57 protein-coding genes and 6 pseudogenes (2 of these 63 cut by a window edge) are annotated in these 54,683 nt (G+C 59.9%); 37 read left to right on the top strand and 26 right to left on the bottom strand.

Going from position 1 to position 54,683, the window contains the following annotated elements; all coding sequences use genetic code 11:
- The 4 genes in view from AC1D2R_RS18900 to AC1D2R_RS18885 are tightly spaced (at most 32 nt apart) and all read left to right on the top strand, a layout consistent with a single transcriptional unit that may run on beyond the window.
- Positions 1-280 carry the 3' portion of an NIPSNAP family protein gene (locus AC1D2R_RS18900; RefSeq protein ID WP_477969306.1) on the top strand. Its footprint begins 44 nt before the window's first position, so 280 of the gene's 324 nt are visible here — the last part of the coding sequence; its start codon lies beyond the left edge, outside the window; the stop codon is at positions 278-280.
- Position 281: 1 nt separating this feature from the next.
- Complete coding sequence (locus tag AC1D2R_RS18895; protein ID WP_477969304.1) at positions 282-1,151, top strand: hypothetical protein; 870 nt, start codon at positions 282-284, stop codon at positions 1,149-1,151.
- A gap of 14 nt (positions 1,152-1,165) precedes the next feature.
- Positions 1,166-2,086: a 3-hydroxyacyl-CoA dehydrogenase NAD-binding domain-containing protein gene (locus tag AC1D2R_RS18890; RefSeq protein WP_477969302.1), complete on the top strand. Its 921-nt coding sequence runs from the start codon at positions 1,166-1,168 to the stop codon at positions 2,084-2,086.
- 32 nt (positions 2,087-2,118) lie between these two features.
- On the top strand, positions 2,119-2,880 hold the full coding sequence (locus tag AC1D2R_RS18885) for an SDR family oxidoreductase (protein ID WP_477969300.1): 762 nt from the start codon (positions 2,119-2,121) through the stop codon (positions 2,878-2,880).
- A gap of 11 nt (positions 2,881-2,891) precedes the next feature.
- Here AC1D2R_RS18885 and AC1D2R_RS18880 read toward each other — a convergent pair whose 3' ends face one another.
- Positions 2,892-3,641, bottom strand: coding sequence for an NAD(P)-binding domain-containing protein (locus tag AC1D2R_RS18880; RefSeq protein WP_477969298.1), 750 nt, complete (start codon positions 3,639-3,641; stop codon positions 2,892-2,894).
- A 110-nt stretch (positions 3,642-3,751) separates the two neighbouring features.
- Here AC1D2R_RS18880 and AC1D2R_RS18875 point away from each other — a divergent pair, with 110 nt between their 5' ends.
- From AC1D2R_RS18875 to AC1D2R_RS18840, 8 genes are all read left to right on the top strand, one after another.
- On the top strand, positions 3,752-4,519 hold the full coding sequence (locus tag AC1D2R_RS18875) for a GntR family transcriptional regulator (RefSeq protein ID WP_477969296.1): 768 nt from the start codon (positions 3,752-3,754) through the stop codon (positions 4,517-4,519).
- A gap of 142 nt (positions 4,520-4,661) precedes the next feature.
- Entirely contained in the window at positions 4,662-5,771 is a 1,110-nt protein-coding gene (locus AC1D2R_RS18870; protein ID WP_477969294.1) for a branched-chain amino acid ABC transporter substrate-binding protein, read from the top strand.
- A gap of 122 nt (positions 5,772-5,893) precedes the next feature.
- Entirely contained in the window at positions 5,894-6,844 is a 951-nt protein-coding gene (locus AC1D2R_RS18865; RefSeq protein ID WP_477969292.1) for a branched-chain amino acid ABC transporter permease, read from the top strand.
- Positions 6,844-7,839: a branched-chain amino acid ABC transporter permease gene (locus AC1D2R_RS18860; RefSeq protein ID WP_477969290.1), complete on the top strand. Its 996-nt coding sequence runs from the start codon at positions 6,844-6,846 to the stop codon at positions 7,837-7,839. Before AC1D2R_RS18865 ends, AC1D2R_RS18860 begins: the two co-directional genes overlap by 1 nt.
- Positions 7,836-8,666 carry an ABC transporter ATP-binding protein gene (locus AC1D2R_RS18855; protein WP_477969288.1) on the top strand — a complete coding sequence of 277 codons (831 nt, stop codon included), beginning with the start codon at positions 7,836-7,838 and terminating at the stop codon, positions 8,664-8,666. Before AC1D2R_RS18860 ends, AC1D2R_RS18855 begins: the two co-directional genes overlap by 4 nt.
- Positions 8,590-9,339: an ABC transporter ATP-binding protein gene (locus AC1D2R_RS18850; protein WP_477969286.1), complete on the top strand. Its 750-nt coding sequence runs from the start codon at positions 8,590-8,592 to the stop codon at positions 9,337-9,339. Before AC1D2R_RS18855 ends, AC1D2R_RS18850 begins: the two co-directional genes overlap by 77 nt.
- Positions 9,332-10,621 carry an NAD(P)/FAD-dependent oxidoreductase gene (locus AC1D2R_RS18845; protein WP_477969284.1) on the top strand — a complete coding sequence of 430 codons (1,290 nt, stop codon included), beginning with the start codon at positions 9,332-9,334 and terminating at the stop codon, positions 10,619-10,621. The genes AC1D2R_RS18850 and AC1D2R_RS18845 overlap by 8 nt, the downstream gene beginning before the upstream one ends.
- 91 nt (positions 10,622-10,712) lie before the next feature.
- Entirely contained in the window at positions 10,713-12,044 is a 1,332-nt protein-coding gene (locus AC1D2R_RS18840) for an NAD(P)/FAD-dependent oxidoreductase (RefSeq protein WP_477969282.1), read from the top strand.
- Here the strand turns inward: AC1D2R_RS18840 and AC1D2R_RS18835 are convergent.
- Complete coding sequence (locus AC1D2R_RS18835; protein ID WP_477969280.1) at positions 12,041-12,433, bottom strand: ArdC-like ssDNA-binding domain-containing protein; 393 nt, start codon at positions 12,431-12,433, stop codon at positions 12,041-12,043. The genes AC1D2R_RS18840 and AC1D2R_RS18835 overlap by 4 nt on opposite strands.
- A gap of 363 nt (positions 12,434-12,796) precedes the next feature.
- Here AC1D2R_RS18835 and AC1D2R_RS18830 point away from each other — a divergent pair, with 363 nt between their 5' ends.
- The 6 genes and pseudogenes from AC1D2R_RS18830 to AC1D2R_RS18805 all read left to right on the top strand — a co-directional run bounded on the left by AC1D2R_RS18830 (position 12,797) and on the right by AC1D2R_RS18805 (position 16,157).
- The gene (locus AC1D2R_RS18830; protein ID WP_477969415.1) at positions 12,797-13,090 is read left to right on the top strand and encodes an HU family DNA-binding protein; all 294 of its coding nucleotides are present in this window, start codon (positions 12,797-12,799) and stop codon (positions 13,088-13,090) included.
- Positions 13,091-13,683: 593 nt separating this feature from the next.
- On the top strand, positions 13,684-14,538 hold the full coding sequence (locus AC1D2R_RS18825) for a type IV toxin-antitoxin system AbiEi family antitoxin domain-containing protein (RefSeq protein WP_477969278.1): 855 nt from the start codon (positions 13,684-13,686) through the stop codon (positions 14,536-14,538).
- A pseudogene (locus tag AC1D2R_RS18820) lies at positions 14,528-14,665 on the top strand (nucleotidyl transferase AbiEii/AbiGii toxin family protein); the annotation flags it as partial. The gene AC1D2R_RS18825 and the pseudogene AC1D2R_RS18820, both read left to right, overlap by 11 nt.
- 152 nt (positions 14,666-14,817) lie before the next feature.
- The gene (locus tag AC1D2R_RS18815; RefSeq protein WP_477969276.1) at positions 14,818-15,549 is read left to right on the top strand and encodes a hypothetical protein; all 732 of its coding nucleotides are present in this window, start codon (positions 14,818-14,820) and stop codon (positions 15,547-15,549) included.
- Positions 15,550-15,694: 145 nt separating this feature from the next.
- A pseudogene (locus AC1D2R_RS18810) lies at positions 15,695-15,798 on the top strand (mobile mystery protein A); the annotation flags it as partial.
- Positions 15,795-16,157: pseudogene (locus AC1D2R_RS18805) on the top strand (hypothetical protein). The pseudogenes AC1D2R_RS18810 and AC1D2R_RS18805, both read left to right, overlap by 4 nt.
- 56 nt (positions 16,158-16,213) lie before the next feature.
- On the opposite strand, the gene AC1D2R_RS18800 reads toward AC1D2R_RS18805, so the two are convergent.
- Positions 16,214-16,696, bottom strand: a complete 483-nt coding sequence (locus AC1D2R_RS18800; RefSeq protein ID WP_477969274.1) for an Lrp/AsnC family transcriptional regulator — start codon at positions 16,694-16,696, stop codon at positions 16,214-16,216.
- 96 nt (positions 16,697-16,792) lie between these two features.
- Here AC1D2R_RS18800 and AC1D2R_RS18795 point away from each other — a divergent pair, with 96 nt between their 5' ends.
- The 3 genes from AC1D2R_RS18795 (at position 16,793) to AC1D2R_RS18785 (ending at position 20,012) form a co-directional block, all read left to right on the top strand.
- Entirely contained in the window at positions 16,793-18,292 is a 1,500-nt protein-coding gene (locus tag AC1D2R_RS18795) for an aminotransferase class V-fold PLP-dependent enzyme (protein WP_477969272.1), read from the top strand.
- Positions 18,285-19,163, top strand: coding sequence for an MBL fold metallo-hydrolase (locus AC1D2R_RS18790; RefSeq protein WP_477969270.1), 879 nt, complete (start codon positions 18,285-18,287; stop codon positions 19,161-19,163). The genes AC1D2R_RS18795 and AC1D2R_RS18790 overlap by 8 nt, the downstream gene beginning before the upstream one ends.
- A 69-nt stretch (positions 19,164-19,232) precedes the next feature.
- The gene (locus tag AC1D2R_RS18785; RefSeq protein WP_477969268.1) at positions 19,233-20,012 is read left to right on the top strand and encodes a sulfite exporter TauE/SafE family protein; all 780 of its coding nucleotides are present in this window, start codon (positions 19,233-19,235) and stop codon (positions 20,010-20,012) included.
- 128 nt (positions 20,013-20,140) lie between these two features.
- On the opposite strand, the gene AC1D2R_RS18780 is transcribed toward AC1D2R_RS18785, so the two are convergent.
- The 5 genes from AC1D2R_RS18780 to AC1D2R_RS18760 form a co-directional block, all read right to left on the bottom strand.
- Positions 20,141-20,920 (bottom strand): metallophosphoesterase, encoded by a 780-nt coding sequence (locus tag AC1D2R_RS18780; RefSeq protein WP_477969413.1) that lies wholly within the window; start codon positions 20,918-20,920, stop codon positions 20,141-20,143.
- A gap of 368 nt (positions 20,921-21,288) precedes the next feature.
- Positions 21,289-21,534, bottom strand: a complete 246-nt coding sequence (locus AC1D2R_RS18775) for a hypothetical protein (protein WP_477969266.1) — start codon at positions 21,532-21,534, stop codon at positions 21,289-21,291.
- Positions 21,535-21,601: 67 nt separating this feature from the next.
- Complete coding sequence (locus AC1D2R_RS18770; RefSeq protein WP_477969264.1) at positions 21,602-22,018, bottom strand: hypothetical protein; 417 nt, start codon at positions 22,016-22,018, stop codon at positions 21,602-21,604.
- 331 nt (positions 22,019-22,349) lie between these two features.
- Entirely contained in the window at positions 22,350-23,513 is a 1,164-nt protein-coding gene (locus AC1D2R_RS18765; RefSeq protein ID WP_477969262.1) for a zinc-dependent alcohol dehydrogenase, read from the bottom strand.
- 158 nt (positions 23,514-23,671) lie between these two features.
- Positions 23,672-24,493: an alpha/beta hydrolase gene (locus AC1D2R_RS18760; protein ID WP_477969260.1), complete on the bottom strand. Its 822-nt coding sequence runs from the start codon at positions 24,491-24,493 to the stop codon at positions 23,672-23,674.
- A 304-nt stretch (positions 24,494-24,797) separates the two neighbouring features.
- Here AC1D2R_RS18760 and AC1D2R_RS18755 point away from each other — a divergent pair, with 304 nt between their 5' ends.
- Positions 24,798-25,151 (top strand): low affinity iron permease family protein, encoded by a 354-nt coding sequence (locus tag AC1D2R_RS18755; protein WP_477969258.1) that lies wholly within the window; start codon positions 24,798-24,800, stop codon positions 25,149-25,151.
- Here AC1D2R_RS18755 and AC1D2R_RS18750 read toward each other — a convergent pair.
- Positions 25,136-25,555 carry a low affinity iron permease family protein gene (locus tag AC1D2R_RS18750; protein WP_477969256.1) on the bottom strand — a complete coding sequence of 140 codons (420 nt, stop codon included), beginning with the start codon at positions 25,553-25,555 and terminating at the stop codon, positions 25,136-25,138. The two genes, AC1D2R_RS18755 and AC1D2R_RS18750, sit on opposite strands and share 16 nt — an antisense overlap.
- A 123-nt stretch (positions 25,556-25,678) precedes the next feature.
- Entirely contained in the window at positions 25,679-25,837 is a 159-nt protein-coding gene (locus AC1D2R_RS18745; RefSeq protein ID WP_477969254.1) for a hypothetical protein, read from the bottom strand.
- A 159-nt stretch (positions 25,838-25,996) separates the two neighbouring features.
- On the opposite strand from AC1D2R_RS18745, the gene AC1D2R_RS18740 reads away from it, so the two are divergent.
- Positions 25,997-26,473, top strand: a complete 477-nt coding sequence (locus tag AC1D2R_RS18740; RefSeq protein ID WP_477969252.1) for a hypothetical protein — start codon at positions 25,997-25,999, stop codon at positions 26,471-26,473.
- 51 nt (positions 26,474-26,524) lie between these two features.
- Here the strand turns inward: AC1D2R_RS18740 and AC1D2R_RS18735 are convergent, their stop codons facing one another.
- The 4 genes from AC1D2R_RS18735 to AC1D2R_RS18720 all read right to left on the bottom strand — a co-directional run bounded on the left by AC1D2R_RS18735 (position 26,525) and on the right by AC1D2R_RS18720 (position 32,573).
- Positions 26,525-26,782 (bottom strand): GlsB/YeaQ/YmgE family stress response membrane protein, encoded by a 258-nt coding sequence (locus AC1D2R_RS18735; protein WP_477969250.1) that lies wholly within the window; start codon positions 26,780-26,782, stop codon positions 26,525-26,527.
- Positions 26,783-27,131: 349 nt separating this feature from the next.
- Positions 27,132-30,392: an error-prone DNA polymerase gene (locus AC1D2R_RS18730; RefSeq protein WP_477969248.1), complete on the bottom strand. Its 3,261-nt coding sequence runs from the start codon at positions 30,390-30,392 to the stop codon at positions 27,132-27,134.
- Entirely contained in the window at positions 30,389-31,900 is a 1,512-nt protein-coding gene (locus tag AC1D2R_RS18725; RefSeq protein WP_477969246.1) for a Y-family DNA polymerase, read from the bottom strand. Before AC1D2R_RS18725 ends, AC1D2R_RS18730 begins: the two co-directional genes overlap by 4 nt.
- Positions 31,821-32,573 (bottom strand): ImuA family protein, encoded by a 753-nt coding sequence (locus tag AC1D2R_RS18720; RefSeq protein ID WP_477969244.1) that lies wholly within the window; start codon positions 32,571-32,573, stop codon positions 31,821-31,823. Before AC1D2R_RS18720 ends, AC1D2R_RS18725 begins: the two co-directional genes overlap by 80 nt.
- A gap of 447 nt (positions 32,574-33,020) precedes the next feature.
- Here AC1D2R_RS18720 and AC1D2R_RS18715 point away from each other — a divergent pair, with 447 nt between their 5' ends.
- Positions 33,021-33,554, top strand: a complete 534-nt coding sequence (locus AC1D2R_RS18715) for a DUF4334 domain-containing protein (RefSeq protein ID WP_477969242.1) — start codon at positions 33,021-33,023, stop codon at positions 33,552-33,554.
- Positions 33,555-34,559: 1,005 nt separating this feature from the next.
- Here AC1D2R_RS18715 and AC1D2R_RS18710 read toward each other — a convergent pair.
- Positions 34,560-34,925 (bottom strand): hypothetical protein, encoded by a 366-nt coding sequence (locus AC1D2R_RS18710; protein ID WP_477969240.1) that lies wholly within the window; start codon positions 34,923-34,925, stop codon positions 34,560-34,562.
- A 314-nt stretch (positions 34,926-35,239) separates the two neighbouring features.
- Between AC1D2R_RS18710 and AC1D2R_RS18705 the strand changes: the two genes are divergently transcribed.
- Positions 35,240-35,401 carry a hypothetical protein gene (locus tag AC1D2R_RS18705; RefSeq protein WP_477969239.1) on the top strand — a complete coding sequence of 54 codons (162 nt, stop codon included), beginning with the start codon at positions 35,240-35,242 and terminating at the stop codon, positions 35,399-35,401.
- Between the two features lie 466 nt (positions 35,402-35,867).
- On the opposite strand, the gene AC1D2R_RS18700 is transcribed toward AC1D2R_RS18705, so the two are convergent.
- From AC1D2R_RS18700 to AC1D2R_RS18675, 6 genes are read right to left on the bottom strand one after another with little or no spacing between them, the layout of a single operon-like run.
- Entirely contained in the window at positions 35,868-36,560 is a 693-nt protein-coding gene (locus AC1D2R_RS18700) for an amino acid ABC transporter permease (protein WP_477969238.1), read from the bottom strand.
- 18 nt (positions 36,561-36,578) lie between these two features.
- Positions 36,579-37,286, bottom strand: a complete 708-nt coding sequence (locus AC1D2R_RS18695) for an amino acid ABC transporter permease (RefSeq protein ID WP_477969237.1) — start codon at positions 37,284-37,286, stop codon at positions 36,579-36,581.
- A 56-nt stretch (positions 37,287-37,342) separates the two neighbouring features.
- The gene (locus tag AC1D2R_RS18690; RefSeq protein WP_477969236.1) at positions 37,343-38,170 is read right to left on the bottom strand and encodes an amino acid ABC transporter substrate-binding protein; all 828 of its coding nucleotides are present in this window, start codon (positions 38,168-38,170) and stop codon (positions 37,343-37,345) included.
- Positions 38,171-38,186: 16 nt separating this feature from the next.
- Positions 38,187-38,927, bottom strand: coding sequence for an amino acid ABC transporter ATP-binding protein (locus AC1D2R_RS18685; RefSeq protein WP_477969235.1), 741 nt, complete (start codon positions 38,925-38,927; stop codon positions 38,187-38,189).
- Between the two features lie 8 nt (positions 38,928-38,935).
- The gene (locus AC1D2R_RS18680; RefSeq protein WP_477969234.1) at positions 38,936-40,411 is read right to left on the bottom strand and encodes an NAD(P)-binding domain-containing protein; all 1,476 of its coding nucleotides are present in this window, start codon (positions 40,409-40,411) and stop codon (positions 38,936-38,938) included.
- A complete protein-coding gene (locus tag AC1D2R_RS18675) occupies positions 40,408-41,406 on the bottom strand; it encodes a LysR family transcriptional regulator (RefSeq protein ID WP_477969232.1) in 999 nt (332 codons plus the stop codon). Before AC1D2R_RS18675 ends, AC1D2R_RS18680 begins: the two co-directional genes overlap by 4 nt.
- 157 nt (positions 41,407-41,563) lie before the next feature.
- Between AC1D2R_RS18675 and AC1D2R_RS18670 the strand changes: the two genes are divergently transcribed.
- The 9 genes and pseudogenes from AC1D2R_RS18670 (at position 41,564) to AC1D2R_RS18630 (ending at position 46,193) form a co-directional block, all read left to right on the top strand.
- Entirely contained in the window at positions 41,564-42,046 is a 483-nt protein-coding gene (locus AC1D2R_RS18670; protein ID WP_477969230.1) for a CMD domain-containing protein, read from the top strand.
- Complete coding sequence (locus AC1D2R_RS18665; RefSeq protein ID WP_477969228.1) at positions 42,043-42,618, top strand: peroxidase-related enzyme; 576 nt, start codon at positions 42,043-42,045, stop codon at positions 42,616-42,618. Before AC1D2R_RS18670 ends, AC1D2R_RS18665 begins: the two co-directional genes overlap by 4 nt.
- 308 nt (positions 42,619-42,926) lie before the next feature.
- The gene (locus AC1D2R_RS18660; protein ID WP_477969226.1) at positions 42,927-44,267 is read left to right on the top strand and encodes a cation diffusion facilitator family transporter; all 1,341 of its coding nucleotides are present in this window, start codon (positions 42,927-42,929) and stop codon (positions 44,265-44,267) included.
- A 69-nt stretch (positions 44,268-44,336) separates the two neighbouring features.
- Positions 44,337-44,615, top strand: a complete 279-nt coding sequence (locus AC1D2R_RS18655) for a metal-sensing transcriptional repressor (RefSeq protein ID WP_477969411.1) — start codon at positions 44,337-44,339, stop codon at positions 44,613-44,615.
- A 93-nt stretch (positions 44,616-44,708) separates the two neighbouring features.
- Positions 44,709-45,043 (top strand): annotated as a pseudogene (locus AC1D2R_RS18650) (chromate transporter); the annotation flags it as partial.
- A gap of 21 nt (positions 45,044-45,064) precedes the next feature.
- Positions 45,065-45,247 carry a hypothetical protein gene (locus AC1D2R_RS18645; protein WP_477969224.1) on the top strand — a complete coding sequence of 61 codons (183 nt, stop codon included), beginning with the start codon at positions 45,065-45,067 and terminating at the stop codon, positions 45,245-45,247.
- Between the two features lie 76 nt (positions 45,248-45,323).
- Positions 45,324-45,629, top strand: a complete 306-nt coding sequence (locus AC1D2R_RS18640; protein WP_477969222.1) for a hypothetical protein — start codon at positions 45,324-45,326, stop codon at positions 45,627-45,629.
- A 20-nt stretch (positions 45,630-45,649) separates the two neighbouring features.
- Positions 45,650-45,846 (top strand): annotated as a pseudogene (locus tag AC1D2R_RS18635) (biotin carboxylase N-terminal domain-containing protein); the annotation flags it as partial.
- A 158-nt stretch (positions 45,847-46,004) separates the two neighbouring features.
- Positions 46,005-46,193 (top strand): hypothetical protein, encoded by a 189-nt coding sequence (locus AC1D2R_RS18630; RefSeq protein ID WP_477969220.1) that lies wholly within the window; start codon positions 46,005-46,007, stop codon positions 46,191-46,193.
- On the opposite strand, the gene AC1D2R_RS18625 is transcribed toward AC1D2R_RS18630, so the two are convergent.
- The gene (locus AC1D2R_RS18625) at positions 46,190-46,336 is read right to left on the bottom strand and encodes a DUF1127 domain-containing protein (RefSeq protein ID WP_080739486.1); all 147 of its coding nucleotides are present in this window, start codon (positions 46,334-46,336) and stop codon (positions 46,190-46,192) included. The two genes, AC1D2R_RS18630 and AC1D2R_RS18625, sit on opposite strands and share 4 nt — an antisense overlap.
- A 436-nt stretch (positions 46,337-46,772) precedes the next feature.
- Here AC1D2R_RS18625 and AC1D2R_RS18620 point away from each other — a divergent pair, with 436 nt between their 5' ends.
- The 3 genes from AC1D2R_RS18620 (at position 46,773) to AC1D2R_RS18610 (ending at position 50,970) form a co-directional block, all read left to right on the top strand.
- On the top strand, positions 46,773-47,855 hold the full coding sequence (locus AC1D2R_RS18620; RefSeq protein ID WP_477969218.1) for a substrate-binding domain-containing protein: 1,083 nt from the start codon (positions 46,773-46,775) through the stop codon (positions 47,853-47,855).
- Between the two features lie 84 nt (positions 47,856-47,939).
- Complete coding sequence (locus tag AC1D2R_RS18615; protein ID WP_477969216.1) at positions 47,940-50,195, top strand: ABC transporter permease; 2,256 nt, start codon at positions 47,940-47,942, stop codon at positions 50,193-50,195.
- Positions 50,188-50,970 (top strand): ATP-binding cassette domain-containing protein, encoded by a 783-nt coding sequence (locus tag AC1D2R_RS18610; protein ID WP_477969214.1) that lies wholly within the window; start codon positions 50,188-50,190, stop codon positions 50,968-50,970. The genes AC1D2R_RS18615 and AC1D2R_RS18610 overlap by 8 nt, the downstream gene beginning before the upstream one ends.
- A gap of 12 nt (positions 50,971-50,982) precedes the next feature.
- Here AC1D2R_RS18610 and AC1D2R_RS18605 read toward each other — a convergent pair whose 3' ends face one another.
- The 4 genes and pseudogenes from AC1D2R_RS18605 to AC1D2R_RS18590 form a co-directional block, all read right to left on the bottom strand.
- Positions 50,983-52,050 (bottom strand): NYN domain-containing protein, encoded by a 1,068-nt coding sequence (locus tag AC1D2R_RS18605; protein ID WP_477969212.1) that lies wholly within the window; start codon positions 52,048-52,050, stop codon positions 50,983-50,985.
- A gap of 83 nt (positions 52,051-52,133) precedes the next feature.
- Positions 52,134-52,705, bottom strand: a pseudogene (gene repC, locus AC1D2R_RS18600) (plasmid replication protein RepC); the annotation flags it as partial.
- A gap of 64 nt (positions 52,706-52,769) precedes the next feature.
- A complete protein-coding gene (locus AC1D2R_RS18595) occupies positions 52,770-54,014 on the bottom strand; it encodes a Zn-dependent hydrolase (protein WP_477969409.1) in 1,245 nt (414 codons plus the stop codon).
- Positions 54,011-54,683, bottom strand: the 3' portion of a protein-coding gene (locus AC1D2R_RS18590) for a BtpA/SgcQ family protein (RefSeq protein ID WP_477969210.1). The gene runs 170 nt beyond the window's last position; the window shows 673 of its 843 coding nt (coding positions 171-843); its start codon lies beyond the right edge, outside the window; it ends in the stop codon at positions 54,011-54,013. The genes AC1D2R_RS18595 and AC1D2R_RS18590 overlap by 4 nt, the downstream gene beginning before the upstream one ends.

Raw genomic sequence — 54,683 nt, 5'->3', positions numbered from 1 at the left:
GCCGAGCTTCCTCAAGCTTTATGAGGAGGTCGGCCTGCCCATGCAGCGTCACTATCTCGGCGAGCCGTTCGGCTTCTTCCAGACACATATCGGTGAGCTGTCGCGAACGGTCCACCTGTGGAAATACGACAGTCTTGCCGATCGCGAGACACGCCGTGACCGCATGGAGGCCGATCCTGAATGGCAGGCCTATCGCCGCAAGGTCATCGAAACGGACTACCTGCTCGATATGCGCAACCAGATCCTCAAACCCGTCTCCTTCTTCAACCTGGACAAATAGCATGCATCTTCTCTTCTCGGCCGAAGGGCAAAGCTGGCCGATCCAGCTGACAGGTGATACCGAGCGCACACGTGACGCGCTGCTGCGTTGCCTGCCTCTCGATCTTCAACTGCACACCCCCAAGATTGCCGGCAGCCACATCTACTGGCATGCCCCTTTTGTCGAGGACGTCGAAGGGGCAACCCATGTGCTTGATGCACCCGCCGGGGCGTTCATCTACTGGCCCGTTCGCCAGTTCCTGGAGATCACCTTTGCACCGCTCCAGGCCGAAAATGCCGAGGTCACCGTTCTCGGCAAACTCGATGCGCCAATCGAGGGTATCACCGCGTTGGCAGCGAGCCTTAAGCGCGACCAGGGTCGGCGGATACTATCCGGTCACCTGACCGCCGCCGATGGAGGCGCCCTCGCCCAGCAATCCAACTCCCCTTCATCTTCCTCTCCCCTGCCCGCCGACATTTTGTCAGCGCGCGCAGCTCTATGGGCGGCATGCCCAGGCGATATCGCGCGCGTTACCAGATCGCGCGCCATCATGCACCCGGCAGGACCGGTCTTTGCGGCAGAGGGTGAGGCACGCGTGCTTCATGAATTTTTGTGGTGGTTGCGCGCCGCACGCAAGACCCGTGACGACGCCGTCCTGCGAGCGGCTGCAGCGTTGGCGCTCAACAAGACCGCAACGCGCTTGCGCGATTTCTGTCACATGGACGAGACCCCCGCTCTTCTCTTCCAGCTGGAAGAGTTGATGGACGAGACACTCGACTTCGGTGCCCTGGTGGATGAGGCGATCATCATAGCCGGCCGCATCGGCGCATGGCTCGACCTTCTAATTCCCTGGAACGATCTCAACGAGGCGTTTCGCACTGCACTCGATTGAAGGATCAAGGGACCATGGCTAAGAGAACGATCGGCATTGTCGGTTTCGGTGTGATCGGCCAGCGTTGGGCGGCCGCTTTTGCACATGCCGGCCACACGGTACACGCATACGACCCGAACCCTGGCTCCGAGGCATCGTTCCGTCAGTCTTTCCCTGCGCTGGAAGCGGATCTCGACGCACTTTGGCCCGCCCGGAACCGGGGGCAGATCCACTTTTTCAGCTCGATGAGCGAGGCGCTTTCCGCCGTCGATTTCGTGCAGGAAAACGGCCCGGAAGACCTCGGGCTGAAGCGACAGCTCCTCGCGGAAATTGAAACCCATATTGCAGACAACGTGGTCATTGCTTCCTCCTCATCAGCGCTTCTCGTTTCCGACATGCAGAGCGAATGCCTCAATCCAGAACGTATCGTCCTTGGCCATCCCTTCAATCCGGTCCACCTGATGCCCTTGGTCGAGATCGTTGGAGGACGGCTGACCAACCCGAATGCGCTCGAAACGGCACGATTGCTCTACGAAGAGATGGGCAAGAAGCCGGTGGTAATGACCCGCGAGATCACCGGCCATCTGGCGTTGCGGCTGATGGGGGCCATGTGGCGGGAGGCCATCGCCCTGGTGCGTGACGGGGTTGCGTCTGTTGAAGATGTCGACCGCGCCTTCATCTACGGTCCTGGCCCAAAATGGACCCTGCAAGGGTCGTTCATATCAAACCAGTTAAATGCCGGCGACATGGAAGACTTCCTGCGCAAGTACGGACCAACCTACGAGGCAATCTGGCACACGCTTCTCGACGCAAGGCTCGATGAGGAGACGATCGCGGCAGTAACGGCCTCCACAGCTGCGGCCGTGGGCAACCGCAGCCAGGACCAGCTGAGGACTGAACGCGAGGCGGGGCTGATCGTCCTTTTGAAAGACATCGCACAACACGGCGCCCTTTAGCACGGCCAATACTCTGGAAAAGGAACGATCCCATGAATTATCGAAGTGCAGTTGTGACTGGAGGTTCAAAGGGGATCGGCGCGGCGATTTCGGCTGCATTGGTAAAAGAAGGTTTGACCGTCTACGCGCTCGGACGCGACCAGGCCGCACTTGACGCGCTTGCAGACCGGCTCGGGCCGGGGCTGAAGCCTCTTGCCGCCGACGTGCGGGACCATGAGGCCATTGCAGCAAAGCTTGCCGGTGCCGAAATCGATGTGCTTGTCAACAACGCCGGAGGACTTGCGACGGTCAAGCCGCTTTACGAGCAGACGGCCGAAGAGACCAACGAGGTCATCGCGCTCAATCTGACGGCGCCATTGCAACTGGCGCGGCTTTTGTTGCCCGGCATGATCGCGCGCAAGAGGGGGCATATTTTCAATCTGACAAGCACTGCTGCATCCGCCGTTTTTCCAGGGACAGCCACCTATGGCGCCGCCAAGGCCGGGCTTTCGCAGGCCGGCCGCATTCTGCGCTACGATCTTGCCGGTACTGGCGTCAGGCTTACAGAAATCGCCCCCGGCCGGGTTGAAACCGAGTTTTATCTGAAAGCCTTTGCTGGCGATGCCGAAGCCTTGCGCGAAAAAATGTACACGCATCAACGACCGTTGCGGCCTGCCGACATCGCTTCGGTGCTGATTTCGGCTTTGCGCTTGCCGGACCATGCAAATATCGCGGAACTCATTCTCGCGCCGACCGAGCAGGCCGCGGGCGGCCACGTCTATCCCGCCGCGCCCCAGACCAGTCCCGGCGGCTAGCCCTTGGCGGCTTATGTCCCCGTGAGGCGTTTGAGTACCGCCTCGCAAGCCTGCTGCCAGGCCTGTGGCTGACCGGCCGCGTTCAGAACATTCAGGCCGAGTTCGGTGATGCCGCCTGGCGTGACCAGCTCCCCCAGCATCTGTTCCACTGGCTGGTTGTTTTCGGCGAACAGGCGTCCGGCTGCAACGAAGGTCAGGGCCACAAGCTGGCGCATGGTTGCGGCATCAGCGCCGTTGGCAGCGCACCACGTCGCGCTCTGGCTGATCAGCGATTGTGCCCACCCGTAGATGGCTGCGTTCACGGTCGCAACCTCGAATTCCTGTTCACTGCGCAGGGCAATAGCCGGACCAAGCCGTTCTATGAGCCGGCGCGCGTCGAGGTCATCCGGGAAGAATACGGTCGGGCTGGCGTTGATCTCGGCTGCCGTCAGCGGCATAGCGCGCACGAGCCGAGCCGGAGCCGCCTGGAGGCTTGAGAGCGAGACACCCGCGCATACGCTGATCAGCACCTGGCCCGCGCGCCAGGGCAAACCGGCGACGGCATTTTCCGCGTCATGAGGCCGGACCGCCAGAACGATCATATCGGATCGGCGAACCAGGTCTTCACTGCTGGCTGCGATGCCAATCTTGTAGCGCTGCGAAAGCTCGAGCGATCTTCCTCGTGGCGACAACAGGAGAGACTGTGGCTGCGTGCCGGCGCGCATCAGGCCGGCGATAAGTGTCGCCGACAAATGGCCGACGCCCAAAAACCCAACAATCATTGCAGGCTCCTCATTGAGAAATCTGGGTGTTGCCAACGGCGCCAACTTGATGAACAAGGATGCATAAACATCTGTCGACAACAGTCTTCGACAATTGGAACAGGTCCACCATGAACGAACAAAACGGTCTCACTGCCATCGACGCGACGCCAATCGACGGCGATCCCGAAACGCGCCGTTCCGCTGATAGCAGCGAGCGAGCCTACAACACGATCCGCAAACTCCTGGTCGAATTCAAGCTGAAGCCTGAGGAGCGGATCAACGAGGTGCAGCTTGCCAAAACCTTGGGCGTATCCAGGACGCCCATTCGCGAGGCTCTGAACCGGCTGGCCTCCGAGGGCTTCGTCTCGCTGACGCCAAACCGCGGCTTTTTCGTTCGCAGCCTCAGCACCGAGGGCCTGATCGACCTCTACGAGCTGCGCTCCATCATCGAATGCGCCGCCTTCCGCCTGATGTGCGAACGCGCCGAAGACGACCAGATCGAACGGCTTCGAGACTACTGGAGCGCCATCGTCGATGGCTACCGCCAACAGCCGGCCGACACTATCCTTGCCGAGGACGAAGGGTTCCATCTGCTGATTGCGGAGCTTTCTGGCAATCCGGAACTGGTCAATCAGCTCGCAGCCATCAACGCCCGGATCCGCTTCATCAGACGAATCCAGATCGAGCACCGCACCCATGACATGGGCCAGGTCGCCTCGCATTCCGCGATTGTTGCGGCGGCAATGTCCCGCGACGTGGATGGTGGCGTCGAATTGTTGCGACAGCATATCGAGATGACCGTCTCCGCTACGCAGCAGGCGCTAAAGGACGCGCTGCTCAAGGTGTATTCGCAAAATGAACCGGACGCGCGACGGCATCGGCGACGTGCATCCTGATGTCAGAAGTACGCGATGAATAAATTGAACGCAATAGTGTCGACACTTTCTTGACGTGCTTCGATTTGTCTGCTTCCATGGCGTTGTCGGCTAGAGACCGGAACGGCCTGCCGAAACGCGATCGGATCACAAGGGGAACACAATGAAGTTCATCGCCTCGCTTGCCATTGGCGCAGCATTTATCGCAGCACCGGCCTCGGCCAAAGACATCACCATCGGCCTTGCCGGCCCGATATCAGGTCCACAGGCCTTTTTCGGCTCTACCTGGCATGACGGTTTCAAGCTTTACATCGAAAAGCTGAACGCTGCAGGCGGCGCAAACGGCGTCACCGTCAAGATCGAACAGCAAGACGATCAGGCAGACCCTCGCCAGGGAACACTGGTTGCACAGAAGTTCTGCGACAACGACGATGTCGTGATCGGTCTCGTCAACTTCAACTCCGGCGTCGCCCAGTCGACATTGCCGATCTACGAGGAGTGCACGCTTCCCACCATGACCTTCGGCTCCAACCCGTCGCTGACGCAGCAGGGCTACAAGTTCATGGTCCGTCCAGTCGCCAACGACTTTGCTGGTGCGCTCCTTCCGGCCGAATATGCGTTGCAGAAACTTGGCGCAAAAACTGCTGTTATCGTCAATGACAAGCAGGTCTTCGGCCAGGGCATTTCCGAGATCTTCGGCAAGAACTTCACCGACGGCGGTGGGAAGGTTCTCGACACGCTCTCCGTCGCGCCGACGGACGTCGACTTCACGGCCGTCCTGGCACAGATCAAATCGAAGACACCTGACGTTATCTATCTCGGCGCCGTCATGCCGCAGCTGGCGCTCTTTGCCAAGCAGCTCCACGAACAGGGCCTGAAGACAACGCTGCTGGTGCCGGATGGCGGCTACACCCCCGACTTCATCTCGCAGGCAGGCCAGCCGAACGTCCAGGGTGCGCTCGTTGCGATCCAGGCGCCTCCAACCGACGCCTCGCCCGCGATCGCAGAGTTCTCCAAGCTCTACAAGGACAAGTACGGCAAGGATCCAGGCCCCTACTCCATTTACGGCTATGTTCAGGGCCAGATCCTCGAAGCAGTGCTCAAGGATGCAAAGGATCTGACGCGTGAAGACATCAATGATGCCCTTCATAACGTCAAGGTCGACACAGCCATCGGCCATCTGGAATTCGACGATGTCGGCGAACTCAAGGTTGCGCCCTCCTACCTTTACAAGGTCGAGGGCGACAAGTTTGTTCTTGCCGGTTCGAAATAGGACCCGAAACCATGACGGCGTCCCGACAGGACGCCGTCGCCATCGTGCCCCTGTCGATTGATTTCAATCGAAAGGCCGCGCATCCTATCCTCGCCTGATGGCGTATTCGGACAGGGTCCAAAATGCTTGGAACAGTCATCCAACAAACGTTCAACGCCCTGACGATTGGCTCGATCTATGCCCTTATCGCCCTCGGCTACACAATGGTCTACGGCGTCTTGCGCATGATCAATTTTGCACATGGCGAAATGTTCATGCTCGGCGCATATGCCGCCTTCGTTATTCTTTCCTTCCTCATCGGCGATATGAGCAGTACGAGTGCGGTGATCCTGGCGCTTACTTTTCTCGCCGCCGTCATCGTCGTAGGCCTGATCGGCGTCGGCATCGAGCGCGTTGCCTATAAACCACTGCGCAGTTCCAATCGCCTCGCACCGATGCTGTCGTCGCTCGGTGTTTCGCTATCGCTCGTGACCGCCGTCCAGATCATGGCCGGCCCGCAGCCAATCGGCTTTCCGAGCTTCTTTCCCTCGACGCGTTTCGACGTGCTTGGCGGTACCGTCACTTCGGTCCAGATCGGCATTTTGATTGCCGCCCTTGCCCTGATGTTTGCGCTCTACACACTTGTCAACCGAAGTCGCGCAGGCATCATCGTGCGCGCCGTGTCCGAAAGCAGGCCGACGGCCCAGCTCCTTGGCATCAACGTCAATCTGGCCATCTCGCTGGTGTTCTTTGCCGGCCCCGTGCTCGGTGCCGCCGGTGGTATTCTCTACGCCAGCTACTACGGCATCATGTCTCCGACAATGGGTGCCGTCGTTGGTTTGAAGGCCTTCACGGCAGCGATCCTCGGCGGTATCGGATCCATTCCGGGCGCCATGCTCGGCGCCTTCATCCTCGCCTTTGTCGAGGTCGCCGGGACCGCTTTGCTGCCGATCCTGTCAGGCGGTGTGCTTGGGACCGAATATCGCGACGTCCTTGCCTTCGTCATACTCATCCTCGTTCTTCTCGTCCGTCCGGCCGGCATTCTCGGCGAGCCGGTTTCTGAGGAGAGCATGGTCTACAAGAGGGAGTTCTGATGTCCTCCGCAGATACCTCCGTCCAGGCATCAGCAGGTCACGGCAGGCTCCTTCCATGGCTTGTACTCCTGCTTGCTCTTGCGCTCATCATCGCCACACCCTTCCTTCCCAATTACTATGTCCGGGTCGTCAACGGCCTCTTGATCTACATCCTGCTCGGCATTGGACTGAACATTGTCATCGGTTATGCGGGCCTGCTCGATCTCGGCTTCGTCGCCTTCTATGCCGTTGGCGCCTATACCTACGCTCTCCTTGCCAGTCCGCAGCTTGGCCTTCACCTCCCCTTCCTGCTGATTGTCGTCATTGCGGCGGGCCTCGGGATGATCTCGGGGATCCTGCTTGGCATTCCCGTTCTGAAACTGCGCGGCGACTATCTGGCAATCGTCACACTTGGCTTCGGGGAAATCATCCGCATCATCGTCAACAACCTCGACTGGCTGACCGGAGGTCCGAAGGGAATTGCCCGGCTCGACAAGGCATCGGTTGCAGGCATTGAATTGGCAAGACCCGTCGAGATATTCTGGCTCCTGCTCGTCTCGGTCATCGTCATCGGCACGCTTGTGTGGCGAATGGAGCGATCCATTCTCGGAAAGGCATGGGCAGCGATCAGGGAAGACCAGGATGCAGCACGCGGCATCGGTATCAACACGACGGTCGCAAAGCTCGCCGCCTTTGCCACATCAGCCACCATCGGTGCCATCGCTGGTGTGATCTTTGCCGCATCGCAGAGGTTTGTCAGCCCGGAAAGCTTCTCGCTACAGGAATCCGTACTCATCGTGCTGATGATCGTGGTCGGCGGCATTGGCAATATTCTCGGCGTCGTCGTCGGCGCGGCAATCCTGATCCTCATGCCGGAGGTGCTGCGAGAATTTGCCGAGTGGCGAACCCTATTCCTTGGCCTCTTGATGATTGTTCTCATCATCCTGCGGCCCGCCGGCATCGTGCCTCGCACGTTCGGACCAGATAAACTCATTCGGAGGCTGTTTGCGAGATGACGCTCGTCTTTCAAAACCTGCGAAAGCAGTACGGCCACAACGTAGCCATCGACGATGTCTCAACCCAATTTGCACCGGGGATGATCCACGGCATCATCGGCCCGAACGGTGCGGGCAAGTCGACCCTGATCAACATGACCGCGGGCTCCTATACGGTGTCTTCAGGCTCAATCTTCCTGGACGACCAGAAGCTCAGCGGATTGAAGAAGTACGAGATCGCAAATGCCGGCATTGCCCGGACCTATCAAAACATCCGTCTCTTTGACCAGATGACGGTCCTTGAGAACCTTGAGGTCTGCTACTATCCGCAAGCGGTTGGTAGTGCCTGGAAGGAAATTCTGTGGCCGCCCTTCGCCTCGGCTCGAGAGGCAAGTCGACGCGACGGATGCATGGAATTGCTCACGTTCTTCAACCTGCAGGGTTATGCGAACGCTGAGGCTGGCAGCCTTCCCTACGGACGCCAGCGCATGCTGGAGATCGCCCGCGCGCTGGTCACCAATCCTCGCGTTTTGCTTCTCGACGAGCCTGCCGCCGGCCTGAACCACCACGAGACCGCCGAATTGGCTGCCAAGCTCGCAGAGCTGAGGTCGGCCGACCGCGTGATGATAATCGTCGAGCACGACATGGATCTGGTCATGACGCTCTGCGACAGGATCGTCGTCATGCATCACGGAAAACTGCTCTTCCAAGGAACGCCCGCCGAGGTCCAGGCGAGCACCGACGTTCAACTTGCCTATCTGGGAACAGCCAATGACATCGACGACATCAAGACCGCTGCTACAGATCGCCGGGCTCAGCTCGGGATACGGACGCGTCGGCGTTCTTGAGAACGTCGACGTCGAAATCGACGATCGCGAGATCGTCGTCATCCTCGGACCGAACGGCGCTGGAAAAACGACACTTCTGAACTCGATTTCGGGGGTGGCGCGGCCAACCGCTGGCACCATCTCCTTCGACGGCAAGGATATCACCGGGGCGCGTCCCGAGCATGTGGTGCGCATGGGCCTTGCCCACTGCCCGGAAGGCCGGCAGATCTTCCAGCGTCTGACAGTCGAGGAAAACCTCGTTGCTGCCCATATTGGGCGCGTCGGCAAAAGCTTCGAGACATTGCGCAGCGAGGTCTTCACCTTGTTCCCGGTTCTCAAGGAGCGACGCAATGGCATGGCGAGCCGAATGTCCGGCGGCCAGCAGCAGATGCTCGCGATTGGGCGCGCACTCATGGCCGAACCCAAGCTCTTGATGCTGGACGAACCATCGCTTGGCTTGGCGCCGAAGGTTGTGCAACAGATCTTCCACATCATTCTTGATCTGTCCAAATCGGGGATCTCTATCCTTCTGGTGGAACAGAACGTGCAGCTGGCACTTGAGTGTGGTGACTACGCCTATCTCCTGAACACGGGCCGTGTTCGCCTGCACGGGCCGGCACAGGAAATCGCCGAGCACTCCGCCATCAGCGAGCATTTTCTCGGGGGCGCGAGCGAGGAAACAATCCATGTTTGAGGTCGACTGGAAGACGCCGCACCTATGGAGCAAGACCACGGCGAAGCGCGCTAGCGCGCCAAGCCTTGCCGGGGATCGTAAGACAGATGTGCTCGTCGTTGGCGGCGGATTTACCGGGATGGCAGCCGCCCTTGGCGCCAGGGACAGCGGCGTCAACGTGATCATGCTCGAAGGCAACGAGATCGGCTCGGCAGCCTCCGGACGCAACAACGGCCTCGTTATCTCACATCATTCCAAAGCCTCGCCTTCCGAATTCGAAGCCACCTACGGAAAAGTCTTTGGGGAGCGCTACAACCGCATGGTTGCCGATGCGGCGGGGGTGGCTTTCGGGCTAATGCAACGCTTTGGCATCGACGCCCACCAGGTGCAGGAGGGCTGGATACAGCCCGCCCATACTGAGACGACCTTGCAACGGGCACGGCAGTTCTATGAGCAATGGAAAGCTTTCGGCGCCAGCGTTTCCTGGCTGGACCGCAGCGAGGTGACATCGCGCATCGGCAGCCCCTATCTCGGAGGCTGGATGGTCGCAAACTCCGGTCACATCAATCCCTTCGCCATGACGGTTGGCCTTGCGGATGCCCTGGAACGGGAAGGCGTGACTATCTTCGAAAACTCACGCGCTCTTCGTATCGAGCGCATCGAGGATGGCTGGCGGGTTCACACTGCCGCCGGAAGCGTAAGCGCCCCGGAGGTGGTGCTTGCGACAAATGCGCTGACGGGTGACATCTGGCCGGGTCTTCAGCGGACACTGATCCCGTTCAAGGTTTTCCAGGCGGCAACCGAACCGTTGACCGACGATCTCAAGGCGCAAATCCTCGTCGGCAACCCTGCAGTGTCCGACATGCGCAATGACCTGCGCTACTTTCACTATGATTGCGACAACCGGCTCGTCAGCGGCGGTACCCACACGCTTTGGTTCGACGAAGCCGAACGCGGCCGCGCCAAGGTGGCCCAAGTGCTCCACAAGGCATTCAAGGCGTTCGGCGGCCCTCCCAAGGTCGTTGAATACTGGCATGGAACCTTTGCGGTCATTCCCGACCGCCGCCCACGTCTGTACCGACTGGCGCCTGGTCTCGTCTTCGGCGGAGTCTATTCGGGTCGTGGCGTCGCGCTTTCCATGTCGCTTGGTCAGGAGATCGGTCGTTGGGCCGCGGGTAAACGGACGGACGACGAAATGCCGCTTCCCGTAACAGCGATGCAAAAGATCCGGATGCATGGGTTGGCAGTCCAGGTGGCCAATCGAATGCATCCCTGGCACCGGCTTCAAGATCGCCGTGGCTAGCCTCGCAGACGAGCCGCCTTGCGGACGACCGGGGCACGCCCTCAAGCCACTTTTGGCACTTTTACAGCCTTGCTCATAGGAGAGTACTCGCATGCCCGGTCCCTATGTCATGCCCGTCCATGGCGACGCCAATCTGCCGCGCAGTGTCGACGTCGTCGTCATCGGCGGTGGGATCATTGGCGTGTCAACCGCGCTCGAGCTCGCCGAGTACGGCCTCAAGGTGGCGCTTTGTGAAAAGGGCGGGATCGCGCAGGAGCAATCCAGCCGGAACTGGGGTTGGGTCAGGATTTCGAGGCGCGATCCGCGCGAAGTACCACTCATGGCGGAGTCCCTCAAAATATGGGCTGATCTGAACCGGAGGACTGGCAGGGAAACAGGATTCAAGCGCTCTGGGATCATCTTCACCTGCGCAACCGAAAGGGAGTTCGCGGACCACGAGCGATGGAACCGCAATCTCGATGGCTATCAGATCGAGAGCCGGATGCTGAGCGCTGCCGAATTCAAATCCAAATTTCCGACATCCCGGATGAACATTTCAGGAGCCCTTTATACTCCCGACGATTGCCGTGCGGAGCCTCAACTTGCGGCGCCTGCAATTGCGCAGGCCGCACGGGAACGCGGCGCCCACATCCTGACGGAATGCGCCGTGCGTGGCTTGCAGATGGCGGGCGGACGCGTCACGGGGGTCGTCACCGAACGAGGCGAGATCGATTGCCAGGCAGTCGTGCTTGCCGGCGGCGCCTGGTCCAGTCTCTTTACGGGTAATATCGGAGTGAATTTGCCACAGCTTCGTGTGATGAACTCGGTGCTGCGAACTGCCCCCCTTGATGGGGGGCCGGAAGAAGCGATTTGGGCAAGCGGCTTTGCCACGCGAAAGCGGGCTGACGGTGGCTATACGATCGCCGACGGTATGCGGAACATCGTCGACATCGTCCCGGATTCTTTCCGTCACATGCAGTCGTTTCTCCCTGCGTTGCGACACGAATGGAGGTCGCTTCGGCTGCGCTTCGGCGGCCGTTTTTTCGACGAGGCGCGTATTCCTCGCCGATGGAATCTCGATGAACCGTCACCGTTCGAATACAACCGGACCCTTGACCCCATGCCGTCAAAGGCCATGGCCGATGGCGCCCTCGAGCGTGTAAAAAGAGCCTTTCCGGTCTTTGAGCATGCGCAGGTAGCACAACGCTGGGCGGGGATGATTGACGTCACGCCTGACGCGGTCCCGGTGATCGATGCTGTCGATACCATTCCAGGATTCTACCTTGCCACCGGTTTTTCGGGTCACGGGTTTGGTATTGGCCCGGCGGCCGGTAAACTTATGGCCGATCTTGTGATCGGGCGAACTCCAATCGTGGATACCACTCCCTTTCGGCTTAGTCGTTTTACCGACGGGTCGCAAATCACATTGATCAGCGGCTTTTAGCGAATTTCCGCTGGGCGCAGGCAGTTCGCTGCGTAAAAATCATCGCCTTTAGACGCGCAGCACATATCCGTATCCGCTTCGCAGCACCGAGCCAACGATCTACAAGGGCACGCTTGCCTCACCAGCGAGGTAATACTCGAGACCGCCCTCGCAAACCACATGCCGACATCGCACCTGCAGCTGAAGGAATTGAGGCAGACCTGGGAGCATCTGGCCAACCGACACCTTGCGATGGCCGGGCTCGATACTCGCCCGGTGACCCGGTTGGTCGCGTGTGCTGAGCTCCAGGGCTGCATCCACGGTCGCACGCCTTGTTCGAGCTCGGCGACGATCTTGTCGGTGATGCGGCTGTAGAGATCGAATCGCTGGTTGGTGTGTTGCCTGCTCATGTTTAAACCTCCGTTTTGAGGTTGCGACCATCGGGACCTGCTACGGCGGTCCGAACACCGGGCCGCAAGCGCTGGCCTGCACCCGAAAGGGCCACAACGAAGTGGAGGACGGCAAAGCCGTTGCGGGGCAGCGCGGGCCCGGCAGGACCAAAAGCCGGGGCAGGACGCGAGGCCCGCGACACGACGGCGTGTTTAACGGCAGGAAACACGCTGCCGGATCCACCCGAAGGGCGAACGATGATGAAAGATCGCCTGCCCGGATGGGACAAAGGACGGAACAGGGATGGAAGTTGTGGAAAAGACTGTCGAAACGCGTGCGCAAGCCGGGTGGCGAAGTGCCACAAAAGTCGAGACATCGATTCCCTGACAACAGGAGTTTCACCTGATGACAACGACCAACGAAACAAGATCGCCACCGACCACGGCCTGACGAAGGCTCAGGGCAAGGCTATCGTCGAAGCGGTGTTTGCAGCCATCACATCAGCTGCGACATCTGGCGCGGAAAGCTCGATCCCGGGCTTTGGCAAGTTCAAGCCGAAGGAAACACCGGAGCGCGAGGCACGCAATCCGGGAACGGGTGCGGTCATCAAGGTCGCCGCGCAAAAGAAGCTTGCCTTCACGCCGGCCAAGGCTCTCAAGGATGCGCTGAACAAGTAGGACGAGCCCGCTTCGCTCAAGTCGGGGTGAAAGGGCTCGTCACTCGATACGCCGGCGAGCCCCTCAATGCATGTCCCGGTGTCTCATCCCCGCCGAGTGGCTGAGGCCCTTCGAATGGTTCGCCTTCACCACCTGGCCGAGCGACTGCCGCGACAACTCTCCGGCGGAGGTCCTAAATTGGTCGCCTTGATAGGAATCGAACCGGCAACAGGTTGGTCAGATAGCTTAAGTGTCTGAAAAGACATCGCCCTCCGCGGGAACGATGGCTTTCAAGGGCATCGATGCGCACTGACCTTCGTCCGTATCATCCGGACTGCCATCAACCGGAATGACGTAAAAATAGGGAACTGGTCTGTCTTCCAATGCGAGACATCGGCAGAGGCACAGCGTTCGATTTGTCTGGTGATCATCGATCGTATCAGTGCGACGGCGCGCAGGTGGAAACCTTGGCGTGGAGGTTTAAGCGCACCGAACAAGGCGCTGCCAAATTGACCCGTTCGAGACTTTGACACCCTTTACTCTTGTCTCTTTCAGATTGACAAATGGAACAACGTTTAAAGTCAACTTGATATTCACTTTGAATTCGTGCGATAATGTCCATTATGAATGAACAGACCACGCCCAAGCTAAAGTACCTCATCCAATCGGTTCCGCAGGGCTTTCTTGTCGATTCGGCTTGGACGGCACGCCACGCAATCTCACGGCAATCCGTATCGGCGTATATCAAGCAGGGTTGGCTCGAACGGATCGCGACAGGCGTCTACCGACGCCCATTTTCGGTAAGAGAAACGACGCAAGCCGTCACGGGTTGGAAAATTCCCTTGTTATCCGCGCAATGGATCATGGGACATGTTTTCCACGTAGGAGGCTGGACCGCACTTGGATTGCGCGGCCATTCCCACTACCTGCAGCTGGGCGGCGATACACGCGTGTACCTCTACGGCTCCGATATACCTGATTGGCTTATGACATTGACAACCGATGCCAGGTTCGTCCGACGAGGTCATGGACTGTTCCCCGACGAGAACAACGGCGTCGAGGACAGCGAATTCAGCCTCTCCGATACTCCAGATGGAGAACTGGCGATGAGCCCGTGGCGCTGGCCTATCAAAATGTCGTCTGCAGAGCGGGCGATACTGGAGATTCTCGATGAACTCCCGAAGAACGAAAGCTTTCACAACATCGACATGGTGTTTGAGGGAATGGTCAATCTGCGCCCGAAAATGTTGACGACGCTGTTGATCCAGTGTCGCAGCGTAAAGGTGAAACGTCTTTTCTTCGTCTATGCCGACAAGCACGCGCATGCGTGGCTCAAGCATATCGACCGATCGCGGATCGATATGGGACGCGGCGATCGAGCACTGCTCCCAGGCGGAAGGCTCCACCCGATTTATCGCGTAACGGTCCCAGCCGACCTGCTGCCAAAGGAGAATATCGATGGCGCGTGATCGCTATATGCGGCAGGTCGAACTGCTGGTCCGGACGTTGCCCTATATCGCGCGGCAGGATGTCTTCGCTCTCAAGGGGGGAACGGCCATCAACCTGTTCTACAGGGATATGCCTCGTTTGTCGGTCCAGGACATACATCGCTGACCAATTCCAGGCGCTACTCAAGCATCGCGACTTTGACGATTTTCTTGAGGGAAATTTGCGTGGGCAGCCCGGCCGCGCAGCTATCGTGCGTGCGCGCTACGTTGCCATCAGCCACTGCGCAGACGGTCGTGCAGATGCGCATTGAAGCAAACTGGTATAGCCAGAAAGGCACCAAGACCGCAGACAATCGTGACCATGCAGGGCTTGGCATCAATGCAAGCGGCGTGATTTGCATCGTCGTCGACGGTTCTACCGCAGGTGCGGGCAGTGGAGAATATGCCCAAGCGATCGTGCGGGAAGTGATCGACTGGTTCAACGGCCTACAAGGAGCGCTGGATCTCAATGCGCTTTCGAAACTGCTGCGCGGAATCCATCTAGATTTGCGCGCGCGTTTTCCTCGGGGCTCTGCCAGTTTCGCTATTGTGCATACCGACCGAAGAACACGAATGACAGTTGTCCATGCAGGCGACTGTCTTCTAGGCCAGATTGATCGAGGCGACAGAATTCACTGGCGGACTCAGCCTCACACGCTTGCCAATGCGCTTACCGACGTTGCACTTGAGGAACTATCGAAGATACCGGCCAGGCATCTCCTCACCAAGAGCTTTCGTTCCCGTGAGTACGTGACACCTGAAATACTCGAAACGAACAGTTTGCCTGGCGTCTATTTCATCTGCACGGATGGCTTCTGGGCCGAACTTTTAGCACACGAGCAGCTTGCCGTGATCGAGGGCCGCGAAGTCGAGGCGAACGGAGAGCACGACGACTGCAGCGTTCTAAAACTCGCCATCACGGATATTGCCGACCCGCAGCTTGTCATGGTTGTGGGAGTGGCCTCCCCAAATTTTTACAGGACCCACATATAGCGGCTGTGAGCTACTCATCGTCTTGCAGCCTCCAATGCCAAAGGGGCTGGGCTCTTATCGAACCTCAGCCCGATCGCATCAACTTCAAGACGGTAGCCGTAGATGGCATGCAGCAGCAACGCATGCGGCAATGCCACGGAAGTAGATCCGGCCCGAAGCTCAGGCCACGGATGAAGCAGACTTCGAACCCGCGTCGAGGCATACATTCGCGACAGGCTCGCCGAGCGCGACCTCTGGAACGAGCCATGAAGGACCTCTTCCAGGAGCCTGAGGGCGCAATACCCCTTGAACCGCATGAGAGAGAGGAACTGCTTCAGACTCACGCACCGCCGTGATCTCAACGAGGCGGAGCGGGAAAACATCGTCGAGGGTGCGGCCTCGGCACGCGGTCGCCGGCGCGTATCGCGTGAGCGAATGCTCAGCGAGGACTTCATGCGGACATTGCACAAGCGGATGTTTGGCGACGTCCGGGAATGGGCCGGCACCTTCCGAACGACGGAGCGCAACATCTGGCCGATGGCGGTGAACTGCGCACTCGCTACGTCGCAACCCTCCGCGCAGGCGACAACCATGATATCGCGCCGCTGCTAGAATTCGCGCGTACCTGATGGGCGCGGCCTCAGTACGCATCGCCTTGGAGGGATAGAACGGCGCGGTTACCACGCTATCGTATGCGGCCCAGATCCACGGCCCGGTTACGTATGATCGCCTCCATGGCGAAATACCCCGTCACCGTGGCCAGATCAAAGTTGTTGATCAGCTTCTGATAGAAAGCGTCATAGCCGGATATTCCGCGTGTGATGACCTTGATCAGGTAGTCCCAGTCTCCGCCGATACGGTAGAAGTCGATGACCTCGGGCAGCCGATCCACGTGTTTGCGAAAATCCTCGGACCATTCCTTGGAATGGTGCCGGGTCCGGATCATCACGATTGCCGTCAGATCGAAGCCAAGTAGCTCGATATTGATTTCCGTCCGGGACGCCCCGATCACCCCGCTTGCCTGTAGCCGCTGCAGACGCCGCCAGCACGCATTTTGAGATAGCCCGACCTGCCCAGCCAAATCACGTTGTGCAAGGGCAGCATTTCGCTGCAGGCACGTCAAAATTTTCAGATCAATATCATCAATCTTGAAGTCTTTTTCGATCATATGACCCAAAGCCTGGCCTTATTTGCTCAAAAACGGTGAAGTTTCCAACCGTGATGTGCATTACTATCGTTGTCAATTGCCATCTGGAGATTGACCATGCGCCAGCGACCGAGCCGCCTCCCATCGAAAGAACTCGTCACCGCGCTCGCAAGCTTCAAGGCCAGCCTCGACATGGCCGATCCCATTGACGCTTTCAGGGAAGGACTCATCGGCTCAAAGGCTAAGGTGAACGGGCCGTTCGGCCTCAAGGATCTCGTCTATGCCGATTACGTCGCATCGGGACGGGCGCTGAAGCAGGTCGAGGACTTCATCATGGAGGAAGTCCTGCCCTATTACGCCAACAGCCATACCGAAGCGTCCTATTGCGGAGGCATGATGACGCGCCTTCGCCGCGAGGCACGATCGGTGATCGGCGAATGCTGTGGCGCCGATCGCCAGCATGCCGTCATCTTCGCGGGATCCGGCGCCACCGCTGGCCTCAACCGGCTCGTCAAGCTGCTGGGCGTCACCGATGTGGTTGCTTCGGGCAAGCGGGTCCATCTCATCATCGGCCCTTACGAGCATCATTCGAACATCCTGCCATGGCGCGAGAGCGGCGCGGAGATCACGGAAATTGCAGAGGGTAGCGAAGGCGGCCCCGACACCGTCCTGTTGCAGGAGGCTCTTGCAAGCGGAGGCCAAGACCTCACAGTCTGCTCGTTTTCGGCGGCATCGAATATCACCGGCATCTCCACCGACGTCACGGCGATCACGAGGATCGCAAAAGCGGCCGGCGCGAAAGTCGTCTGGGACTATGCCGGCGCAGGCCCCTATCTGCCGATTTCGATGACGCCCGCGAAGGACGCCGAAATCGATGCAATCGTTGTCTCCCCCCACAAATTCATCGGTGGCCCGGCTGCGTCGGGAATATTGATCGTCAGGCACGACGCCGTCGTCACCAGCAAACCCTCCTGGCCGGGCGGCGGTACCGTCAAGTTTGTTTCGCCCACAGGTCACGACTACAGCGATAGTCTGGAATCGCGCGAGGAGGCGGGAACGCCTGATGTGATCGGCGACATCCGTGCCGCCCTCACCTTCCTTGTCAAGGATGCCATCGGCCTCGCCGAGATGCAGCGGCTGAACGACGCGTTGACCCGGCGAGCCTTTGCGGCGTGGCAGGACGTGCCGGAGATCGAGCTGCTCGGCCCCACATCCATGGCGCGGCTGCCGATCTTTTCGTTTCGCGTGCGGGACGGCAAAGGCGGCTATGTCCATCAGCAGCTCGTCACCCGCATGCTGAGCGACCGCTTCGGCATCCAAGCGCGCGGCGGCTGCGCCTGCGCCGGACCCTATGTGCATCGGCTGCTCGCAATCGATGCAGAGGCGTCGGACCGGATGCGGCAGGCAATTCTGGACGGCCGGGAGATCGAGAAGCCGGGATTCACGCGCCTCAACCTCAGCGTCCTGCTGTCGGAAGACAAGATCGCCTTCATTCTCGAATCCGTTATCCAATTGGCCAAAGATGCCGCGTTTTATGAGGGGCATTATACCTTCGATCCTTCCCGGGCGATCTTCTCGCCGCTGGAATCGGAACTGCGGGAAGCCGCCTATGCGTAAGCCTGACGTCGCAGCCTTCTACGATCCACGAACCTACTCCATTCAGTATGTCGTAAGCGACCCGGAGACCGGGTCCTGCGCCATCATCGACCCCGTTCTCGACTTCGATGAAAAATCCGGCTCGATCGCAACACATAATGCCGATGCGCTGGTGAAGTATGTCCGCGACCATAACCTGCGACTTCAATGGATCCTCGACACGCATCCGCATGCCGATCACTTTTCGGCCGCCGCCTATTTGAAAGAGCAGACAGGTGCGCCAATGGCCATAGGTGCTCATGTGACAGGTGTGCAGAAGATCTGGTCGGACATCTACAACTGGCCGGATCTGCGCGTCGACGGCAGCCAATGGGATCGACTGTTCTCCGACGGCGATCGCTTCACGATCGGCGATATCGATGTCAGTGTCATGTACTCGCCGGGCCATACGCTCGCGTCGATAACCTATCTCGTCGGCGATGCAGCCTTCGTGCACGACACGATGTTCATGCCGGACAGCGGCACGGCCCGCGCGGATTTCCCCGGCGGCAGCGCGAAATCGCTGTGGTCCAGCATCCAGGACATTCTGGCGCTGCCCGACGATACGCGCATCTTCGTTGGGCATGACTATCAACCCGGCAGGCGGCAACCTCTGTGGGAAAGCACCGTTGAGCGTCAGCGGACCGAGAATATCCATCTGGCGCATTCCCCGAGTGAGGAGGAATTCGTCGCCATTCGGGAAGAACGGGATCGGATCCTGCCGATGCCGAAGCTGATCCTTCACGCGCTGCAGGTCAACATCAATGGCGGCCAGCTTCCGGAACCGGCTGAGAACGAGATGCGCTACCTCAAGCTGCCGATCGGCGCTTTCCATGCTGCCGTCTGGTCCTGACAAACGTCTCGCCGAGACACACTCCCCGGCAAGACACCATCATTCCTCCACCGCGGTGGGCCAACAGACATGTCGCTGGATCTCTATCAATACGGCATCGGAACGATCTGTGGTGCACTGGTCGGTTTCACACTGGGCCTGCTAGGCGGTGGTGGCTCGATCCTTGCAGTTCCGCTCCTCGTTCATGCCGTCGGCCTTGCGAACGCTCATGTTGCCATCGCCACCAGTGCAGTTTCCGTGGCCGCCAACGCCCTGATCAGTCTCGTCATGCATGCGCGCCGCGGCACAGTGGTCTGGCGATATGCAGGACTCTACTGTCTGACAGGGATCCTTGGCGCCCTGGTTGGCGCAACCTTCGGCAAGATGCTCGATGGAAATCGTCTTCTTCTCTGGTTTTCCGGGCTTATGGTTGTCGTAGCCGTACTGATGTTGCGGCGCATGAGGTTAACGAGTGACAACATATGCGCCTTTGAGAACCGGAAGTCTCCAGGGGTTCTTGCCGTTGGTGCGGGTACAGGTGTCATCTCCGGGTTTTTCGGGATAGGTGGCGGCTTCCTGATCGTCCCTGGGCTGATCTTGTCGACTGGCATTCCGACGATCAATGCCGTCTCGACCTCGCTGGTCGCGATCGTGGCGTTCGGCTCGACCACAGCGGCGACCTACTCCCTCTCTGGCCTCGTCGACTGGCCGCTCGCGGCGTTCTTCATCGCCGGTGGTGCGATCGGTGCCGTCATCGGCTGCAGTCTCTTGCAGCTGCTGAAGCCGTATCAGTCCACCCTGAACGGCCTATTTGCCGGTGTCATCCTGATCTTCGGCGTCGCCATGGCTTGGAGTACAATGACTGCCTAACGGCGCCGTCGGCCGGATTAGAAGAATTTCAGCTTCCGAACCCTTGCTTGCAAAGCCGCATCAGTTCGTCGGGTGTGAGCATTGTCCAATGCAAGGTCTGGCAGCAGATCGTTGGCGCGCAGCACGATTCATGAAACTTCCTGACCTCGTTCGTCAGGCGACCACTCTTCTACTGCGATCTCGCCGTTCGCAAGCAGATGCGTACAGATGAAAGTGGACAGTGTGTCTTGTCGGATCACGGCAGCGCATAGGCGACCGGTTCGATACGCCGCGGTATCGACCGCGATACGGTTGGCGTAAACTTCGGGGCGCAAGGAGCTTGTGATCGTATGACCATGCACAACTATGTGGTCGAACGCGTCCATATGATCGAGAAAGCCAGAGCGGATCCATCGCAAGTCGTAGTCAGTCTGCGCCGTGAGCGGAATTCCAGGGCGGATTCCAGCATGAACAAAGCAGAAGCGGCCGATCTCCTTGTACGTCAGCGCGTTTTCCAGCAAATTGGAATGGTGCGGAAAGGCGTCACGAATGTCTGCGGCGATACCCTTGAAATCAGGCACCGGGCGATCGGAATAGGCGCTTACGGTTGCGACCCCGCCCCAATCCATCCAGTTGACGGCATCTTCGTAGGTAAGCTCCTCGCGAAGCAAAGCGCGCAGGTAATAATCGTGATTGCCTAGAACCAGCCGTGAGCCGGGATAGAGAGCAAGTGTCGAGGTCACAAGATCAAGCACATGCGGGCTGCGGGGTCCCCTGTCGATCAGATCGCCCAAAAAGATTACGATCGGCTTCGATCGGCGTTCGCTGGAGGCGACAGCGATGTGGCGGAGCAACGCTTCGAGAAGGTCGGCGCGTCCGTGAATGTCGGCGATTGCATAAATATCGGACGGCACATTGTCGGTGGTCATACCCACTATTTTCTCCCAAAAGAAACCATTGCGAAGAGGCAAAGCTGCAGCGCTGATTTCTTCCGCTTGTGCACGCCGAGGTGTTCGACGAAGATTTCACGCATGTCGCTTCCCATATAGCTTCATCATCGCATCGGCCAGCTCGACTTCGAGGCCGGCGCCTTCTGTCACGTGAACCCGCAAAAAACATTCCGAAAGGTGAGGGCGCCGTCGAAGAAGCCATTTAGGGGCGATTGCGATACCACTTTGGTTGTCGCAGATCCGATGTCGACCCATCCTATACAGCGATCGATCTCACAGGCCATCGGTTGTCGGCGGCTGCGCTCGCGCGGCGCTTGGCGCGCAGTTCCGTGGTGGCGAAATATCAGTCAGTGGATAGTCGCATGCATCGCGCATGAGCGTGCTATGTCCGGCCGAAGCTCGAAGGTCCGCCGAAGAAGCCGCGCGGCCTCGTCCATCACGAGGACGACGTCCGTCAGCCTTTCGATCTCGAGATGAAGCCTATAGGCCTCGACCTCGTCGAGACCTGCTCCAACCAGTCGCTTCACAGTGTCGATCAGGCGCTCCGTGCGATCAACAATATCGAGACTGTTCTCGATGATCATTTCAAGCATGTGTTTTCCCCTCGCTTGCAGGTCAAGCGTGGCGGAGAATCACTTTATTCGCAATCCCCGAAGGGACCTAGATCCGCTCTCGTACTCTGTCGTAAAGATCGCGCATCTCGTCGAACGCGCGGTCATAACGCGAGCGCGGCGGGGCCGAGCGTGAGCTTGCCAGCGCGAAGGCGATGGCTCCAACTGCGGCTGCGACCGCGACCATCGTCGACACCGGATACAACTTAACCGTCGCTTCGGTCTGCCGGGCAGCCACGCGCGCGCCGCCCTTGATACCCTGCGCCACGGACGTCACCTGCTTTTGCAAGGTCTCAAGCTGCTTGCGCAGGGCGCCGAGTTCTTCATGGAGATCGTGGTCAGGCTGGACGGGAACGCCCACTTTTCCCGTCGCGGTATCGACGACACCCTTCGGCACAGGCGTGGCGATCCCTGCACCGGTGGTGTCAAGGGTGGAAGCTCGAGTGGTGGGTTTACGTGGTGCCATTGCGGTGACCTCCTTAAGATTGAGTTTGCGTCTAAACTGGTGCTGTGTTCTTTGCCCGGCAAGCCTCTCGCGCCATCCGATTGCGTGAGCTTCCCAATAAGTTCTGCGTAGCAGTGAACGTCTTGCCGCGTTGGGCGGCTTTGTGCGAGGAGAGGATCGGCAAGAGCGTGGCTGCGCTACTTCAGTCCGAAAGCTCGTGGTCGTCGTCCTGTTCGACCGCCGCTCCGCCTGGCCGAGCAGGGCGGACATTTCCTGTGCGCCATCATGCCTTTCGTTACGAGCCCATCCGATTGCGGACATCTGATTCACCCTGCGTTCAGTGCGCTCGTTGTCAGCCGTTGGGGCGAATGACGACTTTCACGCAGCCGTCCTCCTTGTCACGGAAGGTCTTGTAGGCTTCGGGGCCTTCTTCCAGGCCAATGCGATGGGTGATCAGGAACGACGGATCGATCTTGCCGTCGACGATGAGCTTCATCAGTGGTTCAAGATACCGCTGTACATGGGTCTGGCCGGTTTTCAGCGTCAGCCCCTTACCGACGAACGCTCCCAAGGGAGCCGGAACTGCCGGACCAACAAAGACCCCCGGAAGCGAGACTGTCCCACCTGGACGGCAGGCAAGGATTGCTTGGCTCAAGGCATAGGGGCGCTCCGTCGAGGTAAGCTTGGTCTGGAGGCTTTCCATCATGCCGCCCGCTCCGTGGCTTTCCATGCCGACGGCTTCAATGGCCGCATCGGGACCCTGGCCTCCAGTCATCTCCACAATTCGCTTCTGCAGGTCTTCATCGGTGTAATCGAGCGTTTCGGCCCCGCCCTGTCGGGCGAGCGCAAGGCGCTCCGGTACGGTGTCGATTGCGATCACGCGCTCGGCGCCCAGAAGGAACGCGGACTTGATGGCAAAGAGGCCGACTGGTCCGCAGCCAAACACGGCGACCGTCTGGCCCGGCTGAATGTCACAGTTCTCCGCTGCCATGTAACCGGTGGGGAAGATATCAGAGAGAAAGAGCACCTGCTCGTCACTCAGACCATCGGGAACTTTAATCGGCCCGACATCGGCAAAGGGCACTCGCAGATACTGTGCCTGACCGCCGGGAAAGCGACCATACATGTCCGAATAACCAAACAACCCTGCCGTCGGATAGCCGATCTGCTCCGCCTGTTTGGCGCCCGAAGGATTCGACCTCTGGCACAAGGAAAAAAGGCTTCGCTGACACATGGAGCACTCGCCGCAGGAAATCGTGAAAGGCACGACGACACGGTCGCCGACCTTGAGCTTGGAATTGCCGCGCCCAACCTCGACGACTTCGCCCATGGTTTCATGGCCCATCACGTCGCCCGCGTGCATGCCTGGAACAAAGCCGCCATAGAGATGTAGATCGGAACCGCAGATGGCGCAGCTCGTCACCTTGATGATCGCGTCGCGGTCATCCTGAATGATGGGATCGTCCACTTCTTCACAACGAATGTCGCCGCTGCCGTGCCAAGTCAAAGCCTTCATGTCGTTCTCCTCTGCGCGTTCTATTTTTGAGTGAGATTTTTGTCGAAGTGGGAATGAGGGCCGGTCACTGCCGCCAGTCGCGTCATGGCCCGGACGCCCCATCGGTGTCTTGGCAAGGATGGATCGACGTGTAGGGTGAAGAGCACAGGCATCTGCGATCAGACGCTTGTCGTCGCGGGTGTGTCTGGTGCGGACGCACCAGCGGCTCGTGTCCCTGCCGGAAAAACATGCTGCAGCCAGTTTGCAACGAACGATGCCACTTCTTCCCAGCCCGGCTCACCGCAGATGTAGTGGCTCCGCCTTGGAAACTCCTGAAAAGCGGTCACGCTGCCATCGTCTTCGTAAGCTCTGAAATACTTCTCGCAGAGGTCAGCAGGGATAATCTCGTCTTTCTCCGCTGCGACCAGAAGCAGCGGAGCGTGCGGACGCGAGAGATCGATCTTGCCGGAAGCCCCCATGCAATCGCGAAGGACGTTGCGACTATCGTGCGTGGCGGTCTCCACGAAGGCGGCGGCTGCCTGTTCCTCGGTCAGCGTGTTTGCGAATGAGCCATGAAAGGTCTCGGCGTCCATGAACACCGGCTCGTCGCCCCTGAAGGGATTGGCGATGATCGCACTGTTCTTGATGAAGCCCCAGTCGAAGTCGAGCATCGCGTTGGGCGCGACGGATGAAATGGCGACGGCACCGGAGACGAGATCCGCCGCGAGAAGCTTCTGGGCGACCAGACCGCCGACCGAGTGTCCGACGACAATGGGCCTGTCGAGCCTTGTCACGACGCCAACGATCCTCGCATAGATCTCATCGAAGCTCAGCTCACCCAGGCCGCGGGGCGGGTTCTGACGAAGATGGGCGGGTTCGCCTTCATGCAGCGGCCAGGCCGGTGCTGTGCAATCGTAGCCCTTGTCGGTGAAGAATCGAATCCAATGGCTCCAGCTTTTCGGGTTTTGAAACATGCCGTGTACGAATACGATCCGGGTCATTTGTGATCTCTGAAGCTAAGGTCGAGAGTGACAAACTTCTGTTCGCACAAGTTGTTCCGCTCGACGTGGCAATTGGCCGGCCCGGACACGCGATCGTCGAAGCGCGTACATTGTTGATCGCAAAGTTGATCGCAAATTACTTTCGGAAACGACCATGCGATCCATGTCGCGCTTCACGAGCTGCCTTCTTCTCCGAGCCTGCAAATACGACGCCGTCTTCGAGTGCATCGGACTGGGGCGTTTATAGAAAGGCTAATTCGTTGGGATCGAGGGAACCCAGCCGCCGATGGCGCATTTCCGGGCAATGGCCGATCGTTCAAACTTCCTGCGCCTGTCCGAGTTAGTCGTTGCGCTGGCGGGCCACCGTCACGTTCTCGTCGGCGCCTCGCTGGTGACTGCATCCTGGTGCTTCGTCGGGGCTCTTCTGCACCTGCCTCAAGAATGGTTTCTTTTGACGAACATGGTCGGGACGATGATGACGTTGTTCCTCCTGCTTCTCATGCAGCACTCCCAAAACAGGGACATGCGCGCGGTGCAAGCGAAGGTCGACGAACTCATTCGCTCGAGCGACAATGCAAGAAATCACCTGATCGGCGCCGAACAGCGCGAGGCGCATGAAATTGAGCAAATGATCAAAAACAGTCAGGCCGACGCCTGAGCGCCGGCGCTCTTCTCCGCCTTCTCATCCGCGACGTCCTCGACGCACGCCGCCTTTTCCGCCAGGGTCTTGCTCATGTCCCGAAGCTCCTGCTCGTCTAGCTTCTCAATGCCCACGAACTTGTTCTGTGCCTGCGACGTTAAGATCAGCTCGTCGAGCTTGGCCTGAAGAGCCTTGCCATCACGGTTCTGGCTGTTCTGCAGAACGAACACCATCAGGAACGTGACGATGGTGGTCGATGTATTGATGACAAGCTGCCACGTCTCCGAGTAGCCGAAGAACGGCCCGGAAGCCGCCCAGACCAGGACAAGTGCCACCGCTGTGACAAAGGTGGCGGGCTTGCCCGAAAGATCTGCGATGTTGGTTGCGAACTTGGAAAAGAACTTCGACGTGGATCCGCTCATGTGTACCTCTCTTGTCCGGTCTTGCCCGGCGCGATGATAACGCGCCGAAGTGCGGCCAGTTCCGGTCTCGGACACCTGGTGAAGATGGATGGGATATTTACCGGCGGACCGCTCACGCAGCCTTCAGCCGCTTTCGATGTCGACTGCCGCTGGATGATCGGGCACACACAGGTCTCGGCCGCGCTGCGCGCCTTGCGGGCTTCGAAGGGCGGCCTCGACTAGGTCGGCGGTTGCCATCAGCAGCAGCCGCTCGTCCGCGACCACCAGTACTTTTCGATTCATGCGGGCCCGACCATCGAAGGGATGACCGACAAGATAGTGGCGCCGGCGTTTCTCGCACTGGCTGACCAGATCCGGACGCTGCGAATCCTGAACAAGAAGGAGGCCTGAGGGAACTTACCGGGCCGGCGGGGATTTCTTTGCAGTAACCGGAGGAAACCCATGCCAGACCCAGCAAAGTCGCCCGCAGTGCAATCAATGCTCAACGAGCAGGCCTCGCAGCGCGAAGCGAGCCGAAAAGGCACTCTCGACAAAGGACTTGAGGACACCTTCCCTGCATCCGACCCAGTGTCCGCCACGCACACTGCGGTTCCTGCGGGCCGTACCGACGTCGACGAGGCGGAACGTGTCCGCGACAGTGCCGACGAAAGCTTTCCCCTTGTCGACAGCGCCTTGCGGTCGGCCAGGTTGACCGACAAAGACGACGACCGCGTCGATCACGACGAAGTCCGTGCACTGCGCAGGGAGACGGCAAGACTGTCGGAATCCGCAGGCGAGATCGCGTCGGGTGCCGTACGCGTCGCCAAGGCTGAGGCGCAGTCGTTCTGGAGTGATATCGAACAGCGCGTCCGGGATAGGCCATTGACGGCCGTTGGGATCGTGGCCGCCCTCGCCTACGTGTGGGGTGCGACGCGCTGAAGCAAGAAGGGAAGGGAAGGCGGCATCATATGCGAGGCCGCCTTCCTTACTTCAGGCCGTACGTCTGACCATTCTCGCGAGAGCGATCAGAATGCACGCGCCGACGAAGCCCGCAATGAGATATCCCAGCCATCCGCCGAGGACGACGCCGAAGAGAGACAGGATGAAGTTCGCGACGATCGCGCCAACGATCCCGAGGAGGATGTTCATCAACACCCCCATGTTGCTCTTCATGAACATCTCGGCCAGCCAACCTGCAAGGCCGCCTACGATGATTGCGGCTATCCAGCCGATACCGACGTTTTCCATTTGAACTCCCCTGAATGTGGTTGTGGGTGGCCGCCCGGCGTACGGTGCCGTGCAACCAGACCGGTAACCCTCATGGAGCTTGTTGGTTCCACGAGCGTGGCTTCGTCCGGCCCCGGTCGCCTCATCAAGCAGTCGTGCGCTATCCTCGCGAGATCGACGACACTTCGCGCCCGGCGCCGATCCGAAATCCGGCTCGGGGCAACGACAGAGTCGTCAACAGCCAAGCGAAGGTTCCAAGGGCTTTCGGTTTCACAGCTTGCGCTCCAACGGCTCGCCAGGTCCTGGTCATCCGCGACATTGTATTGGTCAACGACATTTAAGGATCCGACCGAAGGAAGAACCACGATCATCAATGGAAATTGCGGCTCTTCACCTTCAAGGTGTCGATGTGGAGATCAGGAACGAAGATGTCCCTCGGCTTGGGTGGCGCTGCCCGATCCCTCGAATCCGGACTTCCCGGCGACCCGTGCGCAAACTCGTCCCCCCTGCCTGTCGGCAACTTGAAGTCGATGTCGCGATCTGCCAGCCCAGACAGGTCGCCCGACAGATCGAAGAGCTGCTGGGCGACCAAATGGACGACGTCGCCCTCGCGTTGGATCTTCCCGTTGATCGCCATCATCGATGCCCCCAGGACGACGCGACGGCGCTTCTCAAACAATGACGGCCAGACGACCACGTTGGCCGGGCCGGTTTCGTCTTCGATCGTAAGGAACATGACGCCTTTCGCACTGCCCGGCTTCTGACGCACCAGCACCAGACCGGCAGTCATCAACCAGCGGCCATCGCGCGCGCTCATCGCCTCGTGGCAGGTGGCGATGTTCCTTTGAGCGAGATCTCGACGAAGGAAGGCGATCGGATGCTCGCGAAGAGTCAACCCTGTGTGGCCGTAGTCCTCGACCACGTTGTGACCCTCGGTCATTTGCCGAAGTTCAACCTCCGGCTCCTGCTGCTCTGCGATCGTCCTCATCTCGCGTTCTGCCGCGGCCGCAAACAATGGAAGGGGCTCGTCCCGTAGAGCCTTAATCGCCCAGAGCGCGTCACGACGCTCAAGCTTCAGGGATGGGAGGAAAGCATCTGCCTCGGCCAGTTCGACGAGCGATGCCGCCGGAACTCCGGATCGCCGCCACATATCGTCGACGCTGTCGAACTCTGAACCCATGCGGGCTGCGACGATCCGCGCGGCATCGGCGACCGCCAGTCCCTTGACCAGCCGCATACCAAGCCGGACGGCATGGCGCTCCCTATTTCCGATCCGTTCAAGGGTGCAGTCCCATCTCGATCGGTTGACGCAGACCGGTCGGATTTCGACGCCATGGTTCCGGGCGTCGCCAACGATCTGCGCCGGGGCATAGAAGCCCATCGGCTGGCTGTTCAGGAGCGCGGCACAGAATGCGTCGGGATGGTGGCATTTGACGAAGTTGGACGCGTACGCGATCAGGGCGAACGACGCGGCGTGGGACTCCGGGAAGCCGTAGCTGCCGAAACCCTCGAGCTGGCTGAATGTCTTCTCGGCGAATTCGGTCGTGTAGCCGTTCTTCACCATGCCGCTGACAAGCTTGTCCTTGAAGCGGGAGACGCCACCGGTGAATTTGAATGTCGCCATGGACTTGCGGAGTTGATCGGCCTCGCCTCCGGTGAAGCCGGCGCAGACCATCGCAACGCGCATCGCGGACTCCTGGAAGAGCGGGACGCCGAGCGTCTTTCCAAGGACGGCCTCCAGTTCGGGCGTCGGGTATTCGACCTTTTCCTTGCCTTCCCGCCTCCTGAGGTATGGATGCACCATGTCGCCCTGAATCGGCCCCGGTCGAACGATGGCCACCTGCACGACAAGATCGTAGAAAGTGCGAGGCTTCAGGCGGGGCAGCATGGCCATCTGGGCACGGGATTCAATTTGGAACGTGCCTAAAGTATCGGCCTTGCGGATCATTGCATACGTCGCTGGATCCTCTTGCCTGATGGATGCAAGATCAAGATCGTCATCCTTGTGCTCTCGAATGAGGTCGAAGGCCTTGGACATGCAGGTCAGCATGCCGAGCGCCAGGATGTCCACCTTCATGAATTTTAGAGCCTCGACGTCGTCTTTATCCCACTCGATAATTTGGCGGTCGACCATGGAAGCCGGCTCGATGGGAACGAGATCGTCGAGGCGATCGTGGGTGAGGACGAAACCGCCGGGGTGCTGGCCGAGGTGACGCGGAGCGCCCATCAATTGTTGGGCGAGCTTCAACGTCAAAACGAGCCGTCGATCGTCGGGATTGAGGTTCAGCTCCTTGACGTTCCGGTCGCTGACCTCGTCCGACCATGACCACATGCCCGATGAGAGCGCCTTGATAAGATCCTCCGGCAGACCGAGCGCCTTGCCCACGTCGCGGATCGCGCCCTTCGCGCGGTAGCGGGAGACAGTTGCGCAGAGTGCCGCCTTCTGATGCGTGTAGGTCTTGTAGATCCATTGGATCACCTCTTCCCGTCGCTCATGTTCGAAATCGACATCAATGTCCGGCGGCTCGTCGCGTTCCTGCGAGACGAAACGTTCGAAGAGGAGATCGTTGGCCGACGGGTCGATGCTCGTGACGCCGAGAATATAACAGACCGCCGAGTTCGCCGCCGACCCCCTGCCCTGACAAAGGATTCCCTGCGACCGCGCGAAGCGGACGATGGAGAACACCGTCAGGAAATACGGTGCATACTTCATGGCCTTGATGAGATCGAGCTCGTGCCGGACGGTCTTCAGCACATCCGGAGGCAGCCCTTCTGGATACCTGTTCGGGATGCATTCCCTGACATAATGCTCAAGAGATTCCTGCGCGCTCTTTCCGGGGATGATTGCCTCCTCCGGATACTGATAGGTCAGTTCCTCGAGCGAAAACCTGCAGCGATCGACGATCTCCATCGTCCTCGCCAAAGCTTCCCGATAGCGCGGGAACAGACGCTCCATCTCCTCCGGGGGTTTCAGATATCGGTCGGCGTGGCGCTCTCGCCGAAAGCCGACGTCGTCGATGGTCGTGTGCTCCCGAATGCAGGTGACGACGTCCTGGAGCTGGCGGCGTCCGGGTTCGTGAAACAGGACGTCGTTGGTGACGACGGTTCGCATCTTGTGCTTGACTGCAAGGTTCGACAACTCGTGGAGCCGCATCTGGTCGTTCGGGCGACGCCGCAGCGACAGGGCGACGTATGCGCGGTCGCCGAAGATGTCGGCGAGCTTGCGGAGCTGGACGGCGCAAGCTTCGTCGGGAAGATCGGGGACGAGGACTGCAATCAGCCCCTCGGCATAGAGCGCTGCGTCGTCCAGCGACAGGATGCAGTTACCCTTCCCGCCCCGGCCCTTGCCGAGCGTCAACAGCCGTGTGAGCCGGGAGTATGCGGCACGGTCCGTGGGATAGACCAGGATGGACATCCCATCTGTTAGATCGAGACGGCAGCCGACAACCAGCCGGACGCCCGTGGCGCGGGACGCTTCCAAAGCGCGGACGATCCCCGCAAGCGAGTTGCGGTCGACGACGCCGATCGCCTCTATGCCGAGTTCCTTGGCCGTAGCGAACAGCTCGTCCGCCGAGCTGGCACCACGCAGGAACGAAAAGTGGGTGGTGGTCTGGAGCTCCGCGTATCTCATGCGAATATCCCATGCATGAACCATTTGTGAGAACCGGTCGCGGTGTCGACGCCGTCGCCGGAGCGGAAGAGCCAGAAGCGTTCGCCTGTGTCGTCTTCCACCACGAAGTAGTCCCGGACCGCTTCGAGTTCGGAGCTGCGCACCCACCACTCGCCGAACACGCGTTCGGGACCGTCGGCACATTTCACGCGACGCCGCTTGCCACGCCAGGTGAAGGCAACCGGGGGATGGTCGGGCATCAACGCCATGACTTCAACGGGGTCGGGTCGGTCGAGCAGCCGGACCGGCCGCTTCCATTCGTGGGTCCACGTTTCTGCGACGTCTTCCGCGGATGCGGCGATGCGCTGGACGCTGCGTTCGGGAACGTCTGACGCCACAGGGGCGATGCGGTAGACGCGCTGGCCCCTGTTGCCGAAAATATCGATAAGGGGCGTGATGTCTTCGCTTTCGTCTTCGACAAGCGAGGACGTCCTCTGCGTCTCTTCCAACGGCTGCGACATGACGGCGACGAGCGACAACTTCTCGATGCCGAAGCCGGGTTCGATCTTCTCGGTCCGGTCCCTGAAGAGCTTCGTCAGCCAGGCGACGTCCCGCGCAGGCTTTGCGGTTCCCGCCCTGATGGCCTGCCGGGTACCGTCGACCTTCTCGACGATGAGGTCGGTACGGCGGACGCCAAGGCCTTTGCGCTGGAGCTCATGGACGAGCTCGACGACCAGCCTGCCGACATACTTGTTGATAGTCTCCGCCGCGCCGWTGGGCTCGGCGAACGACCGGTTGACTTCGATCAATTCAGGACTGCGGATTGGGTCGATAGGCTCGGAGACCCGCCCGAAGATCTGGTCGAGGCGTCGTCCGACCTCAGGGCCGAAACGCAGCGTCAGCGGCGCGCGGGCAGTATTCGCGAGCTCGCCGATGCTCTGGAAGCCTAGCGTGCGCAGGTCGCCTACGATCTTGGGAGGCAACCGCAGCAGAGCGATAGGAAGCCGCTCGACGGCCCGGACGGTTTCACTCCTGGGGACGATCACGGTCTCGCGCGTAATCGCACGGGCGCAGGCGCTCGCTGCGCCCCATGTATCGGCGATGGCGACACGTGCGGTGAGACCCTTCGAGCGGAAGCGGTTGGCGATGCCCGTCAGCATCGGCCCCTCGCCCCCCTGGAGATGGTCCGCACCCTCGGTGTCCATGACAATACCATCCTCGCCGTCGGCAGCGACCAACGGTGAGTACTGCGTAAGCGCCCACAGTGTTATGCGCTCCAACGCCTCGGCGTCCGCAGTCGGATCAGCATCGATCATCAGAAGGCCTTGGAAGAGCGCCTGTGCCTTCGCGGCCGCGATCCCTACGCGGACGCCCGCCTTCTTCGCCGCGGCGTCTGCGGCCGACACCCAGCGCTTGGAACCGCTCTTCGAAATCACAGCGATCGCCTGTTCAGCCGGTATCGCGGGATCGGCCCGTCTGATCCTGTCCGTTGCCAGATCGGGAAGATATATAGATACGACCCTTGTCATCACATGCTCCTACGCAAAACTCAGCACACTCGCCCGCACGCGACCGCATCAACTCCAGAAGCCACCGCGCCCGGCCTACACCGGGAACAGGAAGCTCCTCGCTCGGAAGGACACTTACCCTCCATCGCGTCATCGACGCTGTCGGCTGACCGAAGTCATTCGCCTCGGTCTGTCTGCGCCAACGCCGGACCACTATGCCCATCGTTCCGGTTTTCTCGGCGGCCAACTGCAGGCGGCGGGAAGCCGTCATCGGCAGCCGGACGAGCTCGCCAACCACCGCACCCAGGCCGCCATAGCCGAGCGCCTCCTCCATGCTCGCCAAGACGTCCTCCTCCTTGTCGGCTTCGACGAAGATCACGCGGTTGGGATGGAGGCCTGCCTGCGCCAGCGCCGGGAAGAACAGATCCGGACGCGTCAGACACCAGACAACCTTGCCCTTCGTGCGGGCGGCTATTCCAGCGACGAACAGGGCGGCAGCGGCGCCATCGACGGTTCCCGATCCACCTCCGGCGAACTCGTGGAGCGCGCCATGGGAGAGACCGCCGCCGGGAAGGACGCTGTCGATCTCCCGTACGCCGAACGGCAAACAGCTCTTCCGCTTGGCGACGCCGCCTTCCAGGGTCGCGATGCGTTCGCGTAGATCGGCTAAGGCTAGCTCGCGGGCAGCCGACATCGGTCACGAATCCTTCCGAAATCGCGTTGAACACTACGAGATCATGTCGTTGAAACTTTGCTGTTCCCTTTTTGTTCCTTATCGCTCTCGGCGTCAAGATGGCGCGAAAACAGGAATCCATTCCTGAGAATTAGTGAATCGAAAGATTAGCAAGATGAATCAATTCGGTAGCCAAGAACGCCAAGCCGACGTCACTCGTTGAAAAAATTTTTGGCCTCGGCAACCTTGCTATGAATTTTACCCCCGCCGTGTGTTCCGGAGAACCCATTGGCACGACCGCCCGACAACGGCGGCGGCCACACTTTGAAAGATGTCCGCCTGGAGATTATCGAAGTAGGATGCCGGCTGTGCGATCGAAAGGGAAGTTTTGACCGTGCGGCGCCTGTGAAGCTGCATGGAGCAGGGCTGAGCTTCTCTGGACTTCGGCGTGCCGAGAGGAAACATAGCTTGGGGATCGATCTGCAGAGAGCGCGAACAAAGTGGTTCCGGTCGTTGGCCCCAGTGCCTCCTGAGGAGACGGTCGGCCTGTGGCGCGGCACCGGCATACCCGCCGGACATCCGCTCGACGGCGTGCTGGAGAACCTACAGTGGTTCGGGAAGCGCATCTATCCTGATCTCAGTGCCGACGCCCTCTTGTTCCAATGGCCTCCGGGTCAGCTCGTTCCCATAGAGCCTGTATTCTTTCCCATCAGGCTGGCGATTCGCCTCGCCCCGGTCGGGCGCACTTTCACCCTGCGGAAGTCATTTTCGTATCTCCATAAGGCATTCCGCGCCCAAGATACGACGGCCAGCGTGAACCTATTCGGGGTGGACGGCGAGGAGACTGCGGCGATGGTCTACGACCGGCAGCCGATCGTCGACTACTTCCGGCGGATCGATGACGACCAAATCGCGGGGATGATGTGTGTAGACGGCGATGAGCGGCGGTATTTCTTCCGGCTTCAGAAGGTCTTCGATCCTGAACAGGCAGACCGCATTTGAAGACAGGAGCTTCTTCTTCGAGACGCCGCAGACCGCCTTCACTTGGTCGACCGAAGGCGGCGTCGCACCGCTGGTCACCCGTCCAAACGACAAGGGCGCTCCATGACATCATGTCGGAGCGCCCATGGTCGAGGACAGCGACGTTTGCGGCGGAGGCCGTCCCCCGACATGGCTACGACATCGGATTCGTTTCGCTGACGCAAGCCCCGTTGGTAGAACTGCTGCAAGTCGAGAATGCTTTCTACCCCTTTGTTCACCGGCCATCCACAGCTTCTGCACAGGATATCCCCAAGCGAAAGCCTTGTGATCTCAACATTACTTGCCGCCGTCGCCTTCCAGGGGACAGAAGGTAAGCGATAATTTTGCGACACAGGCGAGTTCATTCCACCACCCCGATGTCGTTTCCATTCCTGGGGGAGTATTGTTGGGTACCTTCTTGAGCCGTGGCGGCGGACGCTCGAAGGGAGCGGCGGCCGGTGGACTTTGCTGGCTGCCGCTCGGTCGGCCATGGAATGAGTTCCCCTGCGAAATCCACGCTCTCCCCGACGACAGCTATTCGTTGCACTGACTGGGCCGACTGTATGAAAAATGCTGCAGCAGGTCGCCCAGGACTGTCCACTGGGAACGGCTTCGGGATGAAGCTTTGCCAGCAAATCTCTACCCGTTCTCTGCTCGTTCCCTATAGTCCATCCAAGTGGTCGCCTTTGAGTTGCCGGCCAAATCTATTTGGGAAACTTCAACCGCATCTCGTGGGCGAGTTCGAACCCCAGCTAGCGTAGACGCCCTGCCCGGCATCGGAAGAATGCAGCACGACGCTAGTGCAGCCGAGAGCCTGCAGGTGGTCGACCGCCATCGAAACGAGCTTCGTAGAGATAGCTTGTTTCCGGTAGCCGGATGGACCCCCACAGAAGTATCAGAACTCTGCCTTCAGCGCGGTCGGATATGGCATCATGTGAAGCTGGCAGGATACCGATGCCGCGGGAAAGTCGCCTAATTCCACGGGCGTTACCTTTGCTGGAGCCGCCGGCGTTCGCCTTTTGTTGCGATCTTTGCAGTACCCCGCGTACTCAGACGAAGTTGTCCGACGATCTGAGCGAATACGATGGCAGCAGCGACGACCGCCGCAATACGGCTCCAGGGATCGTTCTCCACCTTCGCCAAGGGGACGTCGACCGGCTCTTCAAGGCCGAGGAAAACCCTCTCCCGAAGATCGGCGACTTCCTTGCGAAGCCAAGCGACTTCGTGCTGGGCAGCCTCGAGATCATCCTCCTCCGGGGTGTCGCCAGCCTCGTCGAGAAGCGGTTCTTGGATCTCCTGTAGAACCGAAGCGAGTTCCTTTCCCTTGAGGCCTTTGGCACGAAAATCACTCATCACCTTCTCCTCAATGCCTTGTTCGTGGCGTGGCGGTCGCAGCCGCAAGGCTTCACCAATCTTCGCCCTGTTGTGGCGCCCAGCAAGGTGACGACGCCATACTTCCCTCAAAGCGACCTTGGTCGTCACAACACACGTAGCCATTGCCTGTTCCGAGTTCGCGTTTGTGCATGATGCGCTCCCGTTTAGTGAGGTAGAAACGCGCGAAGACTCAAAAAGATGCACAAGACGCCGCACTCAATGGCGCTCCAAGGCGACGACCCGAAACCGACGCCGACGAGCAGCACAAGCCCCAGTGCCCATGGGCAACAGCCGTGAGACGCGCCACGGCATCACCGACGTCGAGCCATCGACGGGCTGTCTATATCGACGAGACCACGTGCCTACGCGCAGTTTTCGAACTGGAAACGAACGCCATGACCGAAGGACCGAAATACCTGAATACGGACGAACTCCAGGCCGATGTCGCCAAGTAACCCAAGGAGAAGCATGTCGGACTTCGGCTTTGCCTTCGGGTATCCCAACGCGTTCCCTCTTCGCCATCGGGAAGAGCTGACGCTTTCCTGGTCGATCATTTGAAAAAGAGCCTTGGCACAGAGCGCTCCTCGGTGCTCGAGTTCCGGAAATGGAATGACGACCTTGCTTTGGCATAGCCTGGATCGGCCTGATACTGACCAAAATTTGAATACAAACTTTGGTCAGTACGCGGGCTGGCGTCGGCGAAGCTCCACCGAAGTTAGCAACGGCGAAAGGCCGATGGCGCTGTACTGCGGGATCACCTCTCCTGAAGGACGGGTCCCTTCGAAATCGCTCTCTCCGCCCGCCCTTCGAGCTGCAAGCCGCGAGACAGATGGCTGACCGAGGAAAAGGCTGGCACTGCCTGCTGCGGGCAATCTATCGAGCTCCCGCAGATTGGGCTGCTATGACGACTTTACTTGAGGATCAGGACCGCACTCGCAGTGCACGCTCTGTCCTATCCGCGATTTGCGTGACGGCATAAGCAATCATCATGTAAATCACGACGGCGACTAGGAAGGCTTCAAGGTAGTAGAAGTTAAGCGCCGCGGTCAATTGAGATTGCGCGAAGATGTCGACCACTTCGATCGCAAATCCGAGCGACAGTGCCTTCATGATCACCATGAACGAGTTGGCGAGGTCCGGGATCGCGGCGACGATCACCTGCGGGAGCATGACCCGACGGAAGAGCTGGCTCTTCTTATAGCCGAGCGAATACGCGGCGTCCGCCTGCCCGGTATCAAACGAGTTCAGGGCGCCCTTTACGACTTCCGCCTGGAAGGCAGCAACGCAGGCCGTCAGGGCCACGATGAGCGTCACCCAGTTCGGCGTCGAATGACCGTTGTACTCCACGCCGACGAGCGCAGCGAGGAACTGCAGCGTCGATGGAAGACCGTAATAGGCGAGGAAGATGACGATCACCATCGGCACCCCCTTGAAGGCGACCTTGTAGGCGACGACGAGCTGGCGGAGCACGGGTATCTTCCGGTACTCGATCATGGCGAACAGGCTGCCGACGATCGTCGACAGGACGAAGATCGCAAGCGCCATCGTGAGCGTCAGTGGGACGGCGCCGAGGATTTCGTAGAGATCGGGGAGAAGGACTTCGCTATCGAACATGTTGATTTCTCTCCTCGATCATACGCTTGCCATCAGCGGAGCGCCGACGGTCTTGTCGCCCGGAGCATATCGTCCGGAGCGGCGCTCGAAGAACCGCACGACGGCCCAGGCGACGAGGCAGAGGACGGAGTAGAGCACTGCGAGCACGAGGTAGGTCTCGAACTGGTACTGGTTGTAATCCCGCTCCATTACGAGGTGGGCGGTCGCCATCACGTCGGCGGCGCCGATGTACATGACCAGGGCCACGTTGTGGATGAGGTAGATGATCGAGTTGCCATAACCGGGCAGCGCAATGTGGACGGCCTGCGGAGCAACGACACGCACCAGCTTCTGTCGGAACGTGTAGCCAAGACTGTCCGCTGCATCGTGCTGCCCGCGCTCGACGGCGAGGTAGGCCGGACGCATGACCTCCGACAGGTATCCGCCGTGATAGAGACTGAGGCCCAGCATGGCAGCGATCGTCGGCGAGACGAAGTCGTCGATGCCGAACACGCCGACAAGCACCGGAAGACCGTAGAAGGCGACGAACAGTTGAAGGACGACGGGGACGCTCCGGGCGTAGGATACGTATAGGTCAGCCAACTGGCTTATCACAGGGCTCCTGCGCACCCGGAACGTCGTCGCAATCAATGCCAGCACGAAGCCGGCGACCATGGCCGTGAACGTGATCGCAAGCGTCAGCGGCAATGCCGAGAGCAGCTCGGGGATCATTATGGATAGGTCCACGTCGGAACACTCCTTCTTTCAGTCCTGGGCCTGGTCGCCGGCTTCAAAGCCCGGCGCTACTTCATGTATGTGGTGATGTCCTCGCCGAACCACTTCTGCGAAAGTTTGGCGAGCGTGCCGTCAGCCTTGAGTTCCTTCAGAGCCTTGTCGATGCCATCGGACAAGGCCTGGTTTTCCTCGGATCGGTGAATGAGCACGAATGTGTTGTTGATCGCGACGGGCTCGCTGGCCTGGACGTTGAGCTTCTGTTCATCGATCACCGTCTGCTCGCCGAGGTTGGATGGCAGGACGAGCGCATCGTACTTTCCGTTCTCGACTTCCTTCAGCCTATCCGGATACGGAATACCCGCGCTCGAAGCCGTGACCTCAATCTTGTAGTCGGGGTTCTTTTCCTGCCATGCGGTGGCGAACTTGTAGATGCCGCCGCCAGCCGTCACAGGCACGATCTTCTTGCCCACGAGATCCTTCATTTCCTTGATACCGCTGTCCTTGCGGCTGTAGATCTTGATCAGGCTGGCGCCGATCGGCGCTTCTGGAATGAGGAACTGCTTTTCGCGCGCGGGCGCACGGTAGTAGCCTCCGGTCGCGATATCGTATTTGCCAGTCGCAAGACCCGTCTCCTGCGCGATGTCGGCAGCGCCTTCCATCACGAACTTGTACTGGGGAAGCTTGGCATTGATCGCCTTGAGAACGTCAGGCTCGTAGCCCTGCGGCTCGACGCCGATGGCGCCCCACGAGAGCGGCTTGGATTCCGCTGCGGTGGCGATCTTGATCGTCCGCACAGCATCCTGCGCATAGGAAGCGCCCGCGGTTGCGAGAGCGATGGAAACGCTGGCGACGGCAAGGCCGAAGCCGCGACGGGAAAGAGTTCTCGAAGAAGTCATTTCTGGCATCCTTTCTCTATTGAATCACACGTTCTGAACTGAGGAACTGGGCAAGTCGTGGGTTCGAAGGCGTATCGAAGATCTCGGTCGGACTGCCGTCGGCTGCGACGACACCCCGGTCCATGAAGACGATGCGGTTCGAGATGTTCTTCGCGAACTGCATCTCGTGGGTGACGAGAAGCGAGGTGATTCCGGAGGAAGTGACGTCCTTGATCACCTTCAGAACCTCGTTCACGAGCTCGGGATCAAGCGACGACGTGGGCTCGTCGAAGAGCATCACGTCGGGCTTGACTGCCAGAGCACGGGCAATGCCCGTTCTCTGGAGCTGGCCGCCGGAAAGTTGGGACGGATAGTTGTCGAGCTTGTCCAAAAGCCCTACCCGCTCGAGCTCTTGCAACGCGATGGCGCGGGCTTCGTCCTTGGACTTGCCCTGCACGACCACAAGCGGATCCATGACGTTCTGGATGACCGTCATGTTCTTGAAGACGTTGAACTGCTGGAACACCATCGCGGTACGCAGACGAATTGCCTGCACTGCCACCTTGTCCGGGCGCGCGAAGTCCATCCTGATGTCGTCGAATGCGATCGTTCCGGATGCTGGCTTCACCAGGTGGTTGATGCACTTCAGCAGCGTCGTCTTGCCGGTCCCGCTCGGTCCGATGATCGAAACCACGTCTCCTCGCTTCACCGAGAGATCGACACCGTTCAGGATCTGGGTGCTACCGTACGACAGCTTTAGGTTCTTGATCTCAAGCATTTCGGGTCTCAGGTCCTTTCGGAAGATAGTTCGGGAAGCGCTTCCGTCTCTGCGTCGAACCACTCGTCGCCGAGGAGTTCCGGCGTGTCGAAGGCCTGGAGGTTTTCGAAGTGCTTCTCGCGGTCAGCGACGAAAAGCGATCTGACGATCCCACGCGCCAGGCGATCGGCACCTTCGCTGATCGCCGGGATGTCGCCCGTGAGCTTGCCATGGCTCAGCGTCGCCGGAAAATTGAAGCAGTGGATCTTTGCGAGTGTCGGGCAGGAATCCCGCGCCCTTTCGAGGAACTCGAATGCGTCGCCGAGATCGGGCGAACCTTCAAGTTCTCCGTTCGCCATACCGTCGGGCGTCGGGAAGCGGTCGCGCCAGAGGCGGATATGGGGTTCGAAGGCGGCGAGTTCCGGCCGATTGGTCAGGTCGATCTTGAAGCCAGTTCCGAAGATCAGGAAGTCGACAGGATAGCTGGCTCTCGGGGTCGTCACCACGACGTGGTCGCCGTCTTGCCGCAGGTCGGTGATCGGGCTTTCAAGATGAAGGTGAGCCTGCTCGAAGGAACTGACGCGCAGCACGCTGGGTCGAGGCGGCGGCGTCTGCTGGCCCATGGCATAGTCCAGGAAGCGCCACTTCCATTCGTCCGGCAGCCCGGCGAAGCCATGGACGACGCCCTGGCTGCCGATGCCAGTGAACTTGTTGATCCGCGGCAGCTCCTTGCGGCGTACGAACATGTCGAGACGCGCTGCACCAGCTTCGAGAGCCGTGGCGGCATTGTCCATCGCCGACGCGCCCGCACCGACCACACCGACCCGCTTGCAGGAAAGCGCCGAAAAGTCAATTTCGTCAGCGGTGTGCGCCCAGAACCTGCGGTCGATGCCTTCCGCGATCGCAGGAACGAAAGGCCCACCAAGGCCGTCTCGCCCGGTCGCCAGCACGACGTGACGGGCGACGATCGTTTCCTTGGCGCCATCCTGACTGCACACAAGGTCAAGCATCCCATCCTCGCGCGGGAGGATCGCATCAACCGAAACGCCGTTCCGTACAGGCAGCTCAAGCACCTTCCGGTACCAGATCAGATAGTCCATCCAGATTTCGCGGGGAGCGCGGTCGAGGGCCGTCCATGCCTCGCGGCCGAAGCGCGCTTCGTAATAGGCCCGGAACGTGAGAGCAGGAAGTCCCATGGCGGGACCGGTGAGTTGCTTGGGAGAGCGAAGGGTCCGCATCCGGGCAAACGTGACCCACGGCCCTTCCTGACCAGCGGGCGCCTTGTCGAGGACGACATGGTTGGCGACGCCAAGGCGCTTCAGCATCCCTGACGCCACGAGTCCTGCCATGCCGCCGCCGATGATGACGACGTCGACGACGGGCTGGCCATCAGCTTCACGAGCGGGAACCCACGCCTTGGCAGGTAGTTCCAGCCACGAGAGGTCCTGGCGCAGGCGCTCCTCGAGAGTGTCCAGATTGTCCGGAGGTGTGAAAAGGTCGCTCATGTGGACGTTCCTTCAGAAATGATGGTTTGCCCATAGACAGTGTCTGCCAGCGCATCCGTGCCGTTCGTCTCCAGCAGACGGCAGCCGGGCATTGCCAAGGCCTTCGCGCGCGCGGCGTCGATCACGGCGGAAACCGTCGGCGTGAGTGGCAGTGCCGCAGCGGAGATCGCACCAAACAGAAAGGGAATGGTTTGATCGACCGTGCGCATCACGATCCCGTCCAACGGCACGCCGCAGACAGTGGCAGGCTCGACAATGGCAACACCCAGTCCGGCACGGACAAGCGAGAGCGCTGTCAGCGAAGCATTCACGTCGATGATACGCTCCGGAGCGACCCCAACTCGTTCCAGGGCCTCGTCGATGCGATGACGGAGACGATAAGGATTGGCCAGTGTGATGATGCGGCGATCGGCTAGATCCGCCAGGCGCACGACTTCGTCCGCAGCCAGAGGATCGTCAGCGCCGATGGCGACGACGCAGGGAGCTTCCGCGATCCAATGAATCTCGAGGCCGGGATGTTCGAGTGGAAGGCTCGAAATTCCCAGATCCGCCGAACGGGCGACCACTGCCTGCACGACATTCTCCGCCGCCAGCGCCTGCACGTGGAGATGACGGGGGATGAGATCCGCCGGGACGGCTGCCAGCGCCTGCGGCAGGATCCCTGCAGCGAGTGACGGCGTCGCTGCGACGGTCAGCGTCGACGGCTCGTCACGGCCGATTGCCGCCGCCCGCTCGCGGATGTGGGTGAGGCTGGCAAGGTGACGTTCGACCTCGGCATGGAAGCGCAGGCCGCGCGAGGTAGGCTGAATGCGCCCGCTGCTTCTATGAAGAAGTGCGTAGCCGAGATCGGCCTCCAGATCCTGTATCTGGCGGGTGACTGCGGGTTGCGAACGCCCGAGCAAGCGCGCCGCTCCGGTGACACTACCTGCGGACATCACCGCCGCGAAGGCTTCAAGCTGTCGAATGTCGATCGAGTTGCTATGCATAAATGACATCAACCATTGTCCCTCATGTTTTGTAAGCATGGGTTTTCTATAAAACCACTGGAGAATAGATAATTATTTCGCATGGAAATCCGCACCTCATGCTAGATTAACATGGCCGACCGTAGACCTACCTGGTGCTCTCCAGCGAAATTCAAAGGAGCCTCTTTTGACACTGATTGAAACCCTTGCCGCCGTCAGGCCTGGCTCGGCGCTTGCCGAAGCCGTGGAGAAGCGTGCGGAGATCCTGCGTCTGAGCGAGGCCGCGCACGACGCCGTTCTTCTTCCCCGTGATCCGGGCGGCCTGTCCCATGGCCTGCGAGCAGCTCTTGCCGCGCGTATGGCCCGGCACAATGGCAATGAAGCGCTTGCAGGGCACTACGACGGCCTAGTGGAACGCGCGGCGGAAGATGCGACGGCATTGCTCGCGCAACCCGGCGCGAACGTGGACGACGGGCGTACCGCCGAGATCGTCCGTCACGCCGACCGACTGACGGTCGCGCCGCGCGAGTCTACCCGTGGCCACATCGAATCATTGCGAAGCATGGGTGTTGCCGATGCCGACATCGTCCGGCTTTCGGAGCTGGCCGCCTTCGTGAACTACCAGGTGCGCGTCATCGCAGGTCTGGCGCTGATCGGAGCAAGACAATGAGCGAAGTCGTCCACAGCTTCACCACCACGGTTCCACGCTGGCAGCCTTACGTCGTTCCGGTCGATCTTGAGACCGCGACCGAGGAACAGCGCGAAGCGATGCAGGTCACCCCCTCCGACAGGGGCATCTCGACATACGTCCTGACGCTCGCACATGACCCGGAATCGCTTGCGGTCCGCTCTCCCCTGTTCAACCTCATCATGTACGGGAAGGACGGACTGTCACTGGGCGAACGCGAGCTGGGCGCCACGGCCGCGTCCGTCGTCAACCGCTGTGTCTACTGTGCCGCCGTCCATGCGTCCCGGTTCATCAACTATACGAAGCGAACCGACGTGATCGACACGATCTTCGCCGATGAACTAGACGCGGAACTCGACGAGCACCTTCAAGCCATCTTTGACTTCTCCGCACATCTTTCGATCACCCCGCCGGGAGCGACGCAAGCTGACGCGCAGGATCTAGCCGATGTCGGTCTTTCCGAACTTGAATCCCTGGATCTTGTTCTGTCGTCTGCCATTTTCGGCTGGGCGAACCGCCTGATGCATACGCTGGGCGAGCCCCTAAAGGACTGAAGCCCAGAAGGATAGGTCCGCAAGCAGGAAGTGCCACCGACAGCGACATGCTGAAGCCGTGAAGGGAAGGTCCGCCTCCCAAGACGCGTACCCAGCGATCCCATCATCTGCTTGAATGGCGGTGTAGGCGCCGTCGGTCGGGTCACGGTGACCGTGGCGTTGGCCCGGTTGCGCCAAAACCCGCATGGTTTCCGTCGAACGCCGCCTCTATGACAACCGCTGTCCTCGGCGACACCGCGCAAAAGCGAGCAACTTGACCTATCCCCTCCAGGGGGATAGGTATTTACTTCCATCGCAAGAGGTATGCAATGTTCGCCAGCATCAAAGAATGGCTGGGCTTCGGCCCAGCGGGCCAATCCCATGGCCACGGGTCCCACAGTCACTCTCACGGAGACGCTCGCGGCCACGGCCACACGCACGGCGTGGTCGATCCGAGCATTGCCTCCTCCCAGCGCGGTATCTGGGCCATCAAGTGGTCCTTTTTGATCCTTGTGGTCACCGCAGGGCTGCAGCTTGTCGTCGTCTTCTCTTCGGGCAGTGTGGCGCTGCTCGCAGATGCGATCCACAACGTCGGCGACGCCGCAACGGCCATCCCGCTCTGGATCGCGTTTTCGCTCGCCCGCCGGGCCGCCACGAGGACCTTCAACTACGGTCTCGGTAGGGTCGAAGACTACGCTGGTCTCATCATCGTTCTCATCATTCTCTTCAGTGCGCTCGTCGCGGGCTACGAGGCGATCGACCGCCTGATCAATCCGCAGTCAATTACGCAGCTCGCAGCGGTCGCCGCAGCGGGGATCATCGGCTTCATCGGCAACGAGGCCGTCGCGGTCTTCCGCATCAAGGTTGGACGCGAAATGAACAGCGCCGCCTTAATCGCGGACGGCTATCATGCCCGCACGGACGGCCTGACCAGCCTTGCCGTCGTGCTCGGCGCGCTGGGCGTATGGCTTGGCTTCCCACTGGCGGATCCCATTATCGGCCTGCTGATCACGCTCGCGATCTTAGGCATCGTATGGCAGTCTGCGCGGGCGGTCGTCACGCGGAGCCTCGACGGTGTCGAGCCGGGCATCACGGACGAAATCCATCACGCGGCCGAACATGTACAGGGGATCAAGCAGGTCGTGGACGTGAAGGCGCGGTGGCTTGGCCACAAGCTCCATGCTGATGTTGTGATCGCAGTGGATCCGTCAAAGACACTGTCGGAGGCGAACGTCATCGCATCCGACCTTCGCCGAGAACTGCAAGGTCATCTCCCCTCGCTTGGAACCGCCACCATTCAATTCGACGATCAGGGCGTTGCGCCGACAGGTCCGGCTACTCACGGCCACCATCACGCGCCAGCACCATTCACGGTCAGTTCCCGATTGGCGACCGGATTCCTGGAGATTGTCGACACTCCCGAAGGCGAGCGCATGCGGCTCTCGATCTCGAAGCATGTCAAAGGCCTCGAGGCAGTGGTCGAGATCGGCCGAGAAGGCAGTGTCGAACGGCTGCCGCTTCTTCCTTCACCGACGGATCACCATGCTCTGGTCAGTACAAATGCTCCGGCAGAACCCCACGAGTTCGACGCCACATTGAAGCTTATGGCGGGTGTCGAGATCGACGACCTTCCCTTCAGAATGGAAGAGCCGGAAGGCCATCATCACTGACTTGCCGGATCGGCGGCCGTCGGCGTAAGGTCGGGCCGCCCCCTTGGAGGGATCGAGAACATGGATACGATGACCGAACCGCACACCCACGCCACCCATCCTGAGATCGTCAAGCGCCTCAAGCGGGCGGAGGGCCACCTGAAGAGCGTCATTGCCATGATCGAAAGCGGCAAGCCCTGCCTCGACATCGCGCAGCAGCTCTCTGCCGTCGAGAAGGCTATCGTGAACGCAAAGCGGACGCTCATCCAGGACCATCTCGATCACTGCCTTGAGGAGACGGTCGGCGCCCTCCCCCGCGACAAGCGACAGTCCATCGACGAGTTCAAGACGATCACGAAGTACCTCTGACGGCATGGCCGATCTCGGACTGTTCGCTGCCGCCTTCGGGTGCCGCGATCATCGCCGATGCAGTCTGAAGCAGCGCTTGTTGGTCTTCTGTAGTTCCTCGGGTTCATGGGCGCCTACCGAGCGCCGGGCGCAGTGTCGCCACTGCTTGCCGGAACCCTGGGCGGGTTGTTGACGAACTGGGTGACTTTGTCCCTTGCTTCCTCTGGATATTGCTCGCCACGCCGTTCATGGAGTCACTGCGTCGCAACGAGACACTTTCTGCGGCGCTAGCGGCGATTACCGCTGCGGTGGTCGGGATCATCCTGAACCTTGCCGTGTGGTTCGCAATGCAGTGCCCTGCTGACGCCGCTGCCGTTGTTGCGGTGTTCCGCTTCAAGGGCCTGCTGACCGTCTTGGCGGGCAAGCGCGCTTGTCGGGCTGGCCGATAGCCTGACGTTCGGAGTTCACCCATGAACAACCTTTCCCCACGGGTCGCGATCGTTTTGCGCGGCGACCGCGAAACCCTGCGTACGGCGACGCCGCAGAACAATCGCTTTCACCGGATCTTCGAAGAACTATCAGCATTCGGGCTGGCTCCGGAGCCCGCCCTCTTCGACGAGGAGTTCGCGATCGGTAGTCCCTCGATAGAGTGATGGTTCTGCAAAGATTGAGTTGACCGCTTTCGATGGCGAGGCGACAGTGGCAACCTGCAAGGCAGGAGGAAAAACGATGGACGAGCCAGACCGCTGGCGCCACATGGCAAGCGCACCGAAAGATGGTAGTCGGATCCTGGTCACGATCCGCCAGTCCGAACAAGGGCCGGCAGAAGTTGACCTTGCGTACTGGTCGAATGGCGATCAGTTCGGAGGAGAAGGCTGGCGCGCGTCTGATTCCTCACCCGGGCACATCATCGAATATGCTGAGCCGGAATTAAAATGTTGGATGCCGATGCCCTCGGCCAACTTCAATCGCCTCTCGATGCCCTCACCCTGGGAAGGCAGCGACGCCCAGCAGTTCGACGGGTCAGGGATTTAAGAAAATCGCGCCGAACAACAATGGTTCTCGCCTCCGCGAAGAGGTCCAGATTGCCGTCCGCCACGACACGTACGCCACGTGCGGCTCTCGTCGCCAACCGTCCTGAAGTTGCTATCCGCGTTTTCCGCGCCGCAAACAACTGGGAATAAAAACGGTTGCGATATGGGCAGAGGAACTCCACCGGTTCAAGGCGGACGAGAGCTATCGCAACGGCCAAACGGGGGTGCTGAGCCATGTCTGTCTTGTCGATAAGGGCTTGCTCGACATCCCGGTCGTCGTTCTCAGCGCTACATAATCGGCAACAACCGCGCCTGCTATGATCGGCTGCTCGTCGTGTGGAGAGATCTGCCTGGGAGGACCTGGGATATACTCTACATGCTTGAGGCGATCCACGAGACCGCCAACTGGTCGACGGCGCGCATTCGTTCGATCCGGGACTTGCTCGGTCAGACGGCGGAGCGATGGAACGATGGCCAACCGATCCCGGACCAAGAGGCGGACGCAAAAACGCCCGCGTCATCAGCGGGCGTCGAGCAGTCTCAGAACTGGATGCTGTGCGATTAACGCGCGATCGATGCGCGGGCAACGCTACGGATATCGGCGCGGTCGATGCCGAGGTCCTGCAGTTCGCGGCTGGACATGCGGCCAAGTTCGTTAACGGTCTGACGGAACTTGCGCCAGTTGTTGAAAGAGCGTGCGACGTTCATGATAATCCCCTTTCCTGAGGGCTTCTGACGTCAGCAACCGTTCTTGGCTCCGGCGTCGTTTCGATGATTGGAATATAGGGGTTTCAATCGGTTTAAAACAGCGATAATCCCTCATCTCACCTATGCGCAGGACGCATAGGCTCTCCGGATCCAGCGATCGATGATTGTTTTTTAGGCCAAGTAAATTGATCAAAAAGCATCCATGGCCTCAACGGGTCAGGTCGAGAGCGCAACAACCCCAAGATGAAAAAGGGCGACGCCAAATCATATGCATCTCAGGTCCCTTCTAACGCCAGCAAATTCGTAAGCACGAATGGTTTGCCGTTTACATATACCAAAATTGCGCGGATTATCTGCGATGGGAGGAAGCCTTCGGCACTCTCGACAGACTGCACCCCGACGGCTTTCCACCCTTGGTTTCAAGGGAGGACCAATCATGGACCGGATTTTGCTGTTCACGGCATCGGCCGCGGTATTATCGCTCGGCGTCTTGCATGCAAATGCGCAATCAGGCAGCGTCGAGAAAGCAGTTGGAGGCTACAACTTCGCTGAAGCAGCCAAGGAGGCCACCGGCACGAAGAATTTCCATTCCGCTGACGGTCATTTGACTTTCGCGGTTGTGACACACACAGCGGGCAACGGCTTTTTTGACCCTGTTTATGTCGGCGCAACTGTCGCCGGGAACATGATCGGCGCCAAGATCCTTCTGCTCGGTTCGGAATCACCGGTAGATGATCCCGCCCGCGAAATCGAGATCCTCAACCAGATCGTCCAGGATCCGACCATCGACGGGATCATTATGACGACGCCACAGGTCGGCGCCTACAACGACATCGTCAAGGCCGCCGAGGCGGCTGGCATCCCGATCGCAACGACCAACTCGTTCGACGCCACCATACTGCACCGAAACGCAATCAGCCACACCGGCCAGGACGCATCAGCCGCAGCAATCGGCGGTGAGGCGCTCGCAAATTGCGTGATTGCCAGTGGTGCGACAAGCGGCTCGATCGTGCTGCCTTCCTCCACAGCGATGGGCAACATCGAGGTGAACAACCGTGTCACCTCTGCATTCAATGCGATTGTCAAGACGTTGAAGGCCGCGGGCAAGCTCGACGCCTTCAAGGTTGACGCTGGTCCGGAGAACGTCGGTATCGACACGAACCCGAACGACCCTGTCAACGCACTTGTTTCGCTCTTCGAGTCGCGTGGCGACGTAGTCGGCGCGTTTACGGCCAACAACGTCTTCACGCCGCCGCTCGTCAAGGCAGTCGCCCAGATAGGGCGGACCGGCAAGTTTTGCGCTTACGGTTTCGACCTCGGTCCGGCACAGCAGGAGGGCATCGCCTCCGGGAATCTGACCGGCTCGCTGGGTCAGCAGCCCTTCCTGCAGGGCTTCTGGCCTGTCATGCAGCTTTATCTGCAGATCGATCGCGGTATCGCGGCGGCCAATCTCGACACGCGTGCCCAGCTCGTGACGAAGGATACGGTCGAAAACGTCGGCAAGCGCTTCGAAAACTGATGGCCGTTCGAGAGATCTGAAATCAAGGCGGGAGGGTGCGAGCCGTTCCGCTTCGCGACGGCAACGACCGACTGGTGGAAACTCATGGCGACTACCACGACGACATCGCTCGGCCGTGCACCGCCCCAGCTCCTCGGCGGCTGGGAGGCCGGGTTGCTCCTGTTCCTCATGTTGCTCTATTTCGGCGGGGTTCTGGTCAATCCGGCCTTTTTCGGATCAACGGAGGCACTTCACGCGCTTCTGCGCGATACGTCCCGAGTGGGGATCATCGCGGTTGGAATGACGTTCGTCATCGTCAACAGGGATCTCGATCTTTCAGTTGGCTCGGCCTACGGTCTGGTCGCCGTGGTTTTCGCCAGGCTGTTTGCTCCGAGCTTTCTCGACTTCGGGATTATTACGTCCCTGATCCTCTGCGTGCTGTTGGGCACGGTGATCGGCCTCGTCAACGGCGTGCTTGTTACTGTCCTGAAAGTACCTGCCTTCATTGCAACACTGACGATGCTTTTCATCGGTCGCGGGTTCGTGCTCGCGCTGACGCATGGTCAGGCGATCTACTACGCCGACAAGGCGAGGGACCAGCCGCTCTTCTTCCGCCTCGGTGAGATGAATGTTCTCGGCTTCAACAACCAGATCGCGATCTTCTTCCTCGTCGCCGTGGTCGGAGCCTATGTGCTGGCCAAGACCCGCTGGGGCTACGAGACCTTCGCCACCGGGGGCAACGAGCAGGCGGCAGCCTATGCCGGCATTCGCACGCGCTGGGTGCGCATTCGCGCATATCTGCTCTCGTCGCTTTGTGCGACCCTTGCGGCCCTGTTGTCGGCCGCGCAAGACCGGGGCGTGACCCCGCTTTATGGCGTAAGCTGGGAGCTCACCGTCATCGCATCGGTCATCATCGGTGGTGCATCGATCCTTGGCGGGCGCGGTCGCGTGATCGGGTCGTGCCTTGGCGCGGCGGTCGTCGTCCTGATCGACAAGGTGCTACGCGAGGGCTGGCCGATCACGCGCGTCGTCGTTATCGACGGTGAAACCATGTCAGTCGGCGCCAAGTTCACCCTGCCTGCGGGCGCAGTGCAGGTTTTCCTTGGTCTCCTTCTCGTCGTCGCGGTGCTCGTCGAACCTATCCTCATTCGACGCCAGGTCGCAGCGCGGCTCTGGAGGTGGCTCCGCGGCCAGCCACCACCGCCGGTCTACGAGATGGGCGGCGTAGCGCTTGAGGGCGTCCAGACCAAGGGGGCCATGGCGACCGACACGTCGCTGTCGACCAGGGGGCTCGGCAGATTTCTCGCCCGCCGCGACGCGCTCGCCATCATTCTGACGGCCATATTATGGCTGACGGGCTTTGCGCTCAGGCCCGACTACTGGTGGAACCTGTCCAATACCTTTGCCATCCTGCTCAACTACACGGAACTGGCTCTCATTACGATCGGACTCGCCTATGTCATCTCGGCCGGTGATATCGATCTCTCTGTCGGCGCAGTGCTCGCTCTTGCCGGCAGCACCGCGGCATATTTCCTGAAGGTTCTGGGCGCCGACCCGCTGACCGCCGCGACGATGGGCCTGCTCGCGGGGACGACCGCCGGAATCGTCAACGCCGTCGTCACGGTCGGCTTCAAACTGCCTGCCTTCATCGCCACGCTCGGCATGTTCTACATTGCACGAGGCCTCGCCGCCTGGTTTGTCGCGGGCCAGCAACTCACCGGCTGGCCCGAAGGTTACAACCTGCTGGGCCGCAAGGTGAATGACGTTCTGCTCCATTTGGGGCTTTCGCTGCCACCAGGTATCATTCGCACGGTCGCGGAGGTCGTCAGCGTCCAGACGATATGGATGTTTTTCGTGGCCCTGATCGCCGGTATCGTGCTCGCCTATACACCGTTCGGGTGGAAGGTCCGCGCTGCCGGCGGAAACGTCCGCGCTGCTGCCTATGCTGGTATCAACACCAACCGCGTGCGCTTCATCTCCCTCGTGCTGGCAGCATTCTGCGCCAGCATGGCGGGGATCATCAACGTTGCCTATTTTCGCAGCTTCAACCCGGTCGCCGGCCAGTTTCGTGAACTTGACGCTATCGCTTCGGTGATCATAGGCGGTGCTTCGATCTTCGGTGGATACGGCACCATGATCGGTGCGCTTGCGGGCGCGGCCGTAATCACGCTCGTGCGGGCACTCCTGCAACTTAACGTTCAGGGGTTCAGCATGCCGCAGCACTGGATCAATGTCTTCATTGGCATCATCCTTATCGTGGCGGTGTTGATCGATATATGGGTGCGCCAGACCAACATCTTCGGGCTCCTGCGAACCCGCATCGCAAGAGGCGCGCCAACACGGGACAGCAGCCATGGCTGACGCGATACCGTCCGAGCCAATCGTCGAAATGCGGGGAATCCAAAAGGCCTTTGGAGCCGTGCAGGCGCTTCGCAATGTCGATCTCAGGCTTTATCCGGGTGAGATTCTTGGGTTGGTCGGCGACAACTCGGCCGGCAAATCGACGCTCATGAAGATTCTGACCGGTGCCTATCAGCGCGACGCGGGTGACATCCGCATTGCTGGGCGACAGGTGCGCTTCAAGAGCCCGCACGAGAGCCGAGATGCCGGCATCGAGATGATCTACCAGGATTTCGCACTGTGCGGGAACATGGATGTCGGCCAGAATATCTTCCTTGGACGCTGGCCGGTCAAAGGCCCCTTCGTCAATCGGCGGAAGATGTACGCGGACGCGGACAGAGTGCTCAAGCAGCTCAAGGTCGACGTGAACTCGGTCTATCAGAAGGTCGAGAGCCTGTCGGGCGGCCGGCAGCAATCTGTGGCGATTGCCCGCGCAATCTCGTTCGAGCCGCGCGTCGTGGTTCTCGACGAACCGACTGCCAACCTTTCCGTGATGGCGACCGAACGGCTGCTCGAAACCATGCTGGAGTTGAAAAAGCAAGGTGTGGCCCAGATCATAATCTCACACCGTCTCGTTGACATTTTTGCCGTGGGGGATCGCGTCATGGTCCTCAAGCGCGGCGAGTATGTCGGCGACCGCTACATCAGGAACACCGACGAACATGAAGTGCTGGAGATCATCGTTTCCGGCACGCGAGAGCGCGCGCTGACAGCCGATGAGGCGAGAAACGTCTGATCGATCGGCGCGTCACCTGACGGTTCCATCGCAAGTGTTGAGGCACGGCGCGTGGTGTTGGTGCATCGATTGTTTTCGCCAATGAGCTGGCGTGAGGTCCAAGCGCGCCGGGGTTAGTACGCGGTGAAGCACGTGCTCAAGCTTTGTTCGGTTGATGTTGAAAAGCTTATAGGTGGCGACGACTTCACGCCAGCCCGCCCATCGTCTCCCATGAAAGCATGGACCGGTTCCGAACTCTCCGTTGGTGGTTCTCGGGCCAGAGCAGAGACAGTAGGGTGCGATATCGGCAAACTTCCTCGTTACACGCTCGCCTTGGGGGCTTCCTTGAGCCGAACCAGGATTATTTTGTGATTGTCTGCAGCTCGTTCGGCTGTGACGAGGCCGGATGACGAGGTCACTTAACCTGGGGAATCCGTAGTTACGTGCGTCGAAGTCGGGAGCTTGCTTTGCCAAATGGTCGCCCACCCGCGCTAGGTTGGCTCGCCCGTCTTCGTCTGCCGTCGCTCTAACTGCCTTAACCAGCATCTCCCGAGCTGCCTTGTTCAAACCCGCCCTCTTAGGTGGGACTTTTGCGGCGGCAGGTTTCACCGCCTCTGGCTTTGGAGCAGGAGCTACCGCTTCTTCGATCTCGTCAGCCTGTCCATTCAGCACGTCGAAATATACGAATTTGTCGCAAGCGGTAATGAATGGCCGAGGTGTCTTGCGTTCACCGAACCCGTAGACGGTGACCGCCTGTTCACGGATGCGGGCGGCGAGACGTGCAAAATCACTGTCGCTGGAGACAATACAGAAACCCGAAAACCGCCCCGTGTAGAGCAGGTCCATAGCGTCGATGATCATCGCGCCGTCGGTAGCGTTCTTTCCGGTTGTGTATGCGAATTGCTGGATGGGTTGAATCGAATGCTCGAGCAGGCATTCCTTCCAGCCTTTCAAATTGGGGCCCGTCCAATCGCCGTAAATGCGTTTGACGCTGGCCGTCCCATAATTGGCGATTTCGGCCATCAGACCTACGACGATCTTTGGCGATGCGTTGTCTCCGTCGATTAGCAGCGCGAGCGTTCCCGAGTTGTCAGTTGCCATAGTTCCCCCTTGTGATGGCGATCAGATTACATGTCGAAAACTCGGCGACAAGCTAACTTTCCCTGAGCATATTATCGTCGATCTCAACCAGTTCTCCGTCGGACGTAACCATTGGCGCGAACCAGCGACATGAGCATGGGACCAATCGCGAATTCCCCGTTGTCGGTGCGCCGTGTCAGATCGCGAAGGTATCCGCACGCCGAATTGATGTGACCGCCGCGCTCAAGGATGCAGGCAATCACGGTCGCCGCATTTTCTGGACCCATTGTCGAGCAAGCCTCTTGATATGCGGACGGGCTGACGCCGAGCGTCGGTCGGACAACGACCGCGGCGGTCATCAAATCCCGCCAACTGCCAACCTGGCCGCCCGGCCCGTAAGCGGAAATCTCGGGGCACGCCTGCAGGACCAGCCCGAAGGGGAACGACTTCATTGGCGCAGGATCACCCGGCCCATCGACCTGTTTCCCTCCCCTACTCCGAACATCCGGTGTGATTCCACGGTTGGCCGACGCAGCGCTCGGCTTTCCAACGTGAAGCGAGACGTTTGCCCCCTGCTTCGTTTCGAAGCCGGTTCAAGTTCATAAGTGGATTCGGGATTTGAATTCTGTATGTGGCGCTCAATTTGAGATTCATTAGAGTGGATTTTTTGTGTTTTTGTGCACGTTTCCAATTGGTTGACGACTCTTCCTGGAGCCGCGACATCTCGTCCAGAGCGGAAACTAGGGGCCCAGAACTTCCAAAGTGGATTGAAGCAGCATCTGCGTTCCGGCGACACTGTGTTTCGGTTCGACGTGTTCTGCTTCATTATGGCTTAAACCATCCTTGCAGGGCACAAAAATCATGGCTGCCGGCGCAATCCGCGCCACATAAAGCGCGTCGTGAAAGGCGCCGGAGACCATGTGCTTGAACGGTAGCCCGAGATGACGTGCTGCTTGTTCGACCCCTTTGATAACATTCTTGGAAAACGAGGCAGGATGCATGTCGAATGTCTTGCGAACATCAACTTTACAGCCATGCACGGCAGCCGAAGACTGAAAAGCGGCCAATACTTGCGCTTCGATGGAGTTCAGGCGATCGACCAGCGGATGTCGCAGGTCAACAGTGAGGATGACGGACCCTGGAATAGCATTGACGGAGCCAGGATGGGCGCCGATCCTTCCAATCGTCAAGCGCGCGTTTTCGTCCTCAGGCATGATGGTTTCATAAAGCATGTGCAGGGCCGAGGTAACGGCAACCATGGGATCGCGGCGAAATGCCAGGAGGGTTGTTCCAGCGTGTGCAGCCTGCCCCGTAACGGTGACCTCAAGCCAACGGGTCCCCTGCACGCCGGTGACGATGCCGATCGGAGTATCTTCCTTTTCCAGGGAAGGGCCCTGCTCGATGTGAAGTTCGAGGTAACCCGAAATCGGAATCCCGAGCGGTCTGCGCGCCGCCACAGGGAGTGCCGCAAGGGTTGCTGCCAGGGCATCGCGCCACAACACCCCGTCTGTTCCGCTGATGTCGTGCCAATCTTGCGGAATGTGCCCGAGCGAAAATGCCATGGAGCCCATGGTGCCCGGTGCAAACCGGCTGCCTTCCTCGTTTGTCCACGCAACCACTTCAATCGGCGCGTCCGTCTCTATTTTAGCATCTTCCAGTGTCTCCAGAACCTCAAAGGCGGCAAGCGTCCCCAGCGCACCGTCGTAACGTCCACCCGTTGGCTGGCTATCGAGATGGCTGCCGATGAGAAAGGGGGGACGGTTCCTGTTTCTGCCGTCACGACGAATGAACAGATTGGCCAAGGGGTCCTGAAAGACGCTGAATCCGCGCTTCAACGCCAGGCTGGCCAGAAGCGCCCGTGCGGCCTGGTCTTGCGGACTAAGCGCCGGCCGGTTGACGCCGCCGGCTGGCGTTGCGCCGATTGCGGCGAAGTCATCAAGTCTCCTCAACAGGCGCGCGCCGTTGACCTCAGCTGACGATCTCATCTCTTTAATCCGGCGATAAAGGCCGTGACCCGCGCCTTCTCTACCTTGTTCCACCAGACGCCGTCATATTTCAGCGAGCTCGCGACGATGACGCCATCGACGATGTCGAGGATATCGCGGACGTTGTCGGGTGTGACCCCGCTGCCGACCAGCGTCGGCAGGCCGGCGGCCTCCTTGATCAGGCGAATGTAACCGAGATCAGCGGCATGGCCGGTGCGCTGGCCGGTGGCTATGACCGCGTCGGCATCGAAAAAGACGAGATCCTTGACCTGTTCCTCTACGGGCCGATCGGCGACGATCGCATGCGCGCCGTGCTTCACATGGGCATCGGCAAATATCTTGATGCCGTTGGCCCGAAGTTTTGCACGGAAGCGCATGGCGCGTGCTGCTTCACCCTCGACGAACCCCTCATTCGCGACATAGGCATTGGCCCACTGATTGACTCGCACGAAGCCGGCGCCGCTCGCGCTAGCAATGGCAAGTGCCGGAATGGCCGCGTTGGCCAGCACGTTGATGCCGATCGGGCGACCGAGCTCGCGGCGGATGCGGTCGGAAATCACCGACATGTAGGCGGCGGTTTCGGGCCCGATTTCGTCCGGCTTGGAGAAGGGGATATCCCCGTGATTTTCAATGATGACGCCATCGCAGCCACCGTCGAGATAGGCACGG

Source organism: Rhizobium sp. P1_C7, from assembly GCF_056406295.1.
This window is presented reverse-complemented; position numbering and strand designations above follow the sequence as displayed.

Excerpts from the sequence above, each read along its gene's own strand:
- AC1D2R_RS18895 (WP_477969304.1), top strand. The coding sequence starts at position 282 with ATGCATCTTCTCTTCTCGGCCGAAGGGCAAAGCTGGCCGATCCAGCTG.
- AC1D2R_RS18890 (WP_477969302.1), top strand. The coding sequence starts at position 1,166 with ATGGCTAAGAGAACGATCGGCATTGTCGGTTTCGGTGTGATCGGCCAG.
- AC1D2R_RS18885 (WP_477969300.1), top strand. The coding sequence starts at position 2,119 with ATGAATTATCGAAGTGCAGTTGTGACTGGAGGTTCAAAGGGGATCGGC.
- AC1D2R_RS18880 (WP_477969298.1), bottom strand. The coding sequence starts at position 3,641 with ATGATTGTTGGGTTTTTGGGCGTCGGCCATTTGTCGGCGACACTTATC.
- AC1D2R_RS18875 (WP_477969296.1), top strand. The coding sequence starts at position 3,752 with ATGAACGAACAAAACGGTCTCACTGCCATCGACGCGACGCCAATCGAC.
- AC1D2R_RS18870 (WP_477969294.1), top strand. The coding sequence starts at position 4,662 with ATGAAGTTCATCGCCTCGCTTGCCATTGGCGCAGCATTTATCGCAGCA.
- AC1D2R_RS18865 (WP_477969292.1), top strand. The coding sequence starts at position 5,894 with ATGCTTGGAACAGTCATCCAACAAACGTTCAACGCCCTGACGATTGGC.
- AC1D2R_RS18860 (WP_477969290.1), top strand. The coding sequence starts at position 6,844 with ATGTCCTCCGCAGATACCTCCGTCCAGGCATCAGCAGGTCACGGCAGG.
- AC1D2R_RS18855 (WP_477969288.1), top strand. The coding sequence starts at position 7,836 with ATGACGCTCGTCTTTCAAAACCTGCGAAAGCAGTACGGCCACAACGTA.
- AC1D2R_RS18850 (WP_477969286.1), top strand. The coding sequence starts at position 8,590 with ATGACATCGACGACATCAAGACCGCTGCTACAGATCGCCGGGCTCAGC.
- AC1D2R_RS18845 (WP_477969284.1), top strand. The coding sequence starts at position 9,332 with ATGTTTGAGGTCGACTGGAAGACGCCGCACCTATGGAGCAAGACCACG.
- AC1D2R_RS18840 (WP_477969282.1), top strand. The coding sequence starts at position 10,713 with ATGCCCGGTCCCTATGTCATGCCCGTCCATGGCGACGCCAATCTGCCG.
- AC1D2R_RS18835 (WP_477969280.1), bottom strand. The coding sequence starts at position 12,433 with ATGAGCAGGCAACACACCAACCAGCGATTCGATCTCTACAGCCGCATC.
- AC1D2R_RS18825 (WP_477969278.1), top strand. The coding sequence starts at position 13,684 with ATGTCCATTATGAATGAACAGACCACGCCCAAGCTAAAGTACCTCATC.
- AC1D2R_RS18815 (WP_477969276.1), top strand. The coding sequence starts at position 14,818 with ATGCGCATTGAAGCAAACTGGTATAGCCAGAAAGGCACCAAGACCGCA.
- AC1D2R_RS18800 (WP_477969274.1), bottom strand. The coding sequence starts at position 16,696 with ATGATCGAAAAAGACTTCAAGATTGATGATATTGATCTGAAAATTTTG.
- AC1D2R_RS18795 (WP_477969272.1), top strand. The coding sequence starts at position 16,793 with ATGCGCCAGCGACCGAGCCGCCTCCCATCGAAAGAACTCGTCACCGCG.
- AC1D2R_RS18790 (WP_477969270.1), top strand. The coding sequence starts at position 18,285 with ATGCGTAAGCCTGACGTCGCAGCCTTCTACGATCCACGAACCTACTCC.
- AC1D2R_RS18785 (WP_477969268.1), top strand. The coding sequence starts at position 19,233 with ATGTCGCTGGATCTCTATCAATACGGCATCGGAACGATCTGTGGTGCA.
- AC1D2R_RS18780 (WP_477969413.1), bottom strand. The coding sequence starts at position 20,920 with ATGACCACCGACAATGTGCCGTCCGATATTTATGCAATCGCCGACATT.
- AC1D2R_RS18775 (WP_477969266.1), bottom strand. The coding sequence starts at position 21,534 with ATGCTTGAAATGATCATCGAGAACAGTCTCGATATTGTTGATCGCACG.
- AC1D2R_RS18770 (WP_477969264.1), bottom strand. The coding sequence starts at position 22,018 with ATGGCACCACGTAAACCCACCACTCGAGCTTCCACCCTTGACACCACC.
- AC1D2R_RS18765 (WP_477969262.1), bottom strand. The coding sequence starts at position 23,513 with ATGAAGGCTTTGACTTGGCACGGCAGCGGCGACATTCGTTGTGAAGAA.
- AC1D2R_RS18760 (WP_477969260.1), bottom strand. The coding sequence starts at position 24,493 with ATGACCCGGATCGTATTCGTACACGGCATGTTTCAAAACCCGAAAAGC.
- AC1D2R_RS18755 (WP_477969258.1), top strand. The coding sequence starts at position 24,798 with ATGGCCGATCGTTCAAACTTCCTGCGCCTGTCCGAGTTAGTCGTTGCG.
- AC1D2R_RS18750 (WP_477969256.1), bottom strand. The coding sequence starts at position 25,555 with ATGAGCGGATCCACGTCGAAGTTCTTTTCCAAGTTCGCAACCAACATC.
- AC1D2R_RS18745 (WP_477969254.1), bottom strand. The coding sequence starts at position 25,837 with ATGAATCGAAAAGTACTGGTGGTCGCGGACGAGCGGCTGCTGCTGATG.
- AC1D2R_RS18740 (WP_477969252.1), top strand. The coding sequence starts at position 25,997 with ATGCCAGACCCAGCAAAGTCGCCCGCAGTGCAATCAATGCTCAACGAG.
- AC1D2R_RS18735 (WP_477969250.1), bottom strand. The coding sequence starts at position 26,782 with ATGGAAAACGTCGGTATCGGCTGGATAGCCGCAATCATCGTAGGCGGC.
- AC1D2R_RS18730 (WP_477969248.1), bottom strand. The coding sequence starts at position 30,392 with ATGAGATACGCGGAGCTCCAGACCACCACCCACTTTTCGTTCCTGCGT.
- AC1D2R_RS18720 (WP_477969244.1), bottom strand. The coding sequence starts at position 32,573 with ATGTCGGCTGCCCGCGAGCTAGCCTTAGCCGATCTACGCGAACGCATC.
- AC1D2R_RS18710 (WP_477969240.1), bottom strand. The coding sequence starts at position 34,925 with ATGAGTGATTTTCGTGCCAAAGGCCTCAAGGGAAAGGAACTCGCTTCG.
- AC1D2R_RS18700 (WP_477969238.1), bottom strand. The coding sequence starts at position 36,560 with ATGTTCGATAGCGAAGTCCTTCTCCCCGATCTCTACGAAATCCTCGGC.
- AC1D2R_RS18690 (WP_477969236.1), bottom strand. The coding sequence starts at position 38,170 with ATGACTTCTTCGAGAACTCTTTCCCGTCGCGGCTTCGGCCTTGCCGTC.
- AC1D2R_RS18685 (WP_477969235.1), bottom strand. The coding sequence starts at position 38,927 with ATGCTTGAGATCAAGAACCTAAAGCTGTCGTACGGTAGCACCCAGATC.
- AC1D2R_RS18680 (WP_477969234.1), bottom strand. The coding sequence starts at position 40,411 with ATGAGCGACCTTTTCACACCTCCGGACAATCTGGACACTCTCGAGGAG.
- AC1D2R_RS18675 (WP_477969232.1), bottom strand. The coding sequence starts at position 41,406 with ATGTCATTTATGCATAGCAACTCGATCGACATTCGACAGCTTGAAGCC.
- AC1D2R_RS18665 (WP_477969228.1), top strand. The coding sequence starts at position 42,043 with ATGAGCGAAGTCGTCCACAGCTTCACCACCACGGTTCCACGCTGGCAG.
- AC1D2R_RS18660 (WP_477969226.1), top strand. The coding sequence starts at position 42,927 with ATGTTCGCCAGCATCAAAGAATGGCTGGGCTTCGGCCCAGCGGGCCAA.
- AC1D2R_RS18655 (WP_477969411.1), top strand. The coding sequence starts at position 44,337 with ATGACCGAACCGCACACCCACGCCACCCATCCTGAGATCGTCAAGCGC.
- AC1D2R_RS18645 (WP_477969224.1), top strand. The coding sequence starts at position 45,065 with ATGAACAACCTTTCCCCACGGGTCGCGATCGTTTTGCGCGGCGACCGC.
- AC1D2R_RS18640 (WP_477969222.1), top strand. The coding sequence starts at position 45,324 with ATGGACGAGCCAGACCGCTGGCGCCACATGGCAAGCGCACCGAAAGAT.
- AC1D2R_RS18630 (WP_477969220.1), top strand. The coding sequence starts at position 46,005 with ATGCTTGAGGCGATCCACGAGACCGCCAACTGGTCGACGGCGCGCATT.
- AC1D2R_RS18625 (WP_080739486.1), bottom strand. The coding sequence starts at position 46,336 with ATGAACGTCGCACGCTCTTTCAACAACTGGCGCAAGTTCCGTCAGACC.
- AC1D2R_RS18620 (WP_477969218.1), top strand. The coding sequence starts at position 46,773 with ATGGACCGGATTTTGCTGTTCACGGCATCGGCCGCGGTATTATCGCTC.
- AC1D2R_RS18615 (WP_477969216.1), top strand. The coding sequence starts at position 47,940 with ATGGCGACTACCACGACGACATCGCTCGGCCGTGCACCGCCCCAGCTC.
- AC1D2R_RS18610 (WP_477969214.1), top strand. The coding sequence starts at position 50,188 with ATGGCTGACGCGATACCGTCCGAGCCAATCGTCGAAATGCGGGGAATC.
- AC1D2R_RS18605 (WP_477969212.1), bottom strand. The coding sequence starts at position 52,050 with ATGGCAACTGACAACTCGGGAACGCTCGCGCTGCTAATCGACGGAGAC.
- AC1D2R_RS18595 (WP_477969409.1), bottom strand. The coding sequence starts at position 54,014 with ATGAGATCGTCAGCTGAGGTCAACGGCGCGCGCCTGTTGAGGAGACTT.